Source organism: Sinorhizobium fredii USDA 257 (assembly GCF_000265205.3).
Taxonomy (GTDB): domain Bacteria; phylum Pseudomonadota; class Alphaproteobacteria; order Rhizobiales; family Rhizobiaceae; genus Sinorhizobium; species Sinorhizobium fredii_B.
Genome location: NC_018000.1, coordinates 5,601,616 through 5,657,836 on the forward strand (window position 1 = coordinate 5,601,616; position 56,221 = coordinate 5,657,836).

Below are 56,221 nucleotides of genomic sequence, written 5' to 3' on the forward strand. Positions count from 1 at the left end.
TCGCGGATCGGCGCGACGTTCCGCGCAAGCCGAAGCCCGCGTCCGAACCGGATGCGGAATGAACCCGTTCTATTCGCGGCCGCGGAAACGGCGCTGATAGGCCGCGTCATAAAGAGAGCTCTCCCGGAAATCCGAGGCTTCCAACCCCGGTCCGACGAAGATCAGCGCCGTGCGCTCGATCGGCTCGGCCGCGACCTTGGCAACGATGTCGCCGAGCGTGCCGCGCAGGACACGCTCATCCGGCCAGGTGGCCTTGACGACGATCGCCACCGGGCAATCGGCGCCGTAGAGCGGCGTCAGCTCCTCGACGACGCGGTCGAGCGCATGGATGGCCAGGTGGATCGCCAGCGTCGAACCGGTGGCGCCGAAGGCCGCCAGCGTTTCGCTATTCGGCATCGGTGATGCGCGGCCGGAAACGCGGGTCAGCACGAGGCTTTGGGCCACGGCCGGAATGGTCAATTCGCGGCCGAGCGTTGCCGCGGCAGCGGCGAAGGCCGGCACGCCCGGCGTCATCGTGTAGCCGATGCCGTGTTTCTCCAGACGCCGGATCTGCTCGGCCATCGCACTCCAGACGGAAAGGTCACCGGAATGCAGCCGCGCCACATCCTCTCCGGCTTCAGCCGCGCGCACATATTCCGCCTCGATCTCGTCGAGCGACATCGGCGCCGTGTCGACGATGCGGGCACCGGGCGGGCAGTATTGCAGGAGCTCCGGCGAAACGATCGAACCGGCATAGAGGCAGACGGAGCAGCGGCCGATCAGGTCCCTGCCCCTGACCGTGATGAGATCTGCTGCGCCTGGTCCTGCGCCGATGAAATGAACCGTCATAGTCTATCCTCTTGAGAGTTCAGGGCTTGACCCAGGACCATTGCGTCACCGGCATGGCCGGCCGCCAGCCTGTCATCGTGCCGACCGGCGACGCCCGGGCGATATCGATGCGGATCAGCGAGCCGCCGAGACGGGCGTGATGGGCAAGGAGTACCGCTTCCATTGCCGTCGTGACGGCATTGGCGACCAACCGACCGCCGGAGCACAGTGCTGCGATCGCCGCCTCCATGACGCCAGGATCGCTGCCGCCGCCGCCGACGAAGATCGCGTTCGGGCTGGTCAGTCCGCGAAGCGCGTCCGGCGCCTGCCCCTCGACCACCGCCAGGCCGGGCACGCCGAAGCAGGCGGCATTGCGACCGATCCGCGCTGCCCGTTCGGACGATGCCTCGATGGCGATCGCCCGCATCGCCGGGTCCGCCAGCATCCATTCGATGGCGATCGAGCCGGAGCCGGCGCCGATGTCCCAGAGAAGCTCGCCCTTGCGCGGCGCCAGCGCCGAAAGCGTCAGCGCCCGCACCTCGCGCTTGGTGATCTGGCCGTCATGCTCGAAAAGCGCATCGTCGCGGCCGCCGGCAAGCGGCAGGATGCGCGCTCCCGCATCGGCAAAGACTTCGAGGGCGCAGACGTTCAGCGAATGGGCCTTCTCCAGTGCGAAGCTCGCGGCTATGTGCCGGGAGACGCGCTCCCGTCCCCCGCCAAGCGCCTCGAGAACGGTAAGTCGAGACTGACCGAATCCGCTTTCGCTGAGCAGTTCGGCGAGCGCCTTCGGACCGTTCTCATCCGACGTCAGCGCCACAATGCGGGCGCCCGGCTGCAGCTGCGGCCGAATGAGATCGAGCGATCGCCCATGCAGCGAGACGGTTGCCGCCTCCTGCAGCGCCCAGCCGAGCCGCGAGGCTGCCAGGCTGAAGGCCGAGGGCGCAGGGATCGTCCGCATCTCGGCGACATCGATGCGGCGCGCCAGCGTGGCGCCTACGCCGTAGAGGAATGGATCGCCGGAGGCGAGCACCACGACGGGACTCCCTCGCCTTGAAACGATCGCCTCGACCGACTTTTCGAAGGGGCTCTGCCAGACCTCGCTATCCCCTTGGATCAAGGATGCCGCGAGCTCAATGTGGCGGACGCCGCCGAAGACGACGGGGGCTGTAGCAATGAGGCGCTTGGCCTCGTCGCCGAGACCGGCTACACCATCTTCGCCGATACCGATCACGGTCAACCAGGGAGCGACAATGGCCGAGACGCTGTTCGACATGTCAGCCATGGGCAGACCCCGCATCCTGATCCTTGGCGGCACCACCGAGGCGCGGCAGCTTGCCGAGCGCCTCGCGGGTTATCGGCGCTACGACGCGGCGATCTCGCTGGCCGGCCGCACGGCCGATCCGCGGCCGCAGCCCTTGCCGACGCGCATCGGCGGCTTCGGCGGCGCCGAAGGGCTTGCCGTCTTCCTGGAGCTTGAGAAGGTGTCCCTGCTCGTCGATGCGACCCATCCCTTTGCCGCGCGTATGTCCCACAATGCTGCAACCGCGGCAGCGGCAACCGGAGTGCCGCTCCTCGGACTCCGCAGACCCGCCTGGGAGGCCCAACCGGGCGATCGCTGGACGCGCGTCGTAAGCGTGGCCGAGGCGGTCTCCGCCCTTGGCGCCGCGCCGCGCCGCGTCTTCCTGGCAATCGGCCGCCAGGAGGCCTTCCATTTCGAGAAGGCGCCGCAGCACAGCTATGTCGTGCGCAGTGTCGATCCCGTGACGCCGCCGCTGAACCTTCCCGAGGCCACCGCGATCCTCGCTCACGGGCCGTTCGCCGAAGCCGACGAGCTTGAATTGCTCGGCAAGCATGCAATCGATGTTATCGTCGCCAAGAACAGCGGCGGCACCGCGACCTACGGCAAGGTCGCCGCGGCCCGTAAGCTGGGGCTCGAAGTGGTGATGGTCGAGCGCCATAAGCCTGCCGAGGTGCCGACGGTCTACACGTGTGATGAGGCGCTCGAACGCATCCATCAACGGCTGTCCCCGGTAAAGGACCGCGGCGTATAGACAAGATCCGGCTTGCCGTCGCGGGCAACGATGCGCGTCTCCGGCGAGCCGATGATCACGCAGGTCGCCATGTCGGCGAGGTCGGGATCGGCTTCGCCGAGCGGGATGACCGCGATGCGCTCGTCCGGCCGGCCGGCGGCGCGGCCGAAAATCACCGGAACGCTTCCAGGCAGCACCGCGCGCAGCACCTCAAAGGCCTTGCCGAGCTGCCAGGGACGCGCCTTGCTGATCGGGTTATAGAGGGCGATGACCAGCCCCGCCGCGGCGGCAAGCCTGAGCCGCTTGGTGATGACATCCCATGGTTTCAGGTTGTCCGACAGCGACATGGCGCAGAAATCGTGGCCGAGCGGCGCGCCGATACGCGCTGCGACGGCAAGCATGGCGGTAACGCCGGGGGTGATGATAAGATCAACCTGCCGCCATTCCGCCGGGCCTTTGTCGATCGCCTCGCAGACGGCCGCGGCCATCGCGAAGATGCCCGGGTCGCCGCCGGAAACCACGCAAACATCGACACCTTGGCTCGCGCGTGCAAGCGCCGCCTGGGCTCGGTCGAGCTCCTCGCGGTTGTCTGAGGCGATGCGCCGTTGATCGGCCCGCAGATGGAGGCGGTCGAGATAGGGACCGTAGCCGAAGAATTCGGCCGCAACGGCGATCGCATCCTGTGCCTCCGGCGTCATCTGCGCCGGATTCCCGGGGCCGGTGCCGACGATGAAGAGCTTGCCGGTCATGGTTTGTCCTTTGAGCCCGGCCGATCTTTCCAGCCGGGAACAAGCACGAGCGAGAAATAGGGCGCCTCGTCATCCGGCTTGTCGCCGAGCGGAACCATCGCCGCGTTTTTCATCGTGCCGCGCTCGACATAGACTGCCGCGTCGAGCCTGCCGGCCGCCGCAAGGGCACGGCGGATCTTCGGCAGGTTGCGGCCGACTTTCATGATCACGGCTGCTTCGGTGTCGGCAAGACGGCGCTTGAGCTCGTCCTCGCCCATCGTGCCGGGAAGAACCGAGAGAACGTCGTCCCCCTGCACCAGCGGCAGGCCGGCAAGCGACCAGCAGCCGGACATCGCCGTGATGCCGGGAATGACCTCGACCGGAAAACGGCCCGCGAGCCGCACATGCAGGTGCATGTAGGAACCGTAGAACAGCGGGTCGCCCTCGCTGAGCACGGCGACGATCCGCCCCGCCATGAGATGGACGGCGACCGCTTCTGCGGAGGCATTGTAGAAGTCGGTGATCTGCCGCTTGTAAGCCTCGTCGTCCTTGTCGATTTCGGTCGTCACCGGATAGTAGAGCGGCAGTTCGACAAGGTCAGGCTTCAAAACGTGCTCGACGACGGCGCGGCCGTTGCCGTTGCGCCCCGCCTTGGCGAAATAGGCGACGACGTCCGCCTCGCCGAGCGCCCGCACTGCCTTCACGGTCAAAAGCTCAGGGTCGCCGGGCCCGGTTCCGACGCCGATCAGTCTGCCAGGCCCGCTCACAGGCCCGGCCTCGAGAGCGAGTTCAGCGCCGCCGCCGTCATCGCACTGCCGCCCAGTCGGCCACGGACGATCGCGAAGGGAACGCCATAGGAATTCTCGGCGAGCGCGTCCTTCGATTCGGCCGCGCCGACAAAGCCGACCGGCATGCCGAGGATCGCCGCGGGCTTCGGCGCGCCGTCGCGCAGCATCTCCAGGAGATAGAAGAGCGCGGTTGGCGCATTGCCGATGGCAACGACCGAGCCCGCCATCCGCTCACCCCAAAGTCTCAGGGCCGCCGCCGAGCGTGTGTTGCCGATCTCCGCGGCGATCTCCACCGTGCGCGGATCCCGGAGCGTGCAGATCACCTCGTTGCCGGCCGGCAGCCGCGCCCGGGTCACGCCATGGGCGACCATTTCCGCGTCGCAGAATATCGGGGCGCCGTTCGTCAGCGCATCGCGTGCGGCGGAGACGAAATCGGCAGAGAAGACGAACTGACGCGCCGCCTCTACCGACCCGCAGGCATGGACCATGCGCACCGCAAGATCGGCCTCCTCTTCCGAGAAGCCGGAAAGATCGGCTTCTGCCCGGATGATCGCGAAGGAACGCTCGTAGATGGCGTTGCCATCGCGGATATAATCGTAATCAGGCATTTCTATCCCTGTTCAAACGCCACGACGATGCGCGCGGTCCCGAGCCGTGTAAGACAGGAGAGCGCCGATTCGCCAGCGTCTTTGTTTTCTCGCACGAGCGCATTGAGCCTGGCCAGCGCGGTTCTTATTCCGTTTTCATCCCTGTAGGCGCTTGGCGCGACGGAAGCAGCGCCATTTACGACAAGCGCATATCCTGATGGCGCACCGACAAGCGTCAGCGCAGATGGCTTGGGCCTGGCGCATCCCTTGGCGCAGCCGGAGAGATGGATTGCGAGCGAGCCGTCGAGAAGGTCAGCGCCGACTTCGACCAATAGCCTGGCTGTCGCCTTGGTGTCCATCAGCGCCGAGGCGCAGGCAAGGCCGGCGCAGGTCGCGATGTGATTGCGCGGATCATCGGCGGCGACCACAAACCCCTGAGACAGCGCGATGCGTTGCGCGACAGCCGCAGCCTCGCTCGATAGACCGAGGACGAGGATGCCATGGCGCGGCGCGAAGCGTATTTCCGACGCACCCAGTTCCTCGGCGCGCTGTAGAAAGGCGATGAGATTGGCGCTGTCCGTCTGGGCAAAAGCAAGGGCGACACCGAGCACGATGCGCCCGTCGCCGAAATCGTGAATGCCCGCCGGCAAGAATGGCAAGGCGCCACCCCCCGGCGCCGGCAAGATGTCGCGGTCGGCGGAGAAGCGCTGCCGGATGCGATCCGCATCGAGGTCACGGCCGCGGGCGGCCGCGCCAAGGGCATCGAGTTCCGCCAGAACCTCCGTCACCGCGGCGACGACCCGTTCGGTCTCCAGCAGCGCAACGGGCCGTTCTGGGCGCGGCGCGCCGCCAAGCGACAACAGCCAGCGAAGACCATCGTCGCTGTTCCGCGCTTCAAGCCGCAGATCGGCGGCAACGTCCCGCAGGTGGAAGCGGCCACGTCCATCGATAACGATGGACAGTTTCGGCGCTAGCACAAACGTTGGTCGTCGATCGGCAATCGCGGCGCGCAAAGCTGCGGCCAACGGCCGCGGATCAGCGGTTTCGCTCGCATCGATTCCGGCAAGCGGCGGCGTTTCGATCGCAATCCCATCGGCAAGGGCAATTCCCGCCTCGCCGATCGCGGCAGCAAGGTTCGGTACGGTGGATGCGGTCAGCCCACGGATTTGCAGGTTGCCCCGCGCGGTGATCTCGATGATGCCGCTGCCGCAGGCCGCGGCCGCTTCGGCCAACGCTCTCAACTCGGCGGGAGTCAAACCATCGATCGCCGGACGCAGCCGCACGAGCAGACCGTCTCCAGTCCGCATTGGCGCTGCGAGCGACGGGCAGGCGCCGCGACGCATCGATCGGCCGGTCTCCGTTTGAGACCCGGGCGCAACGCAGCTCTTCATCGTTGTTCCATCATCCCTGGGCACATTGCGGCTTCACACTCCGCATCCGTGATAGAGCCTATATCACAGCCGCCTTCCTTGAGAGAGATCAAAGCCCGGACAAGCCGTCTCCTGCGGAACGTCGGGCTACTCGTCGAAGTCCGCTCCCTTGCGCAGAAGATAGATGTCCATGATCCAGCCCATGCGCTCGCGCGCCGCGGCCCTTGCCTCCACGATTTCTTCCTTCACATCGGCGAGACGCCCGGAAATGACGAGTTCGTCCGGCGTGCCGAGATAGGCGCCCCAATAGATTTCCGCATCCGGATCATCGATCCTCTGGAAGGCTTGTTCGCCATCGAGCATCACGACGGCCGTCTCGTTCTTGTGTGGAAAGCTCTCGGCAAGCCGGCGGCCGGTAGTGATCTCGACGGGCTTGCCGACGAGGTTGAGCGGAATGCGATGGCTGGCGCAGAGCGCCTGGAGGCTGGTGATGCCGGGGATTACCTCGAATTCGAACGCTACGCTGCCCCGCGCGCGGACCCTTTCGACGATCCGGATCGTGCTGTCGTAGAGCATCGGATCGCCCCAGACGAGGAAGGCGCCAGTCTGCCCTTCCGCAAGCTCGCTCTCAAGCAGCGCCTCGTAAGTCGCGGCGATGCTCGCATGCCAATCGTCGACGCTTTGTACGTAGCTGCGTCCCTCGATCCGTCGGACCGGCACGGCGAATTCGACGGTCCGGCTGTCGCTGCGCGTCACGTAGCGGGCGCAGATATCGCGGCGTACTTCTGCAAGCTCCGTCTTCTTCGCTCCCTTGGTCGGGATGATCAGAACGTCGGCCCGGTTCAACGCATTGATCGCCTGGACCGTGATGTGTTCGGGATTGCCTGCACCTATACCGATGATCAGGATATGCCGCATGCCGTCTCTCCCGCCTGCGCGCTACGCGTCGGCCAGTCTTTGGCGGATCGGGATCAGCGGCGCAAGGTCCATTGACGACAGGGGGCGCAACGAGGGCGTCAGCAGGGCGCCGCAATCTGCCGATCGACGGCGAGAGGAGGGTCGTCCGGCAGCCGCCAGTCGATCGGATCGAGCCCCTTCGACTGCAGGAAGGCATTGGCTTTCGAAAAATGCTTGCAGCCGAGGAAGCCGGAATGCGCCGAGAGCGGCGACGGATGCGGCGCAGTCAGCACCAGGTGCCGGGAGCGATCGACGAAGGCAGCTTTCTTCTGCGCGTAGGAGCCCCAAAGCATGAAGACGACCGGCTGCGCCTGCTCGTTGACGGCGCGGATGACCGCGTCGGTAAAGCGTTCCCAGCCCTTGCCCTGGTGCGAGGCGGCCCGGCCCCGCTCCACCGTCAGCACGCTGTTCAACAGCAGCACACCCTGACGCGCCCAGCTTTCGAGGAAACCGTGACGGGCCGGTGAAATGCCGAGGTCGTCGCGAAGCTCCTTGTAGATGTTGACGAGCGACGGCGGGGTGCGCACACCCGGCCGTACGCTGAAGCAAAGCCCGTGCGCCTGGCCGTCGCCATGATAGGGATCCTGGCCAAGGATGACGACGCGGACCTTGTCGAGCGGCGTCAGGTCAAGCGCCCGGAAATACTCGCTGCCTCTCGGAAAGATCTGCCGGCCCTGCTGCTTCTCGTCCACAAGAAAGCGCTTGAGCTCGGCCATGTAGCCATGCCGGAATTCCGGCGTCAGCACGGCCTTCCAGCTCTCCTCCAGCCTGATCGTCGCATCCATGGATATCGCCTCGCTTCATTCCGTTCCGGAATTTAGACCGATGAGCCCCCATCGCAAGCACCGGCGCCGTATTTGTCCCCTCAGTTCACCGCTTTGATTACCCCTGTCGCGAGGCATTGTATTTCTTTGGATATAGCGCTAACCAAGACCGAGAACCGTTATATCCTAATAAATATCACGAGAGAGATGGAGGCAGGCGTGTTGATGAGACGGAGAGAGTGGCTGAAAGGTTTCGGGATTACCGGTTTGGTGCTGGCGCTCGGCATGACATTGGCGGGCGCGGCATTCGCCCCGGCCGAGGCGCAGGAAAGGGTAACGATATTCGCTGCGGCGAGCCTGAAGAACGCGCTCGACTCTGTGAATGCTGAATGGAAAAAGGAGAGCGGAAAAGAGACGACCGCCTCCTACGCGGCGAGCTCGGCGCTCGCAAAGCAGATCGAGCAGGGTGCCCCGGCCGATATCTTCGTCTCGGCCGATCTCGCCTGGATGGACTATCTTGCCGAGAAAAAGCTGATCAAAAGCGACAGCCGCTTCAACCTGCTCGGTAACCGCATCGTCCTCGTTTCCGCCGAGACGGATGCCCAACCTGTCGAGATCAAGCCTGGCCTCGACCTCGCCGGCCTGCTCGGCGACGAACGCCTGGCAATGGGCGCCGTCGAGTCGGTCCCGGCCGGCAAATACGGCAAGGCGGCACTCGAAAAGCTCGGCATCTGGCCGACGGTCGCCAAGAAGTTAGCCGGGGCCGAAAGCGTCCGCGCCGCCCTGCTTCTCGTTTCGCGCGGCGAGGCACCCTACGGCATCGTCTACAAGACCGATGCGACCGCCGATCCGGGCGTGAAGGTGGTCGGAACCTTCCCTGAAGACAGCCATCCGCCGATCATCTACCCGATCGCCATCACCGCCGAGAGCAAGAACCCGGATTCCGCCGCCTATCTCGAATACGTCAAGTCGCCCAGGGCCGCGGCACTCTTCGAGGCACAAGGCTTCATCGTCCTCGAATAGGGCCTTGCGCCACCGGCCGTCGAGCGGGCAGAACATGGTCGCGTCGTTTACGTATTGGCGCGGCACCTCATGCAATACGGGAGCACGAACTTGGACTGGACGGCTCTGAGCGACGCGGAATGGACAGCCGTCCGCTTGAGCCTGCGCGTGGCAACGGTCGCCATGCTTTCCAGCCTGCCGCTCGCACTGCTGGTCGCCATGGCGCTGGCGCGCGGACGTTTCTGGGGCAAGTCGCTCCTGAACGGCCTCGTCCACATGCCGCTGATCCTGCCGCCGGTGGTCACCGGCTTCGTGCTGCTCATCCTGTTCGGGCGGCGCGGCCCGATCGGCGCTTTTCTTGCCGAGAATTTCGGGCTTGTCTTTTCCTTCCGCTGGACCGGCGCGGCGCTCGCCTGCGCCGTCATGGGCTTTCCGCTGATGGTGCGCAGCATCCGGCTGTCGATCGAAGCGGTCGATCGCAAGCTGGAGGATGCCGCCGCGACGCTCGGTGCCAATCCGGCCTGGGTGTTCCTGACCGTGACCCTGCCGTTGATCCTTCCCGGCATCGTCGCCGGCATGATCCTTTCCTTCGCCAAGGCGATGGGCGAGTTCGGCGCGACCATTACTTTCGTCTCGAACATCCCCGGCGAGACGCAGACGCTATCCGCCGCGATCTACAGCTTGACCCAGGTTCCGGGCGGGGACGCCGGCGCCATGCGCCTCGCCGTCATCTCGATCGTCATCTCGATGGCGGCGCTGATGCTGTCGGAATTCCTTGCCGCCGCCGCGGCGCGACGGACGGTCGCCGCATGAGCCTCGAGGTCGAAGCGCGCCACCGGATCGGCTCTTTCGTGATCGACGCCGCGTTCCGCTCGGAGGGCGGCGTGACGGCGCTTTTCGGCCGTTCCGGCTCCGGAAAGACGTCGCTGATCAACATCATCGCCGGGCTTCTGAAACCTGATGCCGGCCGCATCCTGCTCGACGGAGACGTGATCGCCGACAGCAAGCGCCGGCTCTTCACCCCCGTGCACCGCCGGCGCTTCGGCTACGTGTTCCAGGAAGCCCGGCTCTTTCCGCATTTGAGCGTCCGCAAGAATCTCGCCTATGGGCGCTGGTTCGCCGCTGCAGGCAAGTCCACGTCCGAGTTCGCAAAGGTCGTCGAGATGCTCGGTATCGGGGATCTGCTCGAGCGTCGTCCCTCGACGCTCTCCGGCGGCGAGCGCCAGCGTGTCGCCGTCGGCCGGGCGCTGCTTGCCGCACCGCGGCTGCTCTTGATGGACGAACCGCTCGCTGCCCTCGACGAGGCGAGAAAGGCGGAGATCCTGCCCTATCTGGAGCGGCTTCGCGACGAGACGCGGATACCGATCGTCTATGTCAGCCATTCCGTCGCGGAGGTGGCGCGGCTGGCGGAGCGCGTCGTCGTCATCGAGGACGGCCGGGTCAAAGCATCCGGCGCGGCCGCCGCCATTCTCAGCCGGTCGACGGCCGCGATCGAGCGGCGGGAGACAGGCGCCTTGATCGAAGGCGTGGTCGACAGTCATGACGCCACGCATAATCTGACCGTGGTGCGTGCCGGCGAATGCCTGATCCGCATACCGCATCTCGTCACGGCGCCAGGCCATCGGCTTCGCCTCTATATCGCCGGGCGTGATGTGATGCTCGCCACGACGAAGCTGGAAGGGATCAGCGCGCTGAACGTCCTGCGGGGAACGATCGTCGACCTATCGCCGGTTCATCAGGGCAGTATCGACGTGCGCGTCGATTGCGGCGGCAATATCATCGTCGCCCGCATCACCGCCCTGTCCCGCGAGGCGCTCGGGCTCGAGCCGGGCAAACCAGTCCACGTCATCATCAAGACCGTGGCGCTGGATTATTAGATATAGACCCAAAAACCCCTCCCCACAGGTGGGAGGGGCTTAACCTGCCGCACCCACTCCGCCTCGTTTGGACCGTTCCTGCAGGGTCGAGCTTGGGAAAATGGCCCTCGGGCGCAGCAGGCACCTAGCTCCTCCCCCTTGTGGGGAGGGGTTGGGGAGGGGTAACATTTGCACCTTCGTCGCGCGCCGCCTCGAGCCAGTCGAGGTCGTCGGCGATCGCGGCGTTGGACTTCTCCTCCATGGCCCGAAAGCGCTCGATCAGCGCCTCGCCGAAAGCGGTAAGGACCGCGCCACCACCCTGCTTGCCGCCCCGCTGCGACTCGACTGCGGGCTCATTGAACATCCGGTTGAGCGCATCGACCAGCAGCCAGGCGCGGCGGTAGGACATGTCCATGGCGCGACCGGCGGCGGAGATCGACCCGGTTTCGCGGATCAGCTCGAGAAGCATGATCTTGCCGCGCCCGAGGCGATCCTCGGGCGGAAAGTCGATGCGCAGGACGGGGCGAAGCTTGTTGTCGGCTTTGGGCATGGGTGGAGCATAGAGGCGCAAGCGCAGCTCGAAAAGATCCGCGCTTACAAGCTCATGCCGCCATCGATGACATGCACCTGGCCGGTCGTATAGGCCGCGGCGTCGCTGGCAAGATAGACGGCCAGCGCGGCGATCTCCTCGGGCGTGCCGAGACGACCCATCGGCTGGCGGGCGATGAAGGCGGCGCGCGCCTCCTCGTAATTGCCCTGCGCCCGCATCCGTTCCTCCAGCGACGGCGATTGCACGGTGCCGGGAGCGATGGCGTTGCAGCGAATGCTTTTGCCTATGAAGTCGATTGCCACGGACTTGGTGAGGCCGATGACCGCCGCCTTGCTGGCGGAATAGACGAAGCGGTTCGGCACGCCCATCGGTACGCCCGCGACCGACGCCATGTTGATGATCGAGCCGCCGCCTTTTTCGACCATGCCCGGCAGGAAGGCACGGATCATCCGGAACATCGATTTGACGTTGAGGTCAAAGGCGAAATCATAGTCCTTCTCGCTCGTCTCCAGGATCGTGCCGGCATGGACGAAACCGGCGCAGTTGAAGAGGACGTCGACCGCCCCGGTGCGCGCCGCGAAATCGGCGATCGCCGCTTCGTTCAACACGTCGAGCTTCGCCACCTCGATGCCCCCGGCGGCAAGTTCGGCGAGCTTGTCCTCGTTGATGTCGGTCGCGATGACCGAAGCCCCTTCCCGGCTGAACGCTTCGGCCGCGGCGCGGCCGATACCCTGTGCTGCGGCGCTGATCACAGCACGCTTGCCTGCAAGAATACCGCTCATTGTCTGCCTCATCTATATTGGTAGGATTAGCGTTGGCGCGCTCGGCGACCCCGCATCTCGGTTGCCAACAGACATCGAAGTCCGCCGGACTGTCAAGGCGGCAATTTGTATTTTTATCGAAAAAAGACAGATTGGCGGGACAGCTGATCCAACTCGCGATTCTCGGACGGCATGCGCATGGCGATCGCGCCGCCCGTCTGGCGGCGTTTTCCATCTGCTTCGCTCGAAGCCGTCGCGAAAGAAAATTACGCGCCGCCGGGGCACCGTCACGGCTCCGGGATCGGCCCGGCGCAGGCGCCGGTACGAATCTGTCTTTCTTCGTCCGGACGCAGGCTTGCTGTCGAAAACCCTTCATCAAAGCCTGAAGTCGTGGCAGTCTGTGACTGTAACCCTTTGGGAGAATGAGGGTTGTCGGTGCCTGCATGGCCGAGGCGTAGGAACGCCCCGGGCAACTGCCGGTGGGCATCGAACGTCGCACGACCGCGAGGCGCTTCGCTCAGCGGTTGACCCCAAGTGCGGCACGCAATCCGGAAGGGAGGCCGGAACCCGCATGGATGAATTCAGCCGATTGAGTCTGCATGTCCCCGAACCGGCCGTCCGGCCGGGTGACCAGCCCGATTTTTCCAACGTCAAGATTCCGAAGGCGGGTTCCGTGCCGCGGCCCGAGGTCGATGTGGAGCCGGAAACGATCCGCGACCTCGCCTACTCGATCATCCGGGTGCTCAACCGCGAGGGCGAGGCAGTCGGTCCCTGGGCCGGTCTCCTCTCGGACGAGGAATTGCTGTCAGGTCTTCGGCATATGATGCAGCTGCGCGCCTTCGACGCCCGCATGCTGATGGCGCAGCGCCAGGGCAAGACATCCTTCTACATGCAGCATCTCGGTGAGGAGGCGGTGAGCTGCGCCTTCAGAAGAGCACTTCGCAAGGGCGACATGAATTTCCCGACCTATCGCCAGGCGGGGCTGTTGATCGCCGACGACTACCCGATGGTCGAGATGATGAACCAGATCTTCTCGAACGAGAGGGATCCCTGCCATGGCCGGCAATTGCCGGTGATGTACACCTCCAAGGAGCACGGCTTCTTCACCATCTCCGGCAACCTCGCGACCCAATATGTCCAGGCGGTCGGCTGGGCGATGGCGTCGGCCATCAAGAACGACACCGGGATTGCCGCCGGCTGGATCGGCGACGGCTCGACGGCCGAGTCGGATTTTCACTCGTCGTTGGTTTTCGCCTCCACCTACAAGGCTCCGGTCATCCTCAACATCGTCAACAACCAATGGGCGATCTCGACCTTCCAGGGCATCGCCCGCGGCGGCTCCGGCACCTTTGCGGCCCGCGGTCTGGGCTTCGGCATTCCGGCGCTGCGGGTCGACGGCAACGATTATCTCGCCGTCTACGCTGTCGCCCGCTGGGCGGCGGAGCGGGCGCGGCGCAATCTCGGGCCGACGCTGATCGAATACGTGACCTACCGTGTCGGTGCCCATTCGACCTCCGACGATCCGAGCGCCTACCGGCCGAAGACGGAATCGGAGGCTTGGCCGCTTGGCGACCCGGTTCTGCGGCTGAAGAAGCACCTGATCCTGCGCGGCGCCTGGTCGGAAGAGCGCCATGCTCAGGCCGAGGCCGAGATCATGGACGCGGTCATCCAGGCGCAGAAGGAAGCCGAAAGCCACGGCACGCTGCATGCCGGCGGCAGGCCCTCGGTGCGCGACATCTTCGAGGGTGTCTATGCCGAGATGCCGCCGCATATCCGCCGCCAGCGGCAGAAGGCAGGATACTGACATGGCCAGAATGACAATGATCGAAGCGGTGCGCAGCGCCATGGATGTCTCGATGGGGCGCGACGAGGATGTCGTCGTCTTCGGCGAGGATGTCGGCTATTTCGGCGGCGTCTTTCGCTGCACCCAGGGGCTCCAGGCGAAGTACGGCAAGACCCGCTGTTTTGACGCGCCGATCAGCGAATCCGGCATCGTCGGGACCGCCATCGGCATGGCGGCCTATGGGCTGAAGCCCTGCGTCGAAATCCAGTTCGCCGATTACATGTATCCGGCCTATGACCAACTCACCCAGGAGGCCGCGCGCATCCGCTACCGCTCGAACGGCGACTTTACCTGTCCGATCGTGGTGCGCATGCCGACCGGCGGCGGCATCTTCGGCGGCCAGACCCACAGCCAGAGCCCGGAAGCGCTCTTCACCCATGTCTGTGGCCTCAAGGTCATCGTGCCGTCGAACCCCTACGACGCGAAGGGGTTGCTGATTTCGGCGATCGAGGATCCGGATCCGGTAATGTTCCTGGAGCCGAAGCGGCTTTACAACGGCCCTTTCGACGGTCATCACGAGCGCCCGGTCACCCCGTGGTCGAAGCATGAGCTCGGCGACGTGCCGGAGGGGCACTATTCGATCCCGATCGGCAAGGCGGAAATCCGCCGCAAGGGTTCAGCGTTGACCGTGATCGCCTATGGAACGATGGTGCATGTGGCGCTCGCGGCCGTGGAGGAGACCGGCATCGATGCGGAAGTCATCGATCTGCGCAGCCTGCTGCCGCTCGATCTCGAAACGATCGTGCAGTCCGTCACCAAGACCGGGCGCTGCGTCGTCGTGCACGAGGCGACTCTGACCTCGGGCTTCGGGGGCGAACTCGTCGCTCTCGTCCAGGAGCACTGCTTCTATCACCTCGAAGCGCCGGTGGTTCGGGTGACCGGCTGGGATACGCCCTACCCGCATGCCCAGGAATGGGACTACTTCCCGGGTCCGGCGCGCGTCGGCCGCGCGCTGACCGAGGCGATGGAGGCATAGGGCAATGGGCGAATTCATCATCAAGATGCCGGATGTCGGCGAAGGGGTCGCCGAGGCCGAGCTCGTCGAATGGCACGTCAAGCCGGGCGACCCGGTCCGCGAAGACATGGTGCTCGCGGCCGTCATGACCGACAAGGCCACCGTCGAAATCCCCTCGCCGGTATCCGGCAAGGTGCTCTGGCTCGGCGCCGACATCGGCGATACGGTCGCCGTGAAGGCACCACTGGTCAGGATCGAGACCGCCGGCGAAGATGGCGAGCCACCGCCGGACAGCGTTCCGGAAGCGCTTGCCGAAGCCGTCCTGGAAGAGCCTGTTGCCGTCTCCGCCCCACCTGTCCCCAAAGCGCCGCCCAAGCCAGAGAAGGCCGAGCCCCGGCAATCGCCAGGGCCGCGCGAGGCGCCGGATACCGCGAAAAAGCCGCTGGCTTCGCCGGCGGTGCGGCTGCGGGCCAGGGAGCGCGGCGTCGATCTCAGGCAATTGTCCGGAACGGGACCCGCCGGTCGGATCACCCATGAGGATCTCGACCTCTTCATCAGCCGCGGCGCCGAACCGCAGCCGGCCCAGGTCGGCCTGGTCCGCAAGACGGCAGTCGAAGAAATCAAGATGGCCGGCCTGCGGCGGCGGATCGCCGAAAAGATGTCGCTTTCCACCTCGCGCATCCCCCACATCACCTATGTGGAAGAGGTGGACGTGACCGCACTCGAAGACTTGCGGGCGACGATGAACCGCGACCGCAAGCCCGACCAGCCGAAGCTGACGATCCTGCCCTTCCTGATGCGCGCGCTGGTCAGGACCGTCGCCGAACAGCCGGGCGTCAACGCCACCTTCGACGACCACGCCGGCATCATCCACCGCCACGCGGCCGTCCATATCGGCATCGCCACCCAGACGCCCGCCGGTTTGACCGTGCCGGTCGTGCGCCATGCGGAAGCACGGCGAATCTGGGATTGCGCTGCAGAATTGAACCGATTAGCCGAAGCGGCCCGCACCGGCACCGCGACGCGCGACGAGTTGATCGGCTCGACGATTACCATCTCTTCGCTCGGCGCGCTTGGCGGCATCGCCTCGACGCCGGTCATCAACCATCCGGAGGTGGCGATCGTCGGCGTCAACAAGATCGCCACCCGGCCGGTCTGGGACGGGGCGCAATTCGTGCCGCGCAAGATCATGAATCTGTCGTCGAGCTTCGACCACCGCGTCATCGACGGCTGGGATGCCGCCACTTTCGTGCAGCGCCTGAAGACGCTGCTCGAAACGCCGGCGCTGATTTTCGTTGAGGGGTGAGCCAACATGAAGGAAATCTCCTGCAAGCTCCTGGTGCTCGGCGCCGGCCCCGGCGGCTATGTCGCAGCAATCCGGGCCGGACAGCTCGGCATCAACACCGTGGTCGTCGAGAAGGCGAAGGCAGGCGGCACCTGCCTCAATGTCGGCTGCATCCCCTCCAAGGCGCTGATCCATGCGGCAGAGGAGTTTCACAAGCTTCGCGCTGCCGCCTCCGGCAAGAGCCCGCTCGGCCTTTCGCTCGAGGCGCCGGCGATCGACCTCAAGCGAACGATCGCCTGGAAGGACGGCATCGTCGGGCGCCTGAGCAGCGGCGTGACGGGCCTCCTCAAGAAGGCCGGCGTTAAGGCCGTCATCGGCCAAGCGCGCTTCGTCGACGGCAAGACGGTGGACGTCGAAACGGAAATCGGCGTCCAGCGCATTCGCGCCGAAGCGATCGTCATCGCCACCGGCTCTGTCCCGGTCGAGCTTCCCGACCTGCCGTTCGGCGGCAATGTCATCTCCTCGACCGACGCTTTGGCGTTGAAGGAGGTTCCGCAGACGCTTGCCGTCATCGGCGGCGGCTATATCGGCCTCGAACTCGGCACCGCCTTCGCCAAGCTCGGCTCGAAGGTCACCGTGCTCGAAGCCATGGACCGCGTCCTGCCGCAATATGACGCCGATCTCTCGAAGCCGGTCATGAAGCGCCTCGGCGAACTCGGGATCGAGGTCTTCACCCGCACCGCAGCCAAGCGCCTGTCGGCGGACCGACGCGGCTTGCTTGCCGAAGAAAACGGCCGCGCCTTCGAGGTGCCGGCCGAAAAGGTTTTGGTCACCGTCGGCCGCAGGCCTGTGATGGAGGGCTGGGGACTGGAGGAGATCGATCTCGATCGCTCGGGCAAGTTCATCCGCATCGACGACCAATGCCGCACGTCGATGCGCGGCATCTATGCGATCGGCGACGTCACCGGCGAACCGATGCTCGCCCACCGCGCCATGGCGCAGGGCGAAATGGTTGCCGAAATCATCGCCGGTCAGAAGCGCAGCTGGGACAAGCGCTGCATTCCCGCCATCTGCTTCACCGATCCGGAGATCGTCAGCGCCGGTCTCTCGCCGGAGGAGGCACGTGCGGCCGGCATCGAGGTCAAGATCGGCCAGTTCCCCTTCCAGGCGAACGGTCGCGCCATGACGACGCTTGCCGAGGACGGTTTCGTGCGCGTCGTTGCGCGCGCCGACAACCACCTCGTCCTCGGCATCCACGCAGTTGGGCATGCTGTCTCGGAGCTTTCGTCGGCCTTTGCGCTGGCAATCGAGATGGGCGCGCGTCTGGAGGACATCGCCGGCACGATCCATGCGCACCCGACCCAGTCGGAAGGTTTCCAGGAGGCGGCATTCAAGGCGCTAGGGCACGCGCTGCATATTTGACGGCGGGCTGGGCCCGACGCGATCGGCCAACCGAACCCCTCCCCAATCCCTCCCCACAGGTTGGAGGGGCTTTGAGTCCGCTGCGGCCCGCTGCCCCCATCTGGAAACATCGAGTTCCCAAAACCGTCAATTAGAGTGAGTCGGCGCGGCATCGTAAGCCCCTCCCCTTGTGGGGAGAGGTTTGGGGAGGGGCTTTTTTTGATCAGCAAGGTGTTACTGCAACAACTCCAGCCCCACCGCCGTCGCCTCACCACCGCCGATGCACAATGACGCTATGCCGCGCTTGACACCGTTCGCCCGCATCGCATGGAGCAGCGAGACGACAATGCGGGCGCCTGACGCACCTATCGGGTGGCCGAGAGCGCAAGCGCCGCCATGGATATTGACGATGTCGTCGGAAAGGCCGAGGTCGCGGAGCGCTGCCATCGCAACGACGGCGAAGGCCTCGTTGATCTCGTAGAGGCCGACGCTTCCCTTTTCCCAGCCGAGCTTGTCCAGAAGCTTGTCGATGGCGCCGATCGGCGCTGTCGTGAACCAGGCGGGCTCCTGGGCGTGGCCTGCATGGCCGGCGACGATCGCAAGCGGCGTCAGCCCGCGCCGTTCCGCCTCGCTGGCGCGCATCAAGATCAGCGCCGCAGCGCCATCGGAGATCGACGAGGAATTTGCCGCGGTGACGCTGCCGCCGTCGCGGAAGGCCGGCTTCAGCTTCGGGATCTTGGCCGGATCTGCCTTCAACGGCTGCTCGTCGCGATCGAGGTTGGCAGTCCCGCGCTTGCCGCCATCGGTGATTGCCACGATCTCGTCGGCAAAGGATCCGTCCTCCGCCGCCTTCAGCGCCCGTTCGAGCGACCGCAGCGCGAAGGCATCCTGATCGGAGCGGGAAAATTGATAGTGCTGGGCGGTGTCCTCGGCATAGTTGCCCATCAGCCGCCCGGAATAGGCGTCCTCCAGCCCGTCGAGGAACATGTGATCCTTGACCTCGCCATGGCCGAGCCGGAAGCCGCCGCGGGCTTTCGGCAGGAGGTAGGGGGCATTGGTCATCGACTCCATTCCGCCGACGGCAACGCGTGACGCACTGCCGGAGACAAGCGCGTCATGGCCGAGCATCAGCGCCTTCATGCCGGAACCGCAGACCTTCGAGACCGTCGTCGACGGCGTCTGTTGGCCGAGCCCGGCGCCAAGCGCCGCCTGCCTGGCCGGATTCTGCCCGAGGCCGGCGGGCAGGACGTTGCCCATCAGCACTTCGTCGACCGCATCGAGGCCGGCACGATCGAGGGCCGCCTTCAACGCAACTGCCCCGAGCTCCGGGGCCGTCAGTTCCTTCAGACCGCCTTGAAAGGCGCCCATCGGCGTCCGTGCCGCCGAAACGATAACCACCGGATCACGATTGCTCATCTTAGTCCTCCCAGAAGCTTCGAGACGACTATATCCACCGCACGCTGCGAGGCAACGCCGTCGGCATCATACCGTTCAGCAGAGCCGCCGGCTGATACTGGCCTTCAGCCCATCCGTTCCGACGCGTAGGATCCCGGGCTCGGCGGGAAGACCACGACGCGGTTGCCGTTGATGAAGCAGCGGTGGTGGATATGGGCATGGACGGCGCGGGCCAGCACCTGGCTTTCGACGTCGCGGCCGATCGACACATAGTCCTCGGCCGACTGCGCATGGGTGATGCGGGCGATGTCCTGCTCGATGATCGGCCCCTCGTCGAGGTCGGCGGTGACGTAATGCGCCGTCGCGCCGATCAGCTTGACGCCGCGCTCATAGGCCTGCTTGTAGGGGTTGGCGCCCTTGAACGACGGCAGGAACGAGTGGTGGATGTTGATGATCCGCCCCGACATCTTCTTGCAGAGCGCATCCGACAGGACCTGCATGTAGCGGGCCAGCACGATCAGCTCGGCACCGGTCTGCTCGACGAGCTCCAGCAGCTGGGCTTCGGCCTTCGGCTTGTTCTCCTTCGTCACCTTGATGCAGTGGAAGGGGATGTCGTGGTTGACGACGACCTTCTGGTAGTCGAAGTGGTTGGAGACGACGCCGACGATGTCGATCGGCAGGGCGCCGATCTTCCAGCGGTAGAGCAGGTCGTTCAAGCAATGGCCGAAACGCGACACCATCAGCAGCACCTTGGTGCGCTCCTCGGAATCGCGGACTTCCATCGTCATGTCGAAGCGCTTGATGACAGGAGCGAAGCCTTCGCGCAGCTCCTCGAGCTTCGCGCCGTCCTGGCTGATGAAGGTGAGCCGCATGAAGAACAGGCCCGTTTCGAGATCGTCGAACTGCGAGCTGTCGCTGATGTAACAGCCCTTCTCCGCCAGATAGCCGGTCACGGCGGCAACGATGCCGCGGGTGGATTTGCAGGTGACGGTCAGCACATAGCTTTTCATCGATGGGTCTCTCGTTCTTGAGTGTTTCCGCTCGCCCTTATACGGGCAGTCTCGCGAAAACTACCGTGACGATTTGAGACCCGCCGATCCATTCGCGACATCGGCTGGACGGAACGGAACACGCGGTGCGGCCAGGGTGAGTCTAAGGCTTCGCGCGATCGGGATGCGCTCTCGCGAAGCCGTCGATCTCGGCGCAGTGCGCGTCGATGGCGACAATCCGGGGACAGCGGGAAAGGTCGACCTCCCAGCGGCGCGCATTATAGACCTGCGGCATGAGGCAGATATCAGCCATTGTCGGCGTATCGCCGTGGCAGAAGGCGCCGGTCGCGGGGTGATCCAGCAGCCGCTCGAAGGCGGCAAGACCCTCGCCGATGAACTTCTGCATCCAGGCCCGGCGCGCTATCTCGCCGTCCGGAGCAGCCTCCATCACATGAGCGACCACCCCGAGATTGCAGACGGGATGGATATCCATGGCGATCGCATAGGACAACGCGCGCACCCGCTGGCGGCCGATGGCGTCGTTCGGAAGAAAGCCGCTCTCCGGCCGTGTCTCGGCGAGATACTCAATGATGGCGAGTGACTGGTTGAACCGTTGGCCGTCAATGTCGAGCACCGGGACCAGCCCTTGCGGGTTGCGGGCCAGATGCTCGGATGCGCGATGCACCTTGGCGACGAGATCGACCGGGACGGAGCGATAGCTCTCACCGACGAGATTGAGGGCGATCCGCACCCGATAGCTCGCCGACGAACGCCAGTAGTCGTAGAGAATGGTTTCGCAAGTCACGCTGCCTCCGATCGATCCCTCGCACCATCAACCACGCTCGTAACTTGCCACCTTCTGCTCGATCGCGCCGAAGATCGAATGGCCGGTAGCATCCTTCATCTCGATCCGGACAACGTCGCCGAATTTCAGGAAAGGCGTCGTCGGCGCACCGCTTTCGATCGTCTCTATCGTGCGCAGCTCAGCGACGCAGGAATAGCCGGCGCCACCTTCCGAAGCCGGCTTGCCCGGTCCGCCGTCGAGCTTGTTCGAAACCGTGCCCGAGCCGATGATGGTGCCGGCCGAGAGCAGTCGGGTGCGGGCCGCGTGTGCAATCAGTTGCGGAAAATCGAAAGTCATGTCGATCCCGGCATTGGCGCGGCCAAAGGGCTTGCCATTGAGATCGATGCGAAGCGGCAGGTGAAGCTTGCCGCCGTCCCAGGCGTCGCCGAGCTCATCGGGCGTCACCGCGACCGGCGAGAAGGCGGAAGACGGTTTCGACTGGTAGAAGCCGAAACCCTTGGCGAGTTCGCCGGGGATGAGGCCGCGCAGCGAGACGTCGTTGACGAGCATGACGAGCCGGATCGCCTCGCGCGCTTCCTGGGGCGTCGCGCCCATCGCCACGTCGTCGACGATCACCGCGACTTCGCCTTCCATGTCGATGCCCCAGGCCTCGTCGGCCATCAGGATCGGATCACGTGGGCCGAGAAAACTGTCGGAGCCGCCCTGGTAGATCAGCGGGTCGGTCCAGAAACTCGCTGGCATCTCGGCATTCCGCGCCTTCCTGACGAGCTCGACATGGTTGACATAGGCGGAACCATCGGCCCACTGGAAGGCGCGCGGTAGGGGCGAAGCGGCATCGTGCTCGTGAAAACGCATGGTCGGCTGCGAGCCGGTCTCAATCCCCTCGGCAACGCGCGCCAGCCGCGGGCCCGCATGCGCCCAATCGTCGAGCGCCGCCTGCAGCGTGCGGGCGATGTGCCCCACCTCGGAGCAACGGGTCAGGTCTTTCGAGACCACGACGAGCTTGCCGTCGCGGGTAGAATCTTTCAGCGTCGCGAGTTTCATGGTGCTTCCCGATAGATTTTGTTGATCCGCGCCGGACGGCGCGGATTTGGCCAGCATGTCACGGTTCTTCGCCTAAAGTCACTTGATTCCGGGCGTGCCGTCGAATTTCCGCTCGAGCCCCGACCAGCAGTCGATGTAGTCGTTCTGCAGCGTCTCGAGTTCGGCTGCGAACGTCGTCAGCTGTTGCGGAAAACGGGTCTCGAACATGAAGGCCATGGTGTTGTCGAGCTTTACGGGTTTCAACTCCCCATTCGAGGCCTTCTCGAAGCCGGAGAAATCCGGGCCGTGCGCCAGCATCATATTGTGCAGGCTCATGCCGCCGGGCACGAAGCCCTCCTCCTTCGCGTCGTAGCGCCCGTAGATCAGCCCCATGAACTCGCTCATGATGTTGCGGTGGTACCAGGGCGGGCGGAACGTGTGTTCGGCGACCAGCCAGCGCGGCGGGAAGAGGACGAAATCGATATTGGCCGTGCCTTCCTCCCCCGACGGCGCCGTCAGCACCGTGAAGATCGACGGATCCGGATGGTCGAACAGGATCGCGCCGACCGGCGAGAAGGTCTTGAGATCGTATTTGAAGGGCGCGTAATTGCCATGCCAGGCGACGACGTCGAGCGGCGAATGGCCGATTTCGACGACGTGGAAGGAGCCGCACCACTTCACCTGCACCCGGCACGGCGTCTCCTTATCCTCATAGGCCGCGACCGGCGTCTTGAAGTCGCGCGGATTGGCGAGACAATTGGCGCCGATCGGACCGCGATCCGGCAGCGTGAACTTGGCGCCGTAGTTCTCGCAGATATAGCCGCGCGAGACCTTCTCCTCGCCAAGCCGGGTGACCTTGAACATCGTGCCGCGCGGGACGAGGCAGATTTCCGATGGCGTGACATCCATCTTACCGAGTTCGGTAAAGACGCGGATCGCACCCGTTTCCGGCACGATCAGCAGCTCACCATCGGCATTGAAGAAATAGTCGTCTACCATGTCGGCATTGAAGACATAGGCATGCGCCGACATGCCGACCTGGGTCAGCACATCCCCCGCCGTCGTCATTGTGCGGATGCCTTGAAGGAAATTCAGCTCCTCGGTCGGGGCCGGCAGAGGGTTCCAGCGCAATTGTCCGAGCGCCAGCGAATGTTCCACGACATGCGGCGCCGTCTTCCAGTGCGGGTAGTCGATCTTCCGGAAGCGCCCGGTGTGCCGGACGCTTGGACGGATGCGGTAGAGCCAGGAACGCTCGTTCGTTCCGCGCGGCGCTGTGAAGGGCGAACCGGAGAGCTGCTCGGCATAGAGGCCGTACTCGCATTTCTGCGGGCTGTTCTGCCCCTGCGGCAGGGCACCGGGCAGGCTTTCGGTCTCGAAATCGTTGCCGAAACCAGGCATGTAGGCGAGCGCCTGCTCCTCGCCGGCCGCTCCTGCGCGGCGCTTATCCGCCTTGTCCAACATGGCTTGCATCTCCTCTTCAGCGCGGCATATTAGTTGCAAGCGTAACTATTGATTTTGTAACTATCAACTGCGGAGAAGCTTGTTTGACCGATGCGTTCGATTTGGAGGCCTTCCTGCCCTACCGGCTGAATCGGGCGGCGGAATTCGTGGCGCTGCGCTTTGCCGCGCAGTACAAGGCGCGCTACCAGCTGACCCGGCCCGAATGGCGTACGCTCGCGGCGTTGGGCAGTTCCGGCCGCAGCATGACGGCGACCGAGATCGGCGCCCATTCAGCGATGCACAAGACGAAGGTGAGCCGCGCCGTCTTCGGTCTCGAGCAGCGCCGATGGCTGAAGCGCGAAGAGGACGGCCGCGATCGTCGCTTCGAACATTTGGCGCTGACACCCGCCGGCCAGCAGGCCTATAAGGAACTGACGACGCTCGCCGCCGACTACCAGGCGGAGTTGCTTTCGATGCTGGGTATGGAAAACATGGAGGCGCTGTCGACAGGCTTGCGCGCCGTGGAGCGGGCGATGAAGAAAGCCCGTGCATAAGCCCCCTCCCCACAGGTGGGAGGGGCTAGGCGCCCGCGGCGATCGCCTGCCATTTTCCGACCTTCGCGTCCGATGGAAAGGCGTGTTCCGTGGCGGAGACGGTGCGGCATCGGAGCCCTCCCACCTGTGGGGAGGGGAATTCAAATTGCCACAACAAACCCGAACTCACCCTTTCATGCGCTCCGGTATCGGCAGACCCTCGAAGCTCTTCAGCGTTTCCAGCACGATCGAGGTCTTCACGTGCTGGACGCTGTCATGCGGCAGGAGCACGTCATTGACGAAGCGCGAAAGCCCGGCAAGGTCGGGTGTCACGACGCGCAGGTGATAGTCCATCTCGCCGGTCAGCGCATAGGCTTCCAGCACCTCGGGCAGGCCGGAGATGAGCTTGGCAAAACGCTTCGCATTGTCGCGGTTATGGGTGGCGAGCGTCACCGAGATCACCACCATCAGATCGAGCCCGAGCTTCTGCCGGTCGATCTGCGCCTGATAGCCGGTGATGAAGCCTTCCGCCTCCAGCCGCGAGCGCCGCCGCGAACATTGCGACGGTGAGAGTGCGATGCGCTCGGAGAGTTCGTTGTTTGTCAGATGTCCGTCGCGCTGCAATTCGCCGAGGATCTTGAGGTCGAAACCGTCAAGCCGCTCCATTCACGCACCTCCACACCGCCACTTGCACAATTTATGCACGATCTGAGCAAAATCGCGCAAGAATACAAGCATCATGCATCGGATCTGCGCCATACTCCAACAAAGTTCGGAGGAATGAGAGGAGAGTTTCAATGGGACCGTTTCCACATGATGCACCGCCCGCAACCATATCGGCGGACAACCCCGCCGGAACCGATGGCTTCGAGTTCGTCGAATTCGCCCATCCGCAGCCGGAGAAGCTCGAAGAACTCTTCCATCGCATGGGCTACACACCGGTCGCCAGGCACCGGACGAAGAACATCACCGTCTGGCGGCAGGGCGACATCAACTACCTCCTGAACGCCGAACCCGGCTCGCATGCGATGCGCTTTGTCGACAAGCACGGGCCCTGCGCCCCATCGATGGCTTGGCGCGTCGTCGATGCGAAGCATGCCTTCGAGCATGCGGTCGCCAAGGGCGCCGAGCCCTATGCCGGCAGCGACAGGAGCCTCGACGTGCCGGCGATCGTTGGCATTGGCGGCTCGCTTCTCTATTTCGTCGAGACCTACGGCGACAAAGGTTCCGCCTATGAGGCCGAGTTCGAATGGCTGGGAGAACGCAATCCGAGGCCCGCGGGGGTCGGCTTTTACTATCTCGACCACCTGACGCATAACGTCTATCGCGGCCAAATGGACAAATGGTGGGCCTTCTATCGCGAGCTGTTCAACTTCAAGCAGATCCATTTCTTCGACATTGACGGCCGCATCACCGGGCTCCTGAGCCGGGCGATCACCTCCCCCTGCAGCAAGATCAGGATCCCCTTGAACGAGTCGAAAGACGATACGAGCCAGATCGAGGAATATCTGAAGAAGTACAAGGGCGAGGGTATCCAGCACATCGCGGTCGGAACCGAAGCGATCTACGACGCCACGGACAGGCTGGCGGAGAACGGTCTTAAATTCATGCCCGGACCGCCGGACACCTATTACGAGATGTCGCACGAGCGCGTCCACGGCCACGAAGAGCCGATCGAGCGGATGAAGAAGCACGGCATCCTGATCGATGGCGAGGGCGTTGTGAACGGCGGCATGACGAAGATCCTCCTGCAGATCTTCTCGAAAACCGTCATCGGGCCGATCTTCTTCGAATTTATCCAGCGCAAGGGCGACGAAGGCTTCGGCGAGGGAAATTTCCGGGCGCTGTTCGAGTCGATCGAGGCCGACCAGATCCGGCGCGGCGCGCTCAGCACTCCGCCGGCCGCGGCCGAGTAGGGGAAAATCCGTTCAGAAAAGCGCCGCGCACCCTGGCGGGTGCGCGGCGCTTACCTTCGTTGGCTCATTCAGTTCGACCAGCGCCCCCGTGGTGAGCCCAGGTCGCCTTCGTGCCGGAAATAACGCGACGCCGCTTCGGTGCGGTTGCGCACGTTCATCTTCTTGTAAATGTTGCGGACATGCACCTTGACGGTGTTTTCCGAAAGCCCTAGTCGGTCGGCGATGATCTTGTTTTGCGTGCCCATGCAGATCAGATCGAGAATCTGGATCTCACGCGTCGTCAGCATGCCCCTGCCGTTCTCGCTCCTGCGCTCCGGGTCGCTCGACTCGATGACCGATGGCCGTTGAACAGAGGAGCCGCCTCCTGCGAATCCCCGCGGGGCCAATCGCCTGAGCAACGCTGCGGGAAAGTGCTCGCCGCCCTTCATCAGCAGATCGATGGCGGTCAGGCAGACATCGAGGTGCAGGTTCAAGGGCAGTACGCCATGAATGAGGCCTTCATCGACGAAGCCGGCGATCGACGTATCGAGCTCGTCGGCATTCTCCACCACCACGCCGATCGAGGCCTTGGGGTGAAACTCACGGATGATTCTGATGATCGACGGGAAAGTGCTTGCGGGCATGCGGTAGAGCATTACCAGTGCGATATCGACGAGATTGCCGTCGAGCAGACTGTCGGCTTCCGACAGACTGACCACGTCATGGCTTTGAAAGCGGGCGCCGATCGCTTGCGTCAGGCATTCGGCAAGCAGGTCCGCCTTGGCGAGCATTACAATCTTGTTTCTCTTTGTTAAAACTTTGTTGTTATCCTCAAAATTGCTCAGGGTAGAACTCTCACGGTACATTTATCCCTCCTTGGGCATTCCCTGAAAATTTATGGGTGTGAGGCCCCTCTTGAAGAACGCCCTTGTTTAAAAATTTATTCGAATAAAAAACGAATTCCCACAGCGGTAGAATTCGTAATGACTAATGTATCGTAAATATGGGGGATGGGAAACAGCCCAAATGGGTTAGATTGGCAGGGTGACGCTATCTAGACCGTCTGAAATCGAACCAATTTTGGGCCTGTCCACGCAAAGCCTTGGACAAGCGCGTAAGCCGCCGTGCATTTTCCGCTTCCTTCGATCACCCTTTGCTTTTCAGGGGTTCGGCGGACCAAGGGCTGGGGCGGAAAACGGCGGGGCCGTGAGAACATTCAAGTCTAGGATGTAGATCGCGGCTCCGCACGTTCTAGCCTGCTCCGATACCAACAACGGGTTAGCGCCGGCCAGTCGCGCAGTCGATCCGCAGACCCATATGCCAGCCCGCGCGCATCACTCCCCAACTCTCGCGGTCGCTCGATCCGCGCCGTTGGGACCCCAACAGCGGCTCAACGCGACGGGTCGGAGCGGCGGTGACGGATTCACAATGTTAACATTGTCTTAACGTGCATGGCACGAAAGCGCATCCCGGCCGACCGGGCACAGCCAGACGGCAGTCCGTCTCCCCGGCGCCCGATCCACCACCGCAAGGTCTCGGTGTCGCCGTCACGATGCCACCCCGAAACGCATGCGCTCCGTCAAGCGGCTGCCTAGACTAACCATAATTGGTATCTATCGCTTCCTTACATTCCGGACCACACTGCAATGGTCGCACGGCGTTTTGTGCGTCCCGGATAGTGTCTTGCGTAGGTTCGGAAGTATTTATATTGCGTTCACATGACTAATCGTATGACTTCTTATTTCTGACGTAACAATTTGGACAGAGCCGAACCTCTGTCGCACAATTATATTGGAAAAAGAAATAGAAGATATCGAGACCCGCAGATGGATGATATCGCATTCCTCTGATTGCAGATGAGCCAGCGCCATAAGAATCCTAAATGAGATGAAAGGGTTTCGGTGCTGGCTCCCTCTCCTCACGCCTCTCTTCGGACTCCGGCAAAGCCAAGCAAGAATTGACCCAGTGCTGTGTCATAGGCGCGGATCACCGCGGTCTTAAGGGAAGCATTTCGTCCTTCCGTGCCCTCCCGTTAGCGCGGGAAGGAATGTCGCTCGACGATATCCCAGATCCCCTTGTTGATCTTCATGATCTGATCGATCGCCTCACTGATCCTCGCCAGTTCGGCATCGTCGATCTGCTCGATCTTGCCGTATTTGATCGTTTCCTTGCTATCGAAGATGGCCATCAGCTGGGTGCTCGCCTGATCCCCGGTCTCGTCGAAGGAATAGATGCAATGGCTGTACTTGTTCCTGAGCTTCGCCTGCCTGCCCAGCTGCTGCGTCACGGCCAGGATCTCGTGCCTACGATCGGATGGCGTCTTAGCCATCTTCGCAAACCGCTCGACGAGCTCGATGCGGGCGCGTGTCGTGTTCAGCGTCAGGAAAATAATGACCGCGGTTTCCTTGTCCACATTCGCAAGGCCCGCAATCAGGTAGATAAGTAGGCTTTCCGTGTTCGTCCACGTGTAGTTCAGCTGCCCGATCAGAAGCAGGATCTCGTGAAATCGCTTCATGGGCCCTGTTTGCCGCTGCCGAACACCTCCAGCAGGATCGCTCATATCCGCCTCCCATTCATTTCTTCCGGTTGAATAGGTTTGGGCTTTAAGTTTGCCTGCCGCAAGTAGCCCCAACGGAGTATAAACGCAAATCCATTCTTAAAATTGATCTTTTCTCAGAATACCTTTCCGCATGCGATCAACCTGGGGCTGACTAGCGCCCGCCACGACGACCCGACGGGCTAGCTCGAACTGACAGCTTACATTTCCTTCAACTTGGCAACAGACTGCCCGGGCAAAACGACGAGCAGGGAGGCTCGAGCCTGGGGACCGACACTGCGCACAATGCACAGGCGTCCTTCGAGAGGCCCGACGAGCTGCTCCACGATGGAGGAGGGCATCTACCACGACAATTTGAATGTCTGATCCCCGGTCGCGCTTGGCCGCCGGTGATCGAAATTCTTCACTGAAATAACTTTATTCATTTTCAACACCTGGACCGCACATCCATTAGCCGCGTGAGAGAAAAAGGTGGCTTGGTTGTCGCGGCCTCAATCTGAGGAAGACCATTATGGGCACCAACGACAAGACTTTCCTGTGGCCGTGGGAAGACCAATCACAGGATCAGACGCAGGACCAAGCTCAGGCCGAGCTGCAGGCACAGCTGGAACTGCAGAAGCAGGGTCAGGGACAGGACCAAGGACAGGACCAGGGGCAGGGGCAGGACCAAGGACAGGACCAGGGGCAGGGCCAAGGACAGGACCAGGGGCAAGACCAATCGCAGTCCAGTGAATCCTACAATGGCAACAAGAACGGCAATGCCAATGGCAATGGCAACGCCAACCTGAACGGTAACGGCAACCTGAACGGTAACGCCAACCTGAACGGTAACGCCAACTTCAACGCCAACGTCAACAAAAACGAGACCGAGGTTGACGTCGACGTGGACAGCAAGACTGAAGTCGACGTCGATGTGGACGTGGACCTCGACGGCTATAAGCCCTCGGATGACGATTTCGTCGACATCGACAACTCGACCATCGAAGGAATGGCCAGCATCAGCTTCAAGGACATCCTGAATGGCTCGCTTGACGGCGCCGGCAATGACGTCGGTAACGTCTTCAGCCAATCCGCCATCATGTCGGATGACGACACTCTGTCTGGCGTTACCAACAGTGGCACCTTGAACCAGAACGGCAGTGCTACTGGCGGTACTGCAAACTCCGAAGACGGCATCGACGCCGAGGCCGACGGTGGCAACGGCGGTGACGATGCCGATGCCGACGGTGGTAACGGTGGTGACGGCGGCACTGCGATCGGCGGCTTCGCGGGTGGCGGTGAGGCCGAGAGCGAGGCCGAGAGCGACGCGGACGGTGGCAACGGCTATGGCGGCGGCGCTTTGAGCGTTGGCGTTGGCGTTGGCGGCGACAGCGGCGACGCGAACGGCGGTACGGCAAACGGTGGCACCGGTGGTGCCGGCGCTGCGGGCGCAGGCGTCGGCCTCGGCCTCGGCCTCGGCCTCGGCGTCGGTGCCGCAGCCGGCGGTGACGGCGGCAACAGCAACGCTGGCGATGGGGACGATACCGGCGACATCGAGAGCGACGAAGCCGAAGCCGAAGACGCCGGCAACGGCGGCGACGGCATCGATGCCGACTTCGGGATCCCGATCCTGAACTTCGGTAATGACGGTGGCGACGGCGGCGATAATGACGGTGGCAACAGTGTCGCTTTCGGAAGGACCGGCGACTCGAATGGCGGCAGCTCCGGTGATGCCGGCGACGGCGGCAATGCGCTTGGTGCTGGCTTCGGCGCCGGATCGGGCGTCGGCCTCGGCGCCGGCATCGGTGGCGACGGCGGTAACGCCAATGCTTCCGCGGATGGCGGAACGACCGGTGACGGCGGAGCCGGAAACGGCACAAGCACGGCGACCGGCGGTGAAGGCGATGGCGGCCTCGCTCTCGCCGGTGCATGGGCTGGCGATGCCTTTGCCTCAGGCGGCACGGGCGGTGCGGCGAACGCCGGTGGTGGCGGTGGCGGTGGTGCAGGTGGCACTGCCACGACCGGAGACGGCGGCAATGGCAATGCCGGCACCTGGGGTTCCCACAATGGCGACGATAGTTTCCTCGAAGGAATCTCCTCGGCATCGGCCGATGCGGTGATCGACACCAACGCCTTCAACCAGCAGATCGTGCTTGGTGCCAACCTGCAGGGCAACACCATCGACATGACGGTCGTCGGCGGCAACTACAGCTCGACGGCCATCGGCGAAGACGAAGACGCCGCATAACAGTGAGGCGACACTACCGGTTCGCAACTTCGCAATCGGTCATTGAACTGGACTGCGCGGGTTCGCCCCGCGCAGTCCACCAGCACCGAAATTAAAAAAGGGGGCTGACAATGACCCTGTATTTCGACAAGACGACCGAGGCGATCGCCCACTTCGTCGGCCTGTTCGCCATAGCTCTTGAAGAAATTCGCCTGCGCGACGCCTATGAAGAATTCAAGGCTCACCAGAAAGCGCAAGAGGAGCCACCGCAGCTCCCTTCCGTGCCGGTCACGGTAAAGGCACCCTACGAACTCAAGGATTTCGACCCCCGTATTCCCTACCGTCCGGCGGAGCCGGAGCAGGTCGAGCCGACCCCGGGCCTCTATCCCGGGCTTCGTCCCCCGGAAATACCGATTGCGCGGCCGGGTGCAGAAATCGACACCCCCCCGTTTTCACCCGCGGCAGCTCGAGCTCGTCATCCGCGGGCGCACCTGAATTTCAAATCGATCCGCCCGGTTCCGTGGCAGTCTACGCATCGCAGCAGATCCGGCTTTCTGACAACGACTCCGTTAATCTTGGCGGCCACGGACTGAAGTTTTCCGTGCAGGTGGACAACAGCGCCCTGATGAACGATCTCATCGAAGCGGCGCGGCAGATTTCTCCGCTCGGCGGCGCGGAGATTCCCGGTTCCCCGGAGGAGATCGCCACCTTCATCAGCACGACGGCTGAGCAGCTTGAGGCCTTTACCGCGGAACAGGACGGACAGGAAGGCACTGTCGTCGCGAAAGGCGAGACGGTCGAAGGCACCTTTGTTAACGGAGAAATCGTAGAGGAGGCGCCGAGTCTCGATGACTACCTGCCGCCACCCGAGGAAACACCGGACGACAAGACGGCCACCTCCAGTCACGCCAGCGGCAACTTCACGGCGGGCCAGGGCAAGGTCTCGATCGAGGCATCGGTCGAGCTGGAAGCGGGCGGCAATACGCTGATCAATTCCGTCGAGCTGACGAGCAACTGGCTGCAGTCGCAAGTGCTCGCTGTCGCCGGCGACCATGTCGAGCTCAACGCAATCGTCCAGATCAATGTCCTGTCCGACAACGATCTCTTGAGCCCCACCCTCAACGGCTGGAACCTCGACCCGGGCAAACCGACCGAGGCCTTCAACATCGCGATGTTCAAACATCTCGACCCGGAGCCTAGCAATGAAGAGCAGGTCGGAGCCGGAGGCTTTCCGACGGCTTGGGCGATTACCGAGATCAAGGGCGACCTCTTGATCATGAACTGGTTCGAGCAATTCACATTGATGACAGATGAGGACACGGCCATCCTGGCATCGGCCGGCACGACCACTTCGATCATCACCGGCGACAACACCGCGATCAACAATGTCTCCCTCGCGGAGCTCGGACACTATTACGATCTCATCTTCATCGGCGGCAATGTCTACGACGCCAACATCATCCAGCAGTTGAACCTCCTGCTCGACAACGACCTGGTCGGTGCGGTCGAGGGTTTCGGCACAAGCGGCAAGGGCTCCGCCTCCACCGACGGCAACCTGCTCTGGAACGAAGCGGGGATCGTCGAAGCCGGTGGCGCGTCCAGCGTCAAGCCGATGCCGAAATCCTATCTCGACGCCTTCGGCGATCTCGCAAGCGGGAAAAAATCGCTGCCGGACGGCGTGCTAAAGGATGGCGCCTTCGCTGGTATGGACGGCCTGCGGGTGCTTTATATTTCAGGCGACCTCATCAACCTCAACTACCTCAAGCAAACCAACATTCTGGGCGACAGCGACCAAATTGCGCTCGCCATGAGCAAGCTTGTCGCCAATTCGGATGCGGACTGGACGATTTCGACGGGTTCGAACGCCTTGGTCAACTACGCCGGGATCATCGACGTCGATGCCGGCCAGACCATTTATACGGGTGGCACCGCCTATTCGGACGAGATCCTGATCCAGGCCGAACTGATCAGGACCGAACCTTACCTCGGGGGCCAGGATCCTGACGCGCTCGTCAGCGAAGCGGTTGCCTTCCTCGGCGAGGACATGATGGCCCCCGATTCCGGCCCGCAACCGCCGGATCATGCGCCGCCTCCGCTCGATACGACGAACGCCGATCCCATGCATAGCATGCTGGCCTGATCGGACCGCGAGGGGCGACGATGACCGACGACCGCGATCCGTCCTTTGAACATTTCACGATAAACGGCGACGAGGCTGCGGAGGAGGCGGATTCCTCGCCGCAGACGCCGAAGGCGGAGGCTGCCCGGCAGCAATTGCTCCGCAAGATCGACCGCAGGGAAGATATTTTGGATCGCACTGTTAAGGAGTTCGACCAGGTGATTGACCAGCTTCGCGGCACGGCGGCCGCAAGAACCAGCCAACAAACCGATCATGACGATACGGCCGCACCGCCCGTTTGCGAACGGCGTGCGGCGCCCGAGGTCATGCAACAGACAGTCATGCAACAGACAAGGACGCCCCCGCTGATGGCCGATAACGCGAACACCGCGCAAATCGTGCCTGGCCCGCATGGAGGCGATGCCGGCCAGCGTCCGCCCGTCCAGGAGGCCCGCAAGCCGGAGCCGCGCTTCGAAAAGCCGAGCGTCGAGACGAGGGCTGAAGTCAAGGACAGGTCTTCAATACCGGGTATGGTGGTGATCGACGGCGACCGCGGCCCCATCAAGGCCGAGCCACGATCCCCCGACAAAGGGGGCTCCTCGGGCGGCGGCGGGGGTGGTCATGGCGGCGGAGGCGGAGGCGTTTTCCATAAACGTCTCGGGCCGGTCGATTTTTCCGCCAGTCTCAAGGCCGGTTTGCAGGCCATCAAGCAGAACCTGATGGTCGTGATGGTCTTCACGCTCGCCACCAACGTGCTGGTGCTCGCCATACCGATCTATCTGTTTCAGATCTCGGACCGCGTGCTGACCAGTCGCTCGATCGACACGCTGGTCATGCTCACCGCGCTGATCATCGGCGCGGTCATTCTGCAGGCTGTTTTCGACGGAATCCGCCGCATGATCCTCATGCGGACGGCGGTGGAGGTTGCCGCTCAGCTCGGCGCGCCAATCCTCAGTGCGGCGGCCCGAGCCTCGCTTCACAGCAACGGGCGGGAATATCAGACCCTTGGCGACTTGCAGCAGCTTCGCTCCTTCCTCGTATCGAGCACGCTGCTGTCCTTCCTCGACGCCCCGATCGCGCCGTTCTTCGTCCTGGCGGTCTTTCTGATCCACCCGCATCTTGGCTTCATCGTCATTACTTCCGCCTTGTTTCTCCTCATTGTCACCTTGGTGAACCAGAGAGCGACCGCCGCTCCCTTCGGCGAGGCCAACACCTTCCAGGGCAAGGCGAACCTCCATCTCGACTCCATGTCGCGCAATTCGCAGATCATCAATGCGCTTGCGATGATCCCGGAAGCCGTCCGCATCTGGGGGAAGGACATGGCGGGATCGCTAAAGGCGCAAGTCGTGGCGCAGGACCGCAACATCGCGCTTGCCTCGCTCTCCAAAGCCATTCGGCTGCTCACCCAGGTCACCATGCTCGGCTGGGGCGCCAATCTCGCGCTTCACGGCCAACTCACTGGCGGCATGGTAATCGCCGCATCGATCGTCGCCGGCCGTGCGCTCGGCCCGATCGAAGGCGCAATCGAAGGCTGGAATCAGGTGATCCAGGTGCGCGCCGCCTATGGGCGCATCGCTTCGTTGCTCCAGAGCTCGCCGCTTAATTTTGAGCGGCTGAAGCTGCCGCGCCCCGAAGGGCGCCTGGACGTCGAGCGGCTGCTCTTCGTCCCGAACGGCACCAAGCGCGTGGTCCTCAACGGCGTGACGTTCTCGCTCAACCCTGGCGACTCGCTTGCCGTGATCGGCAGTTCCGGAGCTGGCAAGACGACGCTCGGCAAGATGCTTGTCGGGTCCATCCTGCCGACATCTGGAAATGTGCGCCTCGACCTCATGGACTTGAGGAACTGGGATCAGCGCCAGTTCGGCGAAAGCATCGGCTACCTCCCGCAGGACGTCCAGCTCTTTCCCGGAACGATCAAGGCCAATATTGCGCGCATGCAGGAGGACGCCACCGACGCCGACATCTATGCGGCCGCCAAATTGGCCGACGTGCACGACATGATCGCGTCACTGCCGCACGGCTACGAGACCTTCGTCGCGGCCGACGGATCACCGCTTTCCGGCGGGCAAAAGCAGCGCGTCGCGCTTGCCCGGGCTTTCTTCGGCAATCCGCGCATGGTGCTGCTGGACGAGCCGAATTCCAATCTCGACAGTGCCGGCGAGGCGGCGCTGACGCGGGCACTTGCCCATGCGAAGAAGCAGAAAATCACCGTCGTTACCATTACCCAGCGGCCCGCCCTCCTCAACAGTGTGGACAAGGTATTGCTTCTAGTGAACGGCACCGTAGCGCTTTTCGGCATGCGCCAGGATGTGCTGAAGGCCCTCTCCTCGCGCGGCATGAACTTCGAGGGCAACCCGGTCGACCACAATCAGCTTACGTAGGCACCCCATGACAGACATAGTCAAAGTTTACGATCTTGCATGGTATTCAGAGGTTCCGCGGTCGATCTGGAAACAGACCACCATCGGACTGGTGCTCATGGCAGTCACGTTCGGCGGCTTCAGCCTCTGGTCCTTCACGGCGCCGCTGGCTGCGGCAATCATCGCTCAGGGCAGTTTCGTCGCGACCGGTCAGAACAAGGTCATCCAGCATCTTGAAGGCGGGATCATCAAGGATATCCTGGTGAGCGAGGGTGATCATATCGTCGCCGATCAGCCGCTGCTACGGCTGGACGAGACGGCTGCACTCGCCAACCAACGCCAGCTCTTTCTGCGCCGGGCGAGGCTGGAGGCGATCATCGCCCGCCTCATGGCCCAGGTGCAGGGTCTCGACAAGATCGAACTGCCGAAAATTCTTGTCCCATATCTGCAGGATCCGGAGATCGAGCCGATCATTCGAAGCCAGGAGCTCAATTTTCGGGCCTGGAGAAGCAAGCTGGACAGCGAAATCGGACTGTACAGGCAGAATATCGAGGGTTTCCGCTTCCGTGCCGAAGGCTACCAGCAGCAACTCGCGGCGGTTCGCCAGCAGCATACCCTCCTCGAGGAGGAGTATGCGGGCAAGAAGTCGCTCCTCGACAAGAACCTGATCCGCAAGACGGAAATCAAGAGCATCCAGCGATCGATCGCGGACGCCCAGGGACAGACCGGCAGACTGACCTCCGAGATTTCGGAAATCGGCTCGCAAATCTTGAAACAGGATCAGCAGATCCGTCAGACGGAGGAAAGCTATCGCGAGGCGGCCCTGGAAGAGCTCCAGAAGGTGGAGGCCGAACTGGACTCCGTCCGCGAGCAGTTGACGGGGGCCGCCAGCGTGCTGCGCCGCGCCACGATAAACGCTCCGGTTACCGGCACCGTCGTGCGCCTGTACTATCATACGGCCGGCGGTGTCATCGAAACCGGCAAACCGATCATGGAAATCCTGCCGTCGGACGTACCGCTGATCATTGAAGCGCAGGTCCTCCGCACCGAGATCGACAGCGTCAAGATCGGCCAAAAGGCGACCGTAAGGCTCAGCGCGCTGAATCAGCGGACGACGCCGGTGCTGAACGGCGAGGTCTACTATGTCTCCGCCGACTCCATGCCCGATCCGGCAACCAACGGCACACAGGAAGTCTATCTCGCCAGAGTGAACCTGCCGGTGAGCGAAGTCTCGAGGATTTCCGGCTTCGTCCCGACGCCCGGCATGCCAGCCGAGATTCTCATCCAGACGGCCGAGCGGACCTTCTTCGACTATCTGACGAAGCCGATCCGGGACAGCATGGCGCGCGCCTTCATGGAGCGATGAAGCAAACCAGCTGCGAGCGACGCCGCTTGTTCTCACGAACCCGGCCGCTTGACGCACCGGGCGTCAGGCGGTCGGCGGCATTGTCTGCAGTCGCAGACGACTTGTCTCGCGGCCTGCGCGTTCTACGAGGCCAAAGGGCCGGGCTATTGCTCACCCGACTACATCCCCTGGGTGCCTAGCTATTGCAAAATAACCCGAAATTGCTATTATTCCAATCTTATTGCTGACTTATATATCTGTGACTTCTGCTGCATAATTGAAATTTATTTCATTATTTATTTTTATGCGAGGAAGCTATGTTTACAGAAATTATTGAGCGTATTGAGGACTTTGAGAATATTCGGAAGTCTTGGGACGAGCTCTACCATAACGATCCCGACTCTCACCCTTGCCTTTCCTGGGATTGGCTGCGGCAATACCTCCCTCGGCAACAGAGGTGGTTCATCCTGGCCCTGAAACGATCCGACGATGCGGATTACTGCGCCTTTCTTCCGCTTCGTGTGGCAACCTACCGCGACAAGAGCAGCGGTCTTTTCTGCGATGAAATTCTATTGATCGGCAATCACGGCTCCGGCCGCACCGGCCTGCTTTGCTCGCCGGGGCTCGAGAATGAGGCGGTCGATGCGTCTGCCAGCGTCATCCGTCGCGAGAACTGGGCAAGCCTGCGGTTCGATTCTCTCGACCTCGCCTCCGACCGAACCGAACGATTGCTCCACGCCTTTGCCGACGAACAGTTTGTCCGCGAGGACGACGGCGGCGAGAGCGGGATCCGCATCCCGGAACAGCCTGTGCGCCACCTCATCGTCAGAACGCGGACGGGCCGCAATCTTCACGACTGTCTGAATCACCGCAGCATCGACTTCGTCTTCGAGCGCGCCATGGACCTGCACAGCCGAGGCAAGCTGGACGCGGCGGAGACAGGCTATCGGCAAGTGATACATGCGGCTCCCAAGCATATCTATGCCCGCTACGGCCTGGCACAGCTCTGCACCGAGAAGGGAGACCACGCCGAGGCGGAACATCTCTATCGCGGCTTGCTGTCGGCGATACCGGAGGCGGACAAGATCCAGCACCGGCTGGGCGACGCCCAGATGGCGCAAGCCTGCTACCGCGAGGCGAGCAAGACCTTCGAAGACCTGCTTGCCCGCCACGCGCATCTCGGCCTCGTCCGTTACAAATTGGCCGTCTGCCTTCTGGCCGCAGGCCAGAGAGACGCCGCGATCGCCACGTTTCTGAGTTTCGAAGAGATCGCTTCCGATGATCCGGAGCATCTTCGATGCAAGCTCAGAGCGCGGGAGGCGGTGTTGCGCCTTAAATTGCGCTCGGCGATGGAAGAGCAGCGAGAAGCTAAGCGAACGGCCGCCACACCGCTTGCTCAGGCGGGCGGTCGGTCCGGCGAAACCCCATCGGCACCGGCAATATCCGTCCGGCTCCTGCCGCCAGCGGCTCTCCTCAAGCCGTCCTTGCCCGGGGGCGCCTCCGCCCACCTGCATGCAAGGCCGTTCCGATTCGACTCCACTGGATCGAAACGGAAGCATTGAGACGCTGAGCGGCACCCGCTTTTCCATCAGGCCGTTTGGCTGTGCTTTGCAGCCAAACGGGGCATTTCGACTCCGAAATGCCCCGAGTTTCTACAGCGCCGTGCATCTATCAGGCGCACAAGGCCGCGGTACGTTACAGCGCTGCGAGTTTCTTCCTTAAATCGGCTGCGATTCACGGAAATACGCAGTGGTGCAGGTATAGACTGAAGACTCGAGAGACGGGCTTCGGCGATGGCTAAGACCGCTTCTGCAGGATGCCGTAGACGATGTTGCGGTTGGCGCCGAATTCCAATCGCGCATTGACCGTGTTGCGGTCGACGCTCGCATTGATGATGCTCCACATATCCGCTTCCGAGCGCAGCAGCAGCGCCCAATTCATCAACGTCTCCATGTAGCCGTCATCGCTGATGTCGCGGGCGAAATTGGCGAAGAGGAAGACCCCATTGGGCTTCAGCATTTCCAGGCATCGTTGCGTGAGCTTCACCGCCACCTTATCGGCCAGGTAGTCATAGAGGCCGGCGGCGTAGATGAAGTCGAACTGACCCAGTTCCTGGGACCTGGTCAGAAGGCCGCGAACGGAACCGTCGATCGCCTCGACGCAGGTTCCCCTGAAGTCGCGAACCATCGAGCCGACGCTCAAGGGGTCCTGATCGAGGGCAACCCAGCGCTTTATCCGCCGCTCGCGCAATACCACCGAACGATCGGCCTCGCGCAGATGTCCCGCCGCGATCGTCAGAATTTCCGTCTCAGGGCCCTTCTCGGCCGCAATCGCGTCGACATGCCGGGTCAGGAGGTCGCGTCGTTCCCGCACGGCGACCGACGACGGCGCATCCTTCGTGTAGTTGTAGAGGGTGCGGCCAAGCGGAGAGGCCTTGGCAATTTCGTCCGAAACGCTCGGATGACCATAGATGAAGTCGATCAGCTGCGCGTCGCCGGAATAACCGCGTGGTTTCCGGAAAGACCAACGGGTGAACGGGTCCTCATGGAAGTAATTCGACACCGGATGGTTCTGGACGATCGGGATCAGCGCTTGCCAGACGCTCGGATCGAACTTGCGGCGTATCCCATGAAGTGCGCCGATCAGCTGGTGGATAATCACCGGCGGATCGCGGCGCTGCTCGATTTGTTGCTGGGCGATCATAAGCGCCAGTGCGACTTCGGCTTCGCCGGTTGCCAGCTGCTCGTCATGGCGATCCGTCTTGGCTGTCGAGAGTTCGGTTGTAATGGCGGTGGGGGTAATCAGGCTTTCGCCGTCGAGGGCAATCTGAATTTGGGTCACGCGAGACTCATCCGTTAATAGATCGTTAACAGTATGCGCAAGATCACGGAGCGCGCCAAATCCAATTTCAAACTATCGAATAATATGGTTAACAACACATCCGACTGACCTATTTCGCTACACTATTACGTGCGTCTTTGGCCCAATACCAATTCAGCAAAACTTAATGGACCTAAACTAATGTGCCGAACGATGCTGCACGCCCTCACATTCTTACCCAAGCAAGCAGCTACTGCAGGGACGCCCCGTGGTACTCGTCGAAGAGAGACTTCGGGCTTTACACGAAGACGCAAACGCAATGGATCGGTGCATGAAGCACACGCTGGCCGACGTAGTTGAGATCGACCTCCGCAGCGAGCCGCCGAGGCCGGCCTCGACTGAACTGCGCGCGCTCTACGAAAATGAAGGCGAAGGCGCCCGAAAACAGGCGACGCGGCACGGGTTCTGGACTGCGGTCGCGGTCTATCTGCTGTTTTCGATAACCGATATCCTGCTAGTTCCCGACGTTGCGCATTATACGATCGCCGCGCGATTCATGATCGCTATGATCGCACTGACGATGATCGAAACGCAGATTCGGCTGAACGCCAGTGCGAACGCGATCGATGTCACGGCTGCCGCAGCACTCGTCGCGGCCTATGCCGGCTGGCTTTATCCGGCGATGATGACCGCCGACACCCAGAGCATCTCTTACTACATGGTCTTCGGCGCGATCTTCATGATGAGCGTCAATCTATTCTTCAGCTTTCAGTTCCGCATTTCGCTGTTCGCGTCCGTCACCATCCTGCTGATCTTCTTTGCGGCTGTGCTGTCCTTTTCCCCGGCGGAGATCTCCTATCGGCTTGCATTCGGCACCTTCAACATCTCCTGCTTCGTCTTCACCTCCTATGTGAACTGGAAGCTCAACAGGGAGCGCTACAAGGTCTTTCTCAATGCATTCGAAGCGCGCATTCAGCAGAAAGAAGCTTCCGAGCGCGGCAGGGCCCTGCTGCGGCTGTCGAATACCGACTCCCTGACGGGTCTCGACAACCGTCGCGCCGTCGACCAGAAGCTCCGCGACTACTGGAGTGACTGGCAGAAGAAGGGGACGAGTTTCGCCGCGTTCCTCATCGACGTCGATTTCTTCAAGAAATACAACGACTTCTATGGCCATCAGGAAGGTGACCGCTGCCTCGTTCTTGTCGCCAGTGCGCTCAAGGATTCGATCGAGCCGTTCAACGGCTCGATCGGGCGCTATGGCGGCGAAGAGTTCATTGTGCTGGCGCGCATGGAGACCAGCGAACAGGCGGCCGATCTTGCCGAGGCGATCCGTTGCGGTGTGGAAAAGCTTGCTCTGGAGCACGGGCAGCGACGCGACGGCATGTCGATCGTCACCGTCAGCGTCGGTGCCGCATTCAGCAGAAATCAGACGGGCGCGAAGCTCGAGAGGCTGATCCACGAGGCGGACCGAGCTCTCTATGGCGCAAAGGCCAACGGCCGGAACTGCACCCGGCTTTTCGATCCGAATGATCCACACAGCAGCGATGAGAGCGAGAACATCGCCGCCCTGCTGAAAATCGCCATCGACCAGGACCTCGTCTCGCTGGTCTATCAGCCGATTCGAAATGTCGCCTCCGGCCGCATCGACGCAGTCGAGGCGCTCATGCGCCTGAGAATGCTGGATGGCACCTCGGTTCCTCCCAGCCTCTTCATCCCGGTCGCGGAACGCACCGGCGCCATCCTGGACCTGGGGCGTTGGGCGATCAGGACAGTGTGCCGCGAACTTCTGGCGGACGACCACGTCCCCGTCGTCAGTGTGAACGTCTCCCCGATCCAGCTGAAGTCACCGGGCTTCGCCGCCTCGGTGGCAGCGATTCTTGGCGAAACAGGTGTGGCCGGCGGCAGGTTGGCTCTCGAAATCACCGAGGGGCTGGAGATGGAGATGCATTCCGATATCCTTCGGTGCATCAGCGATCTCAAGACCCTGGGCGTCAGGATCTGGCTCGATGACTTCGGAACAGGCTTTGCGGGCCTGTCCTGGCTACGCCTGATCGATTTCGATACGGTGAAGGTCGACCGCTCCTTCCTGCACGATTGCGACACCCCGCGGGGAAAGGCGATGCTGCAGGATATTATCGGACTCGTGCGAAATCGCGGCCACATGATCCTAGTGGAGGGCGTGGAGACTGAGGAACAATTGGCCTTGATGCGTCAATTCCGGATCGATCAGGTCCAGGGATTTCATGTCGGCCGCCCGGCGCCGGCGCAGACGTCCGCAGTCGCGAACATCCGTTCGGCCGCGGCCCTCGCGAAGCCGCGCTGACATTCCGTCTATTCTCGCCCGTTGCTTCGCCTCGCTCTGACAATGGCCCGATCGGCTGCCGCGAGGGAGCCCTGTTGCCGTCAGACGAATACCTTCGCTCGCCCTGTCGAGGAAGAAGACTGGTGAGCTATCGTAACCTTACTGCGATCACTGGGGTTAACCCTCCAGTGTTTACCGGGTCCTCACTTTTCGCCGATCAGGCCTTTGATTTCCGCCAGCTTCTTCATGCAGCCCGGCTCATCACCGGCGTCGGCCATTTTGCGGGCTTCGGCTGCGAGCTGGCTTGGCTTGTCGGCAGTTTCACCGCTCCGTGTCCCGGTTACCTGCTCCTGATGGGGCGACACCGCTTCCGTCTGGGTGCCGGTTGATCCTGTTATTTCAGTCCCTACACCCTTTTTCTGTTCGCCGGCCGTGACTTCTTCCTGGTGCTCGGTAACGGACCCGCTGGCGCCCGTTTCCGCGGAAACAATAGCTTGCCCGAGCTTCTCGAGTTCCTGGCGGCAATCCGCGAATGCCGGCGCAGCCAACAGAAGGGGGACGGCGGTAGCTGCTATGAGACGTATCAACATTTGCTCTTCGCTCGCTGTTGTGGATGCGATGCATCCGTTTACACCTGCTGAGCCAAACAAGGCTCGACGCGAAGAGTTCCCCGTAGAAAGCTGACTTCCTTTAAATGCACCTCGCGGTTAAGTCCCAATAAATTGAGTGCATTTATGCGCGCGACAAGCCGCCTGGTACCTTCGGCAAAGAAGGGTTCTCCATGCGGTTGCGCTTCCCTGTCGCCACACAACACCCTCGTCAGCGCGCCTGGACGAGCGCGCTGACGAGGGTTGCATCGGCTTCGTCGGCACGGTCAACTGGAAAGTGTGCCCGCTTTCTTCGCGACCCAGGTGGCAACATAGTCCATCAGGCCAGGCGACAGGCAGTCATAGGGCTCCAGCCCAAGCTCCCTCAAACGGGCCCGGATGTCATCCATGCGACTGGGATCGACGCCCGATTCGATGATGGAAGACACGAAGGCTGCAAAGCCGGGCGGAGCCCAGCCCGACTCCTGGAAGCGCTCGGGATGTATAAAGTCCAGCCCCTGGAAGGCATGCTCTCGCTCCACGGGCCCGTACATATGTACGCCGCATTGTCTGCAGGCGTGCCGCTGAATGAGCGCGGAGGGATCGACCACTTGCAGCTTGTCGCCGTTCTCGAGCACGGTCACCTTGTCATGCGGAACAACCGCGACAATGGAGAAATTGGTGCCACTGGGCTTCCAGCATTTGGTGCAGCCGCAAGCGTGGTTGTGGGCAATCTGTCCCTCGATTCTTACCTTGACCGGTCTGTCCGTGCAGTCACAGACAAGCGTGCCTCCGGTAAAGCCCGGGCTGGCCGGTCTCAGGCCGCCATCCACTGCCGGATGAATGCGAATTGAACTTTCCATTGCGTGTCCTCCCTGTTGTGCCGAAGCCCGATCCGTCTCGGATGGTGTGGCGCTTCGGTTTGGTTCGAGCGCCCGGCGGATGCTCAGTAGATCACCACGCTCCTGATGCTTTCGCCGGAATGCATCAGTTCGAAGCCCTTGTTGATGTCGTCGAGCGGCATGGTGTGGGTGATCATCGGATCGATCTCGATCTTGCCCTCCATGTACCAGTCGACGATCCTCGGCACGTCGGTGCGGCCGCGGGCGCCGCCGAAGGCGGTGCCCATCCAGGAGCGGCCGGTGACCAGCTGGAACGGCCGGGTCGAAATCTCCTGGCCGGCGCCGGCGACGCCGATGATCACCGACTTGCCCCAGCCGCGATGCGAGGCTTCGAGCGCCTGGCGCATGACGCCGGTGTTGCCGGTGCAGTCGAAGGTGTAGTCGGCGCCGCCGATCTGGTCGGCACCGCGCTTCGTCATGTTGACGAGGTAGGCAACGATGTCGTCGCCGACCTCCTTCGGGTTGACGAAATGGGTCATCCCGAACTTCTCGCCCCAGGGTTTCTTGTCGTTGTTCAAATCGACGCCGATGATCATGTCGGCGCCGGCGAGCCTGAGTCCCTGGATGACGTTGAGGCCGATGCCGCCGAGTCCGAAGACGATCGCCGTGGCGCCCATCTCGACCTTGGCGGTGTTGATCACCGCGCCGATGCCGGTGGTCACGCCGCAGCCGATATAGCAGATCTTGTCGAAGGCTGCGTCCGGGTTGACCTTGGCGACGGCGATTTCCGGCAAGACGGTGAAGTTCGAAAAGGTCGAGCAGCCCATGTAGTGGTGCAGCTTCTCCCCGTTAATCGAGAAGCGCGAGCTGCCGTCCGGCATGACGCCCTGGCCTTGGGTGGCGCGGATGGCGGTGCACAGATTGGTCTTGCGCGAAAGGCAGGAGGGGCAGGCGCGGCATTCCGGCGTATAGAGCGGAATGACGTGATCGCCCTTCTTCACCGAGGTGACGCCCGAGCCGACATCGACGACGATGCCGGCGCCCTCATGGCCGAGGATGGCCGGGAACAGCCCTTCCGGGTCGGCGCCCGACAGGGTGAAGTCGTCGGTGTGGCAGATGCCAGTGGCCTTGACCTCGACCAGCACCTCGCCGGCCCGCGGGCCTTCGAGCTGAACGGTCATCACTTCCAGAGGCTTGCCGGCTTCAGTGGCGACGGCGGCGCGTACGTCCATGTCTCCATCCCCCTTTGAACATCATATTCGTCATGGGCTGGTTGGTCCGGATGATCCCGACCGGCGCAGCCCTCCTACCGTCCATCGGCGGTCAGCGGTTGCCGATGCGACCGGTATTTGCAATCTCAGCCATCCGCGCGAAGTCGCCGCCACGTCACTGAGTGATCCTCTCGTCTTGCTCATCGAGCAGCGGGACACCATAGGAGAGCAAGAGTTTGTTGATGTCCGCCTGATTGTCCCTGATGAAGGTGTTGAGCGTGCGTTTCCATTGCTGATCGGACGGCCGCACACCCATCGTGATCCGATAGGTCATGCGCGAACCGCCCTTCTCCCTGGTCAAGGGCACGATCGCCAGATCGAGTTTTGACTTGCGGGCATAGTAGCCTGCCATCGGCCCCCAGATCACGGCCGCGTCAATCACGCCTGCTGCCATGTCCCGGATCATCACCTCCGCCATCGACGGCGCTGTCCGCGTGTCGACCACCAGAGGATAGACCTTCGCTTTGCGCATCAGTTTTGCCGCCGCCATATTCGCCGAGGGTGGCGTCGCGTGGACCACGCCGATCCTCTTGTCGACGAGCTTCGGATCGGTCAGCGTTTCTACGCCGGCAAGGTCGCCATCCTTCCTGTAAATCAGCACATAGGAGGTGCGATAATAAGCGTTGGTATTCTGGACGAGTTCGTCTCCCTGAGCGTATCCCATGATGATGTCGCAGCGATTGGTCCCGAGCGTGTTGCGCACGAAACCAGGGATAGAGGGAAACCACGTATAGGCGACGGAACTCCGTCCTGTCGCGGCTGCTACCATCTTGGCGAGCTTGTCTTCGAATCCCTCGCCGCTCTTGTCAGAGAAGGGCATGTTGGACGGGTCGGCGCAGACGCGCAGCGTCTCCGGGTCGACAAGTTCGCCAGCGGCGCCCAGCCCGGCGCTCTGGGAATGCGCTTGCAATGGCATCAGCGCGGCCGCGGCCAGAGAGACGAGGGTCCTGCAGGTCCGATGGACGCGGTGTGCCATGTCATCCCCCCATGCAGGACGATTCGTAGGCCGTAGCCGCTTCGGGCTTGTCGGCCTTCTTGGGCGGACGACCTCGAGGCGCAACGCCGACAGCGCGGGCGCGCAGGTAGATGTAGATGTCGTCGAGGTAGCAATAGACATTCTTGTTGTCGCCGAACGCCGGCATGACAACCTCTTTGCCGCCGACGACGCTCTTGCGTCCTTCGGCGACGATCGAAAGGAATGTTCCGTAGTCGACATTCTTTGTGGTCTTGGCGAGGGCGGGCGCATACGAGGACCCTTCCCCATCGGGTCCGTGGCAGACGTGACAATCGGCGTGATAGCGGCGATATCCATTGAACGTGTACCAATCGACGACGCCGTTCTCGATCTTGAAGGTGGGATTGCCTTCGGCGTCGAAGTGCTTCCCGTCTTCCTCTTTGACGCTGGCCGCCTTTTCCTTGCTGTCCTCGGCGCGGGCAGTGCCGATTGCAAACGGCAGGAGAACCGCAGCGAACGCCGAAATGATGAAGCGTGGCAACATGCATGACCTCTTTTTCCAGCCGCCACGGTCCATTGGCTGACGGACTTGAGATTCTTGTCTGGTGAAACCGAGAGCCCGGCAGCGTTTGCTGCGATTTGGTCCGGGCTCTCGCTTCGGCAGCCGGATCTGCCCCGTGATCAATCCGGAAGACCGAATACCGTCAGTTGTCCGCCCAGCGTCGTGTATTCGGCCAATGCGGCGTAGCCGCCTACCGCACCCAAACCTGCTGTAGCGATGCTTCGGCTTTCTTCGGTCGGAGCTCTCTCACCGGCCACCGCCTGCTGCCACGCTGCAGCACCCTCAGCGCCCAAGAGACCACCGGCGAGTCCGATGCCTGCCCAGCCGCCGATACCCGACAGAACCGCGACATACTGCTTGCCGCCGTGTTCGAAGGTGTTGATGTTGCCGATGATGCCGGAAGGAGTCTTGAACTTGTAGAGTTCATTTCCTTGCGTATCGACCGCCTTGATGTAGCCTTCAAGCGTGCCATAGAAGATGACGTCGCCTTCCGTTGCGACCGCACCTGACCACACCGAGAACCGCTCCGGCTTCGACCAGACTATCTCACCCTTGGCCGCGTCCCAGGCAATGAAATTACCCATGCCGCCGTGGCTATTGGGCGTCGGGTACATGTTCACGGTCGCGCCCACATAGGCCTGACCGGCGGTGTAGCTCACCTTGTAGGGCTCAAGGTCCATGCAAACATGGTTTGTCGGCACGTAGAACAGCTTCGTCTTTGGCGAATAGGTCGCCGGTTGCTGGTCTTTCGTTCCAAGCGCTGTCGGGCAGATACCCGTGGTGTTGAAGTCCTCGCCGTTATGTTCGGGGGAGTACTTGTCTACAACCTGCGGACGCCCATACTGGTCGCTCTTGGGATCCATCACGACCTCGGTCGCCCAGTTCACCGTGGGATCATACTTCTTGGCAACCAGAAGCTCACCCGTTGCACGGTCGAGGGTGTAGGCGAAGCCGTTGCGGTCAAAATGCACGAGCACGTCCCTTGGTTGCCCCTTGATGTCCATGTCGTCGACAAGGATCATTTCGTTGACGCCGTCATAGTCCCACTCGTCGTGAGGCGTCATTTGATAGGCCCACTTGGCCATGCCCGTGTCGGCATCGCGCGCGAAGATCGTCATCGACCAACGGTTGTCGCCAGGTCTCTGGTTGGGGTTCCAGGTCGAAGGGTTCCCCGTGCCATAATAAATAACGTTGAGCTCTGGATCGTAGGAGTACCATCCCCATGTGGTTCCGCCGCCGGTCTTCCACTGCTCGCCTTCCCAGGTGTTCATCCCGGAGTCCTTGCCCACCGGCTTGCCGAGATGAGTCGTCTTCTCCGGGTCGATCAGTGTTTCTGAATCAGGACCCGTCGAATAGGCTCGCCAGGCTCGCTTGCCGTCGCTCAAATTGTAGGCCGTGATGTGACCGCGGACACCATACTCGGCACCGGATATGCCGACGATTACCTTGTCCTTGACCACCATCGGTGCGGACGTGCCCGATTCGGACAGACTCCCATCTTTTTTCTCGCCATTCAGGACCTGCCATGCGACCTTGCCGGTCTTGGCGTCGAGCGCGGTGACCGTCGTATCAGCCTGGTAAAGGATGATCTTGCCGTCCCCGTAAGCCGGACCGCGGTTGACGGTGTCGCAGCACATGATCGCGATGACGTTCGGATCCTGCCTTGGCTCGTATTTCCAAAGCATCTTGCCTTCGTTCTTGAGATCAAGCGCATAGACGATGTTCGGGAACGGCGTATGGACATACATCACGTCGCCGATCACGAGCGGGCCGCCTTCATGGCCACGCAACACGCCAGTCGAGAATGTCCACTTGACTTGCAAGTCCTTGACGTTGTCCTTGTTGATCTGCTTCAGTTTCGAGTAGCGGGTGTTCGCATAGTCGCCCGTGGGCATCGCCCAATTCTTCGCGTCGGCCGAAAGGGTCATCAGTTCCTCATTGGCCAATGCACTTCCGGCAAGAGCCGCCGTCAGAAATCCAGCAGCGGTCATCGGCAGATATGCGAGTTTTCCAAGCGTGCGCATGCGAAATCCTCCCGATGTCGATATTCAACCCGAGGATCGCCATCACAAATCCTCGGGATAACCACAGAGGCCAGCCCAAGCGATATCATGCTTGTCGTGGGACATGCGCTTCCGTCAGCGTGTCACGGTCGTTTGGATGGGCAGTGGGCATCGCAATTGCCAGTCCCATTGATCGGACACTTTGCCGCTCCCTAAAGACAAGCCTTGAAGCCGGAAACCGGTGGAAGAATAGGCTTTTGGACCAAATAACGCAAATTAAATCTCACGTTGTTTGTGCGGCGCAAAACGAAACATGCTGCTACGCAACATGGGTGTTACTCGGTTTTATATTGGCTACTCTCCCGAATTCTACAATAATATGGGGGTCGACATAAGTTTACATGGCTGCTGCCTCTGTCTATACCTGCGGGAGATTTCGCGATGGCCACTGGAACTTTGGGCGCGATTGCTGTTGCCGCTGCGCTCATGGGTGCTGTCACAGCATCGGGGGCCGAAGGGTACCCGACAGTTGCAGTTGTGGACTATGTGTACGCCTGCATGAAAGCCAATGGCGAAACACGAGCCGCCCTAGAGCGCTGTTCTTGCTCGATTGACGTCATAGCTTCGATCATGCCCTACGAGCGCTATGAGGCGGCCGAGACGTTCAGGAGCCTCGGACTTCAGACGGGCGAACGAGGGGCTCTGTTTCGCGAGAGCGCGCCGGCGAAATCCGCTCTCACAGAGCTCAGGCGAGCACAGGCTGAAGCAGAGGTCCGCTGCTTCTGATCCTCGATCAAGATCCGCCGCCGATCGCCGGTGGCCCCATCAGCGGATTTTCCGGTGGAGCGCAATCAAACCCCGTCCGGAAACCTCTTGTGAAAGTCCGCGACAAGATGGTCCAGCGACGGCGCATCGCGCAAATGGCGCACGAGGCCCACGTCGAAGATGCCCAGCACATGCGCGGGGCGCGGGGACAGCACGACAATGCGATCGGCAAGTAGTAGGGCCTCACGCAAATTGTGAGTCACCATCAGGGCAGTGGTGGGTCTGGCCGCCCACACGGTCATCAGAAGACGACGGAGTCTGTCGGCGGTTCGCTCATCGAGCGAGGCGAACGGCTCGTCCAGAAAGAGAATTGCGGGTTCCGTGGCGAAGGCTCGTGCCAGCGCGGCGCGGCGCGCAAGGCCAAGCGAAAGCTCCGAAGGGTAGAGCGACCGCATCGCGGAGAGGCCCAGAATGTCGAACAGCCAGTCCAGATCCTTGTCCCTGAGGCGCGGAGACAGAGCCAGGCGTGCGTTCTGCTCCACCGTCCGCCAGGGGAGAAGGACGGGCTCCTGAAAGACCACAGCAATGCGATTGGAGCCGCCTTCGGGCAACTGATAACTGCCCGAAAACTGCCGATCGAGACCCAGCAGAATTCGCAGGGTGGTGGTCTTGCCGCAGCCTGACGGGCCGAGCAGACAGGCGAATTCACCCTGCCTGACCTCGAAGGAAAGTTCGCGCAGTGCGGCAATCGTGACGCCCTCCGCCGAGCGGAAGGTCTTCTCGGTAATGTCGACTTTAAGCGGAACGGCGGCGCCAACGGGTTGCATGTCGTTCAACTGGCTGCACCAGAAGGAATTCGATCAACAGCATGATAGCCACGAAGGCCAGCGTGTAGGCAAGGATGGCGGCAACATCGAATATCTGAAAGTAGAGATAGATCTGAAAGCCGACACCGCTGGAGCGGCCAAGCAATTCCACGACGAGCACGATCTTCCAGATCAACGCAATGCCGGAACGCGAGGCGGCGGCGAAGTAAGGCTGCAGCTGCGGCACCAGGATGTGGCGAATTTGGTCGAGCGGCCCCAGCCGGTAGACCGTGGCCAGTTCGGCGAAACGGGGTTCGAGTGCACGCGCCCCCTCGCGCATGGTGACGACGACATTGGGTATCTTGTTGATGGCAACGGCGCCGATTGCGGCGGCCTCCGTCAGGCCGAACCAGATGTAGGCGAGCACGATGACGACCAGTGCCGGCAGGTTGAGAAAGAGCACGAGCCACGGATTGAAGAAGGAATCCGCCCGCCGGTGCATGCCGAGCAGGACGCCGATCACCGACCCGACGATCATGGCGACGACGTAGGCGGCCGCGACCCGCCAGAGTGTCATTGCCAGATGAAAGCCAAGGTCGCCGCTCGCCGCCTCCTTGAGAAGCACTCGCCAGACCTCGAGCGGTGGCGGAAAGGCACGGCTCGGCCAGATTCCTGCCGCAAGGCTCCAGAGCAGGCATAGCATGAGGAGCGATGCCAAGGCCGTCGCCGCGGGCAACGCGGCGCCAATCCCACGGACCGTGCGCGCGCGCCGGCGTGCCGATAATCCGTTTTCCGATCCTGCCGTCATGTCTTCAATGCAGCCCAGAACGTCCCGGGAGCCATCTGCCGCGCTGCGCCGACGAGCTTCTCCCCGCCCAGTTCCGCAAGAATCTCGTACAGCTTGGCGGCATCGCTTTCCTCTTCGGCGACAGGCCGACCTGGGATGCCTTGACGATAGCGATCGCGCAGCACATCGAGTTCCCTGCCCTCGGCGCGCACAATCGGCGCCAAACGCTGCCATTCGGCGTCGGATCGAGCCAGGAGTTTCTTTGCGTCTGCGCTTGCCTTGACAAAGCTCATCGCCGCATCCGGGTTTTCGTTCGCCCATTTGTCGTGGAATACATAGCCCAACGCCGAGACCGGCCCCGATGCCCCGAGCGCCTTGGCCGCCTCGTCGGCACCGATCAGGCGGCGAAAGCCTTTTGCCTCGAGCCGCGCACAGAAATGCCAAAAGTTCAAGACGGCGTCGAGTTCTCCTGAGAGAGCCTTTTCCGACAGCAGCGGCGGCGCGCCGAAAACGACGTCGCTTTCCCTGGTCAGATCGATCTTGTGGTCGCGCTGTGCAAGTCCCTGGATCAGAAGCCAGCTCTTGTCGAGCGATCCACCGGCCACGCCGATTTTCTTCCCCACGAGATCGGTGATTTGACGAATTGCCGCGTCCTCTTTGACCATGATCGCGCCAACGGCGGTCGAGTAAGGTGCGAGCGTCAGATCCTCTCCTTGCGAACGCTGGCGCGACACCCACAACCAGTCGGAAACGATGATGTCGAGATCGCCCGCAAGCATGGCCACGTTAGTGGCGTCCTCGCCGGCGAAATAGACGACTTCCACGTCGATGCCATGAGCCGCATCGAATTTATTGTGCTTGATGGTATCGAGTTCCCAATTCACCGTGCCGAACTTCAGGACACCCACCCGTATCTTCGGAGCGGATGGACTTGCCAAGACATGGAGGCCCAGAGGATTTGCAGCGGCCAGCAAGGCCACCCCGCAAAGCGCACGCCGCGATATGTTCATGATGCCACCTTCCAACAACTGCATGCCAACAACTGATTGCCAACAACTGCTTGCAGCGACTTCAAATTTCCCCGCCCTTGTCCGGGAAAACACACTTCCACCGCACGATCTTCAGCCCCGGATGGTTCTCGGCCCACTTCGCGATCTCGACCGGGGCCAACATCATGCATTGGATCAGCGATCCGTGGCTCTCGAAATACAGGTGCTCGGTGCGGCAACTTGTAGGGTCGGCCAGCGTGCAGACGGTCAGGACGAGATCGACGAGGTTCACTTAAGCACCTCCCGCACGAACGCGCGCAGAACCTACGCTGACCGGCAAGTTTTGCGTGACAGTCCGACAGCTGGCTTTCGCAAGGTGCCTGATGGAAAGCCAACGAAGAGGATACGCGTGCGATAAACGAGCGTCAATTAATCCACGAGAGGTCCCGCCTGCCGCGTCGCCCGCGGCGACAGCTCTGGGCTCATCGATCCTCCAGCGCTTCAGCAATCGACTTGACCAGGGCGTACAAGCGTCGCTCGATCAGGGTCGGCACCTCGCAGACAAAGCTCAGCGATTGCGCACGCTCCTGAAAAACGCGGGTCTGAAACACGAGCCGATCGTTCCGCTGTTGAAGCTCGTTCGGGTCGGCACCGGGCTTCGCCTGCAAAGCATCCACCGCTGAAGCTTCCTGCCGCAGGAATGCCGCCATGTCCCTCTGCCGGTGGGCGTAGCGCGCTATGCCGGCGATAACCTGCGAGCGCTCTCGGTTCATATGATCGAACAGGCCCTGCACGAGCATGGTCATGCGCCGTTGCCTGTCGCCCTCCGGCAGGCTTTCCGCATACTCTCTGATCTTTCGCTGCGCCTCCGGCAGCGGCACGCGGCGCGCCGACAATTCCGTCACCAAAGCCGAGATGGCCGCATCTTTCGACCAGCCGGCGGACGTCTGCGGCAGCTCGGCGCCGGTCCAGAACTGGCCGAGCGAAAGCTCCGCAACCTTGCGCTGGATACACGGCCAATCCGGGTCGTCCCCCTGCGCGCCCATGACGGGCCAAGCGGCGATTGCAGCGACCATCGCGGCGGGGATAATGCGCGTCAGGGACAGGCACCGCATCAGGCACTTCCTCCGGTATCCGGCCGGCGGTCGAGCAAGTCGACTGACGACGGATCATGAGCGTTCATCGCGCCGCCCAGAACAGTACTGCGAACGCAAACACGAGCATGAGCGAACCCGTCAATCTGCGAAAGCCTGTCGGCGGGGATGGCCTTCCAAGGTCAGCCTTTTTTCTTGGCGGTGGCGACCGGCTCCGTTGTCAGCCTGAAATCGGCCATCTCCTTCGCCGTCAGATAGTAGAGCCGGTCCGGCGGTGTTTCGAGAGCATTGATCCACAGCCCGGCGCCGATACCCATTGCATCAAGATGCCGCGCGACCCGGGCGGTGGTGGATTGCGCGGCCGACATGGCCTGCTCTGCCGTCGGCCGGACCGTGCTGCCATTGAAAACCTGGTGCACGCCGACCACCGCATCCTTTTCGGCCACGCGCCCCAGGCCACCGGCAAAGACGATCGGGCAGGAGGACGCGCAGAGGGCTTTTGACGCCACTTTGGTATTGAGCTTCTTGTCGCGGATCAGTTTCGAAATGGCGAGCGCGTCGTCCACCGAGCCGCCCGGGGAGTTGAGCGCCACCGTCGTCACATATTCGCCGCGCGCTTCGAGCTCCTGGGCGAAGCGCGCACCCGCCCCGGGGTCCATGGTGCCTTCGGCGAGCAATACGCCGCCAGACGTGAGTTCGAATTTCATCGGCTGGCGCAGCACCTCATTTGGGCTTGCGGGTCGTACCGGCGGAGCGTTGGGCATCCCGTCGGTCAGCGCGGGAGGCAGGATGGGCTGGTTCTGATGCATCGGGTCGAAACCCGGCAGTTCGGCGTTCATGGCGGTGAGGTCGCGCACGTCGATCAGCAGGAAGACCGCCGCGGCCGATAGCAACGTGAAGAAGGCGCCGCGCATCAACACACCGTCGTCGAGCCGCATCAGCGCCTTGAACAGGTCATCGATCCTCATGCGACCGATCCTTTGCACGCGTTCTCGGATCGAGACTGGTGATGTTGTTCGGCTCCTCGGCCATGCTCTCGATTTCCGCCTGGGCGCCCATTTCCCCGAGATTTATCCCGTTTGCTGTTACGGCTCGCCGCACTTCCAGCGCCTGAAGAAGTTCGGCCGCTGTAATGCGCTCGGCAAACGGCAGCTTCTCCTCCTGCTTGCGGATAGCACTGTGCACGGCGGCAAGAATGAAGACCAACACGCCGGGCAGAAGATCGATGGAAATGGCACCGGACCAGGCCGGAATAAAATCAGTCGCATAGCGCAATACGGCTTCGGCGGAGGACAGCGGAACGAAGCGCCGCTCCGCCACCGGCGCACGGGCAAGGATTTCGTCGGCCGCATCGGAGAGCACCTTGGATTGCGCCGCCACCGAGGTCCGCACGGTCTCCATCACCCTGTCCTGGCGGTTGACGAGATCGGCATCACCGCCGTCGGCCACCGGTGCGATGAAGCCGAGGGAGAGGTCGTCTGCGGCGCGACGGATCGATGGCGCGATCGAAGTCTGTCCCAGCGAAGCTATGACACCTGTGAGCGCCACCACTTCGGAAGAGAACTGGTCGGCGCGCGGCTCGATCGCACCCGGCGCGGAGACCAGCGTGCGCATGGTTTCGAGCCGCTTCTGCCCTTCGTTGAACAGCGTCGTGACCTGTTCGCGGGAGGCGTTGATGCCATTTTCGAGCTCTTTCATCTGCGCCGACATTTGCGACAGAAGCTGCACCACGCTTCCCGACCCCGTCGTGCCGGTGAGCGCGCCCGATTGCCGCTCCGAGGCGGCAAGCTGGGCGAAGCGCTCAGATGCGCGCTGGATATCGGGCAGCAGGCTTTGGGCCGCAAGCGCGTTCTGGTGCGCCTGATCGAGGTCGGCGGTGTAGTCCTCCACCGTTTCCGCGGCCGAACCTGCCAGCGCCGCCGCATTGAGCCAGCTCGACATGGCGATGATCATGGCCGCGCCCAAAGCCATCACACCCAACATAGCGGCCCGGCCCGTATGGGTCGTCACATGCGGATAGAAGCGGGCCATGTAGGTCCAGAAGGCGTAGATGCCGACAGAGACCGAGGCCGAGTAGATGATTGCTGCGAAGAAAACCGAGGTCGGCGAGCCGTCGAGAATGCTGCGTACGCCGAGATAGGTGTAGACGCCCGAGGCAAGCGCCAGCACCGCAAGCGCAAAGCGCGTCATGGTTTCGACGGCCGCAACGCCATCGTGCAAACGTTGGGATGCACCGAGCGCCATGGGCAAAATCTCCGCGAGGAATGTATTCCTTAACAGAATATGAAGATGCGGGCGGAATAAAGGCCGCTCCTTCGGGGGAGCGCTGTGTAAACGGGTTCCTTTTGCGTGCATCGCCCGACCGCATGACGCCCGACAAGCGGAGCGCCGCCGCAAGCCGCGGCTCAGGACCGAAGAAAAGCCAGGAGTGCGGCGTTGAACGCCTGCGACGACTCGATATTGACGACATGCCGGCCGGGCAGCGGCAGGTGCCGGCCCTGTTCTACGCAGGCGGCGATGGTCTTGAGGTCCGACGGTGGACATACCGGATCGTCGTCACCGGATATGGCAAGTAGAGGATTGGCGATTCGTTGGAGGTCCTCGCGCAGGTCGGCGCCTGCCAGAGCCGCAGCAGCCGTTATAGCCATCCACGGTTGTCGCAACAAAACTGTCGAGCACCTTCTGGACTACACCGGGCTCGACCGTACGGAACTCTGGCGTGAACCAGCGTTCAGCCGTGGCTGCGATCAAGCTCGCTAGGCCATCCGCTTTAACCGCTTCGATGCGTGCCATCCAACTCTCGGCAGTGCCGATCCGGGCCGCCGTCGCGCAGACCGCGATCCTATCGAAGCGGTGACTGGCGTTGACACCCAGCCACTGCCCGGTCAGGCCGCCGATCGACAAACCGCAGAAATGCGCACGCTCGATCTTCAGCGCGTCGAGCAGGGCGATGACGTCGTTGCCAAGGTCGGACAGCGCATAGGGCGGCGGCGGCGGCGGCGAAGACCTGCCGTGACCACGACAATCGTAGCGCAGCACGCGAAAATGCTGCGACAGTTCAGCGATCTGCGGATCCCACATGTGCACGTCGGTGCCCAGCGAATTGCAGAAGACGAGCCATGGTGCGGAAGTGTCGGCACCATCGATCCGGTAATGGAGGCGGTGGGTGGGAAGATTCAAATATGCCGTGATGGCGGTGTTGCCGTCTTCCGGCGAGGATAGCAGGGTCATGCGCATCATTCCTTGCAAGGATCAAAATATCTGCTCGGCTCACCTTGGCTCCTACTGCATGGGATTCAGGCAGCGCACGGCGTTCAACCCATGCGCTGCCTGGAAACCGATGACCGGCGGCCCGGCAGGAAACCGGCGTGGCGATCCTTGTTCCTACGCTGTCACCGGTTGCGGTTCCTCTACGCGGCGCGCATTGCTCACCGCGAAGACCAGCATCGCCAATGCGGAAATCGCCGCCGGAATGGAGAAGATCAGGAAGTTCTGCTGGAGCGGATATTCCTGCGCCAGCAGCAAGCCGCCCAGCGTCGGACCCACGATCGCCCCGATGCGGCCGACGCCCGAGGCCCAACCCAGACCGGTGGAGCGCACCGAGAGGTTGTAAAGCTGGGCAACGCTGGCATAGAGCAGGATCTGCGTGCCGATTGTCGTGCCGCCGGCGACGAAGACCATCAGGAACAGCAACGCCGGCGACGCATTCAGACCGATCAGCGCAATCGACAATGCGCCGGCAATGAAGAAGCCGACCACGACCTTCGGCAGCCCAAACCGGTCACCGAGCCAGCCGCCTGCGATTGCCCCTGCCATGCCGCCGAAATTGAGCGAGAAGAGGCTCAAGAGGCTGGCCTTCTCCGCATAGCCGGCTTCCTGCAGGACCGTCGGTAGCCAAGAAGACAGCAGATAGACGAGCAGCAGGCAGCAGAAGAATGCCACCCACAGCATGAGCGTACGCAGCGTGCGCTGGTGACGAAACAGTTCGATGACCGATGCCGAAGCACCCTTGGTCTCGTTGAAGACCAGCTTGTCGCCGCTTCCCAGACGCGAGGACGGGGCGATCTTGGCGTAAATCTCCTTTGCT

The 56,221-nt window shown here is 62.5% G+C and carries 54 protein-coding genes (2 of these 54 running past the window's edge); 20 read left to right on the forward strand and 34 right to left on the reverse strand.

The window, feature by feature from the left end; all coding sequences use genetic code 11:
• Positions 1-62: the end of a monovalent cation/H(+) antiporter subunit G gene (mnhG, locus tag USDA257_RS26275; protein ID WP_014766024.1), read on the forward strand. Its footprint begins 310 nt before the window's first position; only the last 62 of its 372 coding nucleotides appear in the window; the start codon falls outside the window, past its left edge; it ends in the stop codon at positions 60-62.
• A gap of 7 nt (positions 63-69) precedes the next feature.
• Here the strand turns inward: mnhG and cobM are convergent, their stop codons facing one another.
• Positions 70-828 carry a precorrin-4 C(11)-methyltransferase gene (gene cobM / locus USDA257_RS26280; RefSeq protein WP_014766025.1) on the reverse strand — a complete coding sequence of 253 codons (759 nt, stop codon included), beginning with the start codon at positions 826-828 and terminating at the stop codon, positions 70-72.
• Positions 829-847: 19 nt separating this feature from the next.
• Positions 848-2,080: a bifunctional cobalt-precorrin-7 (C(5))-methyltransferase/cobalt-precorrin-6B (C(15))-methyltransferase gene (locus USDA257_RS26285; protein WP_041415632.1), complete on the reverse strand. Its 1,233-nt coding sequence runs from the start codon at positions 2,078-2,080 to the stop codon at positions 848-850.
• On the opposite strand from USDA257_RS26285, the gene USDA257_RS26290 reads away from it, so the two are divergent.
• Positions 2,058-2,858, forward strand: coding sequence for a cobalt-precorrin-6A reductase (locus tag USDA257_RS26290; protein ID WP_041415634.1), 801 nt, complete (start codon positions 2,058-2,060; stop codon positions 2,856-2,858). The genes USDA257_RS26285 and USDA257_RS26290 overlap by 23 nt on opposite strands.
• Here the strand turns inward: USDA257_RS26290 and USDA257_RS26295 are convergent.
• From USDA257_RS26295 to ung, 6 genes are all read right to left on the reverse strand, one after another.
• A complete protein-coding gene (locus USDA257_RS26295; protein ID WP_014766028.1) occupies positions 2,822-3,586 on the reverse strand; it encodes a precorrin-3B C(17)-methyltransferase in 765 nt (254 codons plus the stop codon). The two genes, USDA257_RS26290 and USDA257_RS26295, sit on opposite strands and share 37 nt — an antisense overlap.
• A complete protein-coding gene (locus USDA257_RS26300) occupies positions 3,583-4,332 on the reverse strand; it encodes a precorrin-2 C(20)-methyltransferase (RefSeq protein WP_014766029.1) in 750 nt (249 codons plus the stop codon). The genes USDA257_RS26295 and USDA257_RS26300 overlap by 4 nt, the downstream gene beginning before the upstream one ends.
• Positions 4,329-4,961, reverse strand: a complete 633-nt coding sequence (locus USDA257_RS26305; protein WP_014766030.1) for a precorrin-8X methylmutase — start codon at positions 4,959-4,961, stop codon at positions 4,329-4,331. The genes USDA257_RS26300 and USDA257_RS26305 overlap by 4 nt, the downstream gene beginning before the upstream one ends.
• A gap of 2 nt (positions 4,962-4,963) precedes the next feature.
• Complete coding sequence (gene cobG / locus USDA257_RS26310) at positions 4,964-6,331, reverse strand: precorrin-3B synthase (RefSeq protein WP_041414687.1); 1,368 nt, start codon at positions 6,329-6,331, stop codon at positions 4,964-4,966.
• A 126-nt stretch (positions 6,332-6,457) separates the two neighbouring features.
• Complete coding sequence (cobF, locus tag USDA257_RS26315) at positions 6,458-7,228, reverse strand: precorrin-6A synthase (deacetylating) (RefSeq protein ID WP_014766032.1); 771 nt, start codon at positions 7,226-7,228, stop codon at positions 6,458-6,460.
• Between the two features lie 98 nt (positions 7,229-7,326).
• Positions 7,327-8,052: a uracil-DNA glycosylase gene (gene ung / locus USDA257_RS26320; RefSeq protein WP_014766033.1), complete on the reverse strand. Its 726-nt coding sequence runs from the start codon at positions 8,050-8,052 to the stop codon at positions 7,327-7,329.
• Between the two features lie 201 nt (positions 8,053-8,253).
• Between ung and modA the strand changes: the two genes are divergently transcribed.
• From modA to modC, 3 genes are all read left to right on the forward strand, one after another.
• Positions 8,254-9,054, forward strand: coding sequence for a molybdate ABC transporter substrate-binding protein (gene modA, locus USDA257_RS26325; protein ID WP_161623560.1), 801 nt, complete (start codon positions 8,254-8,256; stop codon positions 9,052-9,054).
• A gap of 69 nt (positions 9,055-9,123) precedes the next feature.
• Positions 9,124-9,846, forward strand: coding sequence for a molybdate ABC transporter permease subunit (modB, locus tag USDA257_RS26330; RefSeq protein WP_041414688.1), 723 nt, complete (start codon positions 9,124-9,126; stop codon positions 9,844-9,846).
• Positions 9,843-10,910: a molybdenum ABC transporter ATP-binding protein gene (gene modC / locus USDA257_RS26335; protein ID WP_014766036.1), complete on the forward strand. Its 1,068-nt coding sequence runs from the start codon at positions 9,843-9,845 to the stop codon at positions 10,908-10,910. The genes modB and modC overlap by 4 nt, the downstream gene beginning before the upstream one ends.
• A 124-nt stretch (positions 10,911-11,034) precedes the next feature.
• On the opposite strand, the gene USDA257_RS26340 is transcribed toward modC, so the two are convergent.
• Positions 11,035-11,439, reverse strand: coding sequence for a winged helix-turn-helix domain-containing protein (locus USDA257_RS26340; RefSeq protein WP_014766037.1), 405 nt, complete (start codon positions 11,437-11,439; stop codon positions 11,035-11,037).
• Positions 11,440-11,483: 44 nt separating this feature from the next.
• Positions 11,484-12,221 carry an SDR family oxidoreductase gene (locus tag USDA257_RS26345; RefSeq protein WP_014766038.1) on the reverse strand — a complete coding sequence of 246 codons (738 nt, stop codon included), beginning with the start codon at positions 12,219-12,221 and terminating at the stop codon, positions 11,484-11,486.
• Between the two features lie 550 nt (positions 12,222-12,771).
• On the opposite strand from USDA257_RS26345, the gene USDA257_RS26350 reads away from it, so the two are divergent.
• From USDA257_RS26350 to lpdA, 4 genes are read left to right on the forward strand one after another with little or no spacing between them, the layout of a single operon-like run.
• The gene (locus USDA257_RS26350) at positions 12,772-14,004 is read left to right on the forward strand and encodes a 3-methyl-2-oxobutanoate dehydrogenase (2-methylpropanoyl-transferring) subunit alpha (protein ID WP_014766039.1); all 1,233 of its coding nucleotides are present in this window, start codon (positions 12,772-12,774) and stop codon (positions 14,002-14,004) included.
• A gap of 1 nt (position 14,005) precedes the next feature.
• Complete coding sequence (locus tag USDA257_RS26355; RefSeq protein WP_014766040.1) at positions 14,006-15,019, forward strand: alpha-ketoacid dehydrogenase subunit beta; 1,014 nt, start codon at positions 14,006-14,008, stop codon at positions 15,017-15,019.
• A 4-nt stretch (positions 15,020-15,023) separates the two neighbouring features.
• Positions 15,024-16,304 (forward strand): dihydrolipoamide acetyltransferase family protein, encoded by a 1,281-nt coding sequence (locus USDA257_RS26360; RefSeq protein WP_014766041.1) that lies wholly within the window; start codon positions 15,024-15,026, stop codon positions 16,302-16,304.
• Positions 16,305-16,310: 6 nt separating this feature from the next.
• Positions 16,311-17,705: a dihydrolipoyl dehydrogenase gene (lpdA, locus tag USDA257_RS26365; protein ID WP_014766042.1), complete on the forward strand. Its 1,395-nt coding sequence runs from the start codon at positions 16,311-16,313 to the stop codon at positions 17,703-17,705.
• 213 nt (positions 17,706-17,918) lie between these two features.
• Here the strand turns inward: lpdA and USDA257_RS26370 are convergent, their stop codons facing one another.
• The 5 genes from USDA257_RS26370 to hmgA all read right to left on the reverse strand — a co-directional run bounded on the left by USDA257_RS26370 (position 17,919) and on the right by hmgA (position 23,357).
• Positions 17,919-19,100 (reverse strand): acetyl-CoA C-acyltransferase, encoded by a 1,182-nt coding sequence (locus USDA257_RS26370; RefSeq protein ID WP_014766043.1) that lies wholly within the window; start codon positions 19,098-19,100, stop codon positions 17,919-17,921.
• Between the two features lie 104 nt (positions 19,101-19,204).
• Positions 19,205-20,089 (reverse strand): formyltetrahydrofolate deformylase, encoded by an 885-nt coding sequence (purU, locus tag USDA257_RS26375; RefSeq protein WP_014766044.1) that lies wholly within the window; start codon positions 20,087-20,089, stop codon positions 19,205-19,207.
• Between the two features lie 142 nt (positions 20,090-20,231).
• Positions 20,232-20,873, reverse strand: a complete 642-nt coding sequence (gene maiA / locus USDA257_RS26380; protein WP_014766045.1) for a maleylacetoacetate isomerase — start codon at positions 20,871-20,873, stop codon at positions 20,232-20,234.
• 27 nt (positions 20,874-20,900) lie between these two features.
• Positions 20,901-21,917, reverse strand: coding sequence for a fumarylacetoacetate hydrolase family protein (locus USDA257_RS26385; protein ID WP_014766046.1), 1,017 nt, complete (start codon positions 21,915-21,917; stop codon positions 20,901-20,903).
• Positions 21,918-21,995: 78 nt separating this feature from the next.
• Positions 21,996-23,357, reverse strand: a complete 1,362-nt coding sequence (hmgA, locus tag USDA257_RS26390) for a homogentisate 1,2-dioxygenase (protein ID WP_014766047.1) — start codon at positions 23,355-23,357, stop codon at positions 21,996-21,998.
• An 83-nt stretch (positions 23,358-23,440) separates the two neighbouring features.
• Here hmgA and USDA257_RS26395 point away from each other — a divergent pair, with 83 nt between their 5' ends.
• Entirely contained in the window at positions 23,441-23,890 is a 450-nt protein-coding gene (locus tag USDA257_RS26395; protein ID WP_014766048.1) for a MarR family winged helix-turn-helix transcriptional regulator, read from the forward strand.
• A gap of 165 nt (positions 23,891-24,055) precedes the next feature.
• Here USDA257_RS26395 and USDA257_RS26400 read toward each other — a convergent pair whose 3' ends face one another.
• Entirely contained in the window at positions 24,056-24,535 is a 480-nt protein-coding gene (locus USDA257_RS26400) for an Lrp/AsnC family transcriptional regulator (RefSeq protein ID WP_014766049.1), read from the reverse strand.
• Positions 24,536-24,666: 131 nt separating this feature from the next.
• Between USDA257_RS26400 and hppD the strand changes: the two genes are divergently transcribed.
• Complete coding sequence (hppD, locus tag USDA257_RS26405) at positions 24,667-25,785, forward strand: 4-hydroxyphenylpyruvate dioxygenase (RefSeq protein ID WP_014766050.1); 1,119 nt, start codon at positions 24,667-24,669, stop codon at positions 25,783-25,785.
• Between the two features lie 68 nt (positions 25,786-25,853).
• Here hppD and USDA257_RS26410 read toward each other — a convergent pair whose 3' ends face one another.
• Both USDA257_RS26410 and USDA257_RS26415 read right to left on the reverse strand, forming a co-directional pair.
• Complete coding sequence (locus USDA257_RS26410) at positions 25,854-26,630, reverse strand: helix-turn-helix transcriptional regulator (RefSeq protein ID WP_014766051.1); 777 nt, start codon at positions 26,628-26,630, stop codon at positions 25,854-25,856.
• A 1,166-nt stretch (positions 26,631-27,796) separates the two neighbouring features.
• Positions 27,797-28,324: a hypothetical protein gene (locus tag USDA257_RS26415; RefSeq protein ID WP_014766052.1), complete on the reverse strand. Its 528-nt coding sequence runs from the start codon at positions 28,322-28,324 to the stop codon at positions 27,797-27,799.
• 508 nt (positions 28,325-28,832) lie between these two features.
• Here USDA257_RS26415 and USDA257_RS26420 point away from each other — a divergent pair.
• The 6 genes from USDA257_RS26420 to USDA257_RS26440 all read left to right on the forward strand — a co-directional run bounded on the left by USDA257_RS26420 (position 28,833) and on the right by USDA257_RS26440 (position 37,913).
• Positions 28,833-30,548: a hypothetical protein gene (locus tag USDA257_RS26420; RefSeq protein ID WP_014766053.1), complete on the forward strand. Its 1,716-nt coding sequence runs from the start codon at positions 28,833-28,835 to the stop codon at positions 30,546-30,548.
• Between the two features lie 110 nt (positions 30,549-30,658).
• The gene (locus USDA257_RS38085) at positions 30,659-31,120 is read left to right on the forward strand and encodes a hypothetical protein (protein ID WP_223843375.1); all 462 of its coding nucleotides are present in this window, start codon (positions 30,659-30,661) and stop codon (positions 31,118-31,120) included.
• 8 nt (positions 31,121-31,128) lie between these two features.
• The gene (locus tag USDA257_RS26425) at positions 31,129-32,667 is read left to right on the forward strand and encodes a type I secretion protein (protein WP_223843376.1); all 1,539 of its coding nucleotides are present in this window, start codon (positions 31,129-31,131) and stop codon (positions 32,665-32,667) included.
• Between the two features lie 20 nt (positions 32,668-32,687).
• Positions 32,688-35,027, forward strand: a complete 2,340-nt coding sequence (locus USDA257_RS26430) for a type I secretion system permease/ATPase (RefSeq protein WP_014766054.1) — start codon at positions 32,688-32,690, stop codon at positions 35,025-35,027.
• Between the two features lie 7 nt (positions 35,028-35,034).
• The gene (locus USDA257_RS26435) at positions 35,035-36,372 is read left to right on the forward strand and encodes an HlyD family type I secretion periplasmic adaptor subunit (protein WP_014766055.1); all 1,338 of its coding nucleotides are present in this window, start codon (positions 35,035-35,037) and stop codon (positions 36,370-36,372) included.
• A gap of 296 nt (positions 36,373-36,668) precedes the next feature.
• Complete coding sequence (locus tag USDA257_RS26440) at positions 36,669-37,913, forward strand: tetratricopeptide repeat protein (protein WP_014766056.1); 1,245 nt, start codon at positions 36,669-36,671, stop codon at positions 37,911-37,913.
• Between the two features lie 235 nt (positions 37,914-38,148).
• On the opposite strand, the gene USDA257_RS26445 is transcribed toward USDA257_RS26440, so the two are convergent.
• Entirely contained in the window at positions 38,149-39,192 is a 1,044-nt protein-coding gene (locus USDA257_RS26445) for a class I SAM-dependent methyltransferase (protein WP_014766057.1), read from the reverse strand.
• A gap of 310 nt (positions 39,193-39,502) precedes the next feature.
• Here USDA257_RS26445 and USDA257_RS26450 point away from each other — a divergent pair, with 310 nt between their 5' ends.
• Positions 39,503-41,494 (forward strand): putative bifunctional diguanylate cyclase/phosphodiesterase, encoded by a 1,992-nt coding sequence (locus USDA257_RS26450; RefSeq protein ID WP_041415636.1) that lies wholly within the window; start codon positions 39,503-39,505, stop codon positions 41,492-41,494.
• Between the two features lie 182 nt (positions 41,495-41,676).
• Here USDA257_RS26450 and USDA257_RS26455 read toward each other — a convergent pair whose 3' ends face one another.
• From USDA257_RS26455 to USDA257_RS26480, 6 genes are all read right to left on the reverse strand, one after another.
• A complete protein-coding gene (locus USDA257_RS26455) occupies positions 41,677-42,063 on the reverse strand; it encodes a hypothetical protein (protein ID WP_041414690.1) in 387 nt (128 codons plus the stop codon).
• 284 nt (positions 42,064-42,347) lie between these two features.
• Positions 42,348-42,923: an S-(hydroxymethyl)glutathione synthase gene (gene gfa / locus USDA257_RS26460; RefSeq protein WP_014766060.1), complete on the reverse strand. Its 576-nt coding sequence runs from the start codon at positions 42,921-42,923 to the stop codon at positions 42,348-42,350.
• An 83-nt stretch (positions 42,924-43,006) separates the two neighbouring features.
• Positions 43,007-44,134 (reverse strand): S-(hydroxymethyl)glutathione dehydrogenase/class III alcohol dehydrogenase, encoded by a 1,128-nt coding sequence (locus tag USDA257_RS26465; protein WP_014766061.1) that lies wholly within the window; start codon positions 44,132-44,134, stop codon positions 43,007-43,009.
• A 154-nt stretch (positions 44,135-44,288) separates the two neighbouring features.
• Positions 44,289-45,149 carry a substrate-binding domain-containing protein gene (locus USDA257_RS26470; RefSeq protein ID WP_014766062.1) on the reverse strand — a complete coding sequence of 287 codons (861 nt, stop codon included), beginning with the start codon at positions 45,147-45,149 and terminating at the stop codon, positions 44,289-44,291.
• Position 45,150: 1 nt separating this feature from the next.
• Positions 45,151-45,672 (reverse strand): c-type cytochrome, methanol metabolism-related, encoded by a 522-nt coding sequence (locus tag USDA257_RS26475; protein ID WP_014766063.1) that lies wholly within the window; start codon positions 45,670-45,672, stop codon positions 45,151-45,153.
• Between the two features lie 137 nt (positions 45,673-45,809).
• On the reverse strand, positions 45,810-47,681 hold the full coding sequence (locus tag USDA257_RS26480) for a methanol/ethanol family PQQ-dependent dehydrogenase (protein ID WP_048657519.1): 1,872 nt from the start codon (positions 47,679-47,681) through the stop codon (positions 45,810-45,812).
• Positions 47,682-48,134: 453 nt separating this feature from the next.
• On the opposite strand from USDA257_RS26480, the gene USDA257_RS38090 reads away from it, so the two are divergent.
• Positions 48,135-48,479, forward strand: coding sequence for a hypothetical protein (locus USDA257_RS38090; protein WP_041414692.1), 345 nt, complete (start codon positions 48,135-48,137; stop codon positions 48,477-48,479).
• A 65-nt stretch (positions 48,480-48,544) separates the two neighbouring features.
• On the opposite strand, the gene USDA257_RS26490 is transcribed toward USDA257_RS38090, so the two are convergent.
• From USDA257_RS26490 to USDA257_RS26520, 7 genes are all read right to left on the reverse strand, one after another.
• Positions 48,545-49,285, reverse strand: a complete 741-nt coding sequence (locus USDA257_RS26490) for an ABC transporter ATP-binding protein (protein WP_041414693.1) — start codon at positions 49,283-49,285, stop codon at positions 48,545-48,547.
• On the reverse strand, positions 49,254-49,967 hold the full coding sequence (locus USDA257_RS26495; protein WP_048657521.1) for an ABC transporter permease: 714 nt from the start codon (positions 49,965-49,967) through the stop codon (positions 49,254-49,256). Before USDA257_RS26495 ends, USDA257_RS26490 begins: the two co-directional genes overlap by 32 nt.
• Positions 49,968-50,068: 101 nt before the next feature.
• Complete coding sequence (locus tag USDA257_RS26500) at positions 50,069-51,061, reverse strand: ABC transporter substrate-binding protein (protein ID WP_014766068.1); 993 nt, start codon at positions 51,059-51,061, stop codon at positions 50,069-50,071.
• 61 nt (positions 51,062-51,122) lie between these two features.
• Complete coding sequence (locus tag USDA257_RS26505) at positions 51,123-51,332, reverse strand: hypothetical protein (RefSeq protein WP_014766069.1); 210 nt, start codon at positions 51,330-51,332, stop codon at positions 51,123-51,125.
• A gap of 190 nt (positions 51,333-51,522) precedes the next feature.
• The gene (locus USDA257_RS26510) at positions 51,523-52,155 is read right to left on the reverse strand and encodes a hypothetical protein (RefSeq protein WP_014766070.1); all 633 of its coding nucleotides are present in this window, start codon (positions 52,153-52,155) and stop codon (positions 51,523-51,525) included.
• A gap of 161 nt (positions 52,156-52,316) precedes the next feature.
• Positions 52,317-53,102, reverse strand: coding sequence for a COG3904 family protein (locus USDA257_RS26515; protein ID WP_014766071.1), 786 nt, complete (start codon positions 53,100-53,102; stop codon positions 52,317-52,319).
• Positions 53,089-54,378, reverse strand: coding sequence for a hypothetical protein (locus USDA257_RS26520; protein ID WP_041414694.1), 1,290 nt, complete (start codon positions 54,376-54,378; stop codon positions 53,089-53,091). The genes USDA257_RS26515 and USDA257_RS26520 overlap by 14 nt, the downstream gene beginning before the upstream one ends.
• Before the next feature lie 101 nt (positions 54,379-54,479).
• Between USDA257_RS26520 and USDA257_RS38095 the strand changes: the two genes are divergently transcribed.
• A complete protein-coding gene (locus tag USDA257_RS38095) occupies positions 54,480-54,710 on the forward strand; it encodes a hypothetical protein (protein ID WP_223843377.1) in 231 nt (76 codons plus the stop codon).
• Here the strand turns inward: USDA257_RS38095 and USDA257_RS26525 are convergent.
• Both USDA257_RS26525 and USDA257_RS26530 read right to left on the reverse strand, forming a co-directional pair.
• Entirely contained in the window at positions 54,691-55,371 is a 681-nt protein-coding gene (locus USDA257_RS26525) for an alpha/beta fold hydrolase (protein ID WP_223843378.1), read from the reverse strand. The genes USDA257_RS38095 and USDA257_RS26525 overlap by 20 nt on opposite strands.
• Before the next feature lie 147 nt (positions 55,372-55,518).
• A protein-coding gene (locus USDA257_RS26530) for an MFS transporter (protein WP_014766074.1) crosses the window boundary here: on the reverse strand, positions 55,519-56,221 show its 3' portion. Its footprint extends 629 nt past the window's final position; 703 of the gene's 1,332 nt are visible here — the last part of the coding sequence; its start codon lies off the right edge, out of view; the stop codon is at positions 55,519-55,521.

Coding starts and splice junctions, on each gene's coding strand:
- cobM (WP_014766025.1), bottom strand. CDS start 828: ATGACGGTTCATTTCATCGGCGCAGGACCAGGCGCAGCAGATCTCATC.
- USDA257_RS26290 (WP_041415634.1), top strand. CDS start 2,058: ATGGCCGAGACGCTGTTCGACATGTCAGCCATGGGCAGACCCCGCATC.
- USDA257_RS26285 (WP_041415632.1), bottom strand. CDS start 2,080: ATGTCGAACAGCGTCTCGGCCATTGTCGCTCCCTGGTTGACCGTGATC.
- USDA257_RS26295 (WP_014766028.1), bottom strand. CDS start 3,586: ATGACCGGCAAGCTCTTCATCGTCGGCACCGGCCCCGGGAATCCGGCG.
- USDA257_RS26305 (WP_014766030.1), bottom strand. CDS start 4,961: ATGCCTGATTACGATTATATCCGCGATGGCAACGCCATCTACGAGCGT.
- cobG (WP_041414687.1), bottom strand. CDS start 6,331: ATGAAGAGCTGCGTTGCGCCCGGGTCTCAAACGGAGACCGGCCGATCG.
- cobF (WP_014766032.1), bottom strand. CDS start 7,228: ATGCGGCATATCCTGATCATCGGTATAGGTGCAGGCAATCCCGAACAC.
- ung (WP_014766033.1), bottom strand. CDS start 8,052: ATGGATGCGACGATCAGGCTGGAGGAGAGCTGGAAGGCCGTGCTGACG.
- modB (WP_041414688.1), top strand. CDS start 9,124: ATGCAATACGGGAGCACGAACTTGGACTGGACGGCTCTGAGCGACGCG.
- modC (WP_014766036.1), top strand. CDS start 9,843: ATGAGCCTCGAGGTCGAAGCGCGCCACCGGATCGGCTCTTTCGTGATC.
- USDA257_RS26340 (WP_014766037.1), bottom strand. CDS start 11,439: ATGCCCAAAGCCGACAACAAGCTTCGCCCCGTCCTGCGCATCGACTTT.
- USDA257_RS26345 (WP_014766038.1), bottom strand. CDS start 12,221: ATGAGCGGTATTCTTGCAGGCAAGCGTGCTGTGATCAGCGCCGCAGCA.
- USDA257_RS26350 (WP_014766039.1), top strand. CDS start 12,772: ATGGATGAATTCAGCCGATTGAGTCTGCATGTCCCCGAACCGGCCGTC.
- USDA257_RS26355 (WP_014766040.1), top strand. CDS start 14,006: ATGGCCAGAATGACAATGATCGAAGCGGTGCGCAGCGCCATGGATGTC.
- USDA257_RS26360 (WP_014766041.1), top strand. CDS start 15,024: ATGGGCGAATTCATCATCAAGATGCCGGATGTCGGCGAAGGGGTCGCC.
- lpdA (WP_014766042.1), top strand. CDS start 16,311: ATGAAGGAAATCTCCTGCAAGCTCCTGGTGCTCGGCGCCGGCCCCGGC.
- USDA257_RS26370 (WP_014766043.1), bottom strand. CDS start 19,100: ATGAGCAATCGTGATCCGGTGGTTATCGTTTCGGCGGCACGGACGCCG.
- purU (WP_014766044.1), bottom strand. CDS start 20,089: ATGAAAAGCTATGTGCTGACCGTCACCTGCAAATCCACCCGCGGCATC.
- USDA257_RS26385 (WP_014766046.1), bottom strand. CDS start 21,917: ATGAAACTCGCGACGCTGAAAGATTCTACCCGCGACGGCAAGCTCGTC.
- hmgA (WP_014766047.1), bottom strand. CDS start 23,357: ATGTTGGACAAGGCGGATAAGCGCCGCGCAGGAGCGGCCGGCGAGGAG.
- USDA257_RS26400 (WP_014766049.1), bottom strand. CDS start 24,535: ATGGAGCGGCTTGACGGTTTCGACCTCAAGATCCTCGGCGAATTGCAG.
- hppD (WP_014766050.1), top strand. CDS start 24,667: ATGGGACCGTTTCCACATGATGCACCGCCCGCAACCATATCGGCGGAC.
- USDA257_RS26410 (WP_014766051.1), bottom strand. CDS start 26,630: ATGTACCGTGAGAGTTCTACCCTGAGCAATTTTGAGGATAACAACAAA.
- USDA257_RS26415 (WP_014766052.1), bottom strand. CDS start 28,324: ATGAGCGATCCTGCTGGAGGTGTTCGGCAGCGGCAAACAGGGCCCATG.
- USDA257_RS26420 (WP_014766053.1), top strand. CDS start 28,833: ATGGGCACCAACGACAAGACTTTCCTGTGGCCGTGGGAAGACCAATCA.
- USDA257_RS38085 (WP_223843375.1), top strand. CDS start 30,659: ATGACCCTGTATTTCGACAAGACGACCGAGGCGATCGCCCACTTCGTC.
- USDA257_RS26430 (WP_014766054.1), top strand. CDS start 32,688: ATGACCGACGACCGCGATCCGTCCTTTGAACATTTCACGATAAACGGC.
- USDA257_RS26435 (WP_014766055.1), top strand. CDS start 35,035: ATGACAGACATAGTCAAAGTTTACGATCTTGCATGGTATTCAGAGGTT.
- USDA257_RS26440 (WP_014766056.1), top strand. CDS start 36,669: ATGTTTACAGAAATTATTGAGCGTATTGAGGACTTTGAGAATATTCGG.
- USDA257_RS26450 (WP_041415636.1), top strand. CDS start 39,503: ATGAAGCACACGCTGGCCGACGTAGTTGAGATCGACCTCCGCAGCGAG.
- USDA257_RS26455 (WP_041414690.1), bottom strand. CDS start 42,063: ATGTTGATACGTCTCATAGCAGCTACCGCCGTCCCCCTTCTGTTGGCT.
- gfa (WP_014766060.1), bottom strand. CDS start 42,923: ATGGAAAGTTCAATTCGCATTCATCCGGCAGTGGATGGCGGCCTGAGA.
- USDA257_RS26465 (WP_014766061.1), bottom strand. CDS start 44,134: ATGGACGTACGCGCCGCCGTCGCCACTGAAGCCGGCAAGCCTCTGGAA.
- USDA257_RS26470 (WP_014766062.1), bottom strand. CDS start 45,149: ATGGCACACCGCGTCCATCGGACCTGCAGGACCCTCGTCTCTCTGGCC.
- USDA257_RS26475 (WP_014766063.1), bottom strand. CDS start 45,672: ATGTTGCCACGCTTCATCATTTCGGCGTTCGCTGCGGTTCTCCTGCCG.
- USDA257_RS26480 (WP_048657519.1), bottom strand. CDS start 47,681: ATGACCGCTGCTGGATTTCTGACGGCGGCTCTTGCCGGAAGTGCATTG.
- USDA257_RS38090 (WP_041414692.1), top strand. CDS start 48,135: ATGGCCACTGGAACTTTGGGCGCGATTGCTGTTGCCGCTGCGCTCATG.
- USDA257_RS26490 (WP_041414693.1), bottom strand. CDS start 49,285: ATGCAACCCGTTGGCGCCGCCGTTCCGCTTAAAGTCGACATTACCGAG.
- USDA257_RS26495 (WP_048657521.1), bottom strand. CDS start 49,967: ATGCTATGCCTGCTCTGGAGCCTTGCGGCAGGAATCTGGCCGAGCCGT.
- USDA257_RS26500 (WP_014766068.1), bottom strand. CDS start 51,061: ATGAACATATCGCGGCGTGCGCTTTGCGGGGTGGCCTTGCTGGCCGCT.
- USDA257_RS26510 (WP_014766070.1), bottom strand. CDS start 52,155: ATGCGGTGCCTGTCCCTGACGCGCATTATCCCCGCCGCGATGGTCGCT.
- USDA257_RS26515 (WP_014766071.1), bottom strand. CDS start 53,102: ATGAGGATCGATGACCTGTTCAAGGCGCTGATGCGGCTCGACGACGGT.
- USDA257_RS26520 (WP_041414694.1), bottom strand. CDS start 54,378: ATGGCGCTCGGTGCATCCCAACGTTTGCACGATGGCGTTGCGGCCGTC.
- USDA257_RS26525 (WP_223843378.1), bottom strand. CDS start 55,371: ATGCGCATGACCCTGCTATCCTCGCCGGAAGACGGCAACACCGCCATC.